Source organism: Reichenbachiella sp. MALMAid0571 (genome assembly GCF_040151475.1).
Taxonomy (GTDB): domain Bacteria; phylum Bacteroidota; class Bacteroidia; order Cytophagales; family Cyclobacteriaceae; genus CAXBNB01.
Map to the genome: position 1 here is coordinate 115,344 of NZ_JBDKWG010000132.1, position 57,671 is coordinate 173,014.

Annotated in this window: 54 protein-coding genes and 1 other RNA gene (2 of these 55 cut by a window edge); 24 read left to right on the forward strand and 31 right to left on the reverse strand. The window is 38.8% G+C overall.

Annotation, left to right across the window (positions count from 1 at the left end):
- The 5 genes from AAOP42_RS12600 to AAOP42_RS12620 all read left to right on the forward strand — a co-directional run.
- On the forward strand, positions 1–400 hold the 3' end of the coding sequence (locus AAOP42_RS12600; protein WP_349528881.1) for a SusC/RagA family TonB-linked outer membrane protein. It extends 1,307 nt beyond the left edge of the window; the window shows 400 of its 1,707 coding nt (coding positions 1,308–1,707); the start codon falls outside the window, past its left edge; its stop codon occupies positions 398–400.
- A 38-nt stretch (positions 401–438) separates the two neighbouring features.
- Positions 439–2,118, forward strand: coding sequence for a SusC/RagA family TonB-linked outer membrane protein (locus tag AAOP42_RS12605; RefSeq protein ID WP_349528939.1), 1,680 nt, complete (start codon positions 439–441; stop codon positions 2,116–2,118).
- A 27-nt stretch (positions 2,119–2,145) separates the two neighbouring features.
- Positions 2,146–3,600: a RagB/SusD family nutrient uptake outer membrane protein gene (locus AAOP42_RS12610; protein ID WP_349528882.1), complete on the forward strand. Its 1,455-nt coding sequence runs from the start codon at positions 2,146–2,148 to the stop codon at positions 3,598–3,600.
- A 294-nt stretch (positions 3,601–3,894) separates the two neighbouring features.
- Positions 3,895–5,349, forward strand: a complete 1,455-nt coding sequence (locus AAOP42_RS12615) for a sulfatase family protein (RefSeq protein WP_349528883.1) — start codon at positions 3,895–3,897, stop codon at positions 5,347–5,349.
- Between the two features lie 227 nt (positions 5,350–5,576).
- On the forward strand, positions 5,577–6,206 hold the full coding sequence (locus tag AAOP42_RS12620; RefSeq protein ID WP_349528884.1) for an RNA polymerase sigma-70 factor: 630 nt from the start codon (positions 5,577–5,579) through the stop codon (positions 6,204–6,206).
- A 63-nt stretch (positions 6,207–6,269) separates the two neighbouring features.
- Here the strand turns inward: AAOP42_RS12620 and AAOP42_RS12625 are convergent, their stop codons facing one another.
- Positions 6,270–6,419, reverse strand: coding sequence for a hypothetical protein (locus AAOP42_RS12625; RefSeq protein WP_349528885.1), 150 nt, complete (start codon positions 6,417–6,419; stop codon positions 6,270–6,272).
- A gap of 53 nt (positions 6,420–6,472) precedes the next feature.
- On the opposite strand from AAOP42_RS12625, the gene AAOP42_RS12630 reads away from it, so the two are divergent.
- The 7 genes from AAOP42_RS12630 to AAOP42_RS12660 all read left to right on the forward strand — a co-directional run bounded on the left by AAOP42_RS12630 (position 6,473) and on the right by AAOP42_RS12660 (position 19,346).
- Positions 6,473–7,465: a FecR family protein gene (locus AAOP42_RS12630; RefSeq protein ID WP_349528886.1), complete on the forward strand. Its 993-nt coding sequence runs from the start codon at positions 6,473–6,475 to the stop codon at positions 7,463–7,465.
- Positions 7,466–7,588: 123 nt separating this feature from the next.
- Positions 7,589–11,059 carry a SusC/RagA family TonB-linked outer membrane protein gene (locus AAOP42_RS12635; protein ID WP_349528887.1) on the forward strand — a complete coding sequence of 1,157 codons (3,471 nt, stop codon included), beginning with the start codon at positions 7,589–7,591 and terminating at the stop codon, positions 11,057–11,059.
- Between the two features lie 10 nt (positions 11,060–11,069).
- Positions 11,070–12,767: a RagB/SusD family nutrient uptake outer membrane protein gene (locus AAOP42_RS12640; protein WP_349528888.1), complete on the forward strand. Its 1,698-nt coding sequence runs from the start codon at positions 11,070–11,072 to the stop codon at positions 12,765–12,767.
- Between the two features lie 218 nt (positions 12,768–12,985).
- Complete coding sequence (locus AAOP42_RS12645; protein WP_349528889.1) at positions 12,986–14,395, forward strand: sulfatase family protein; 1,410 nt, start codon at positions 12,986–12,988, stop codon at positions 14,393–14,395.
- Positions 14,396–14,616: 221 nt separating this feature from the next.
- Positions 14,617–16,140 carry a sulfatase family protein gene (locus AAOP42_RS12650; RefSeq protein ID WP_349528890.1) on the forward strand — a complete coding sequence of 508 codons (1,524 nt, stop codon included), beginning with the start codon at positions 14,617–14,619 and terminating at the stop codon, positions 16,138–16,140.
- 62 nt (positions 16,141–16,202) lie between these two features.
- The gene (locus tag AAOP42_RS12655; protein ID WP_349528891.1) at positions 16,203–17,660 is read left to right on the forward strand and encodes a sulfatase family protein; all 1,458 of its coding nucleotides are present in this window, start codon (positions 16,203–16,205) and stop codon (positions 17,658–17,660) included.
- Between the two features lie 162 nt (positions 17,661–17,822).
- A complete protein-coding gene (locus AAOP42_RS12660) occupies positions 17,823–19,346 on the forward strand; it encodes a carbon-nitrogen hydrolase family protein (protein WP_349528892.1) in 1,524 nt (507 codons plus the stop codon).
- A gap of 13 nt (positions 19,347–19,359) precedes the next feature.
- On the opposite strand, the gene AAOP42_RS12665 is transcribed toward AAOP42_RS12660, so the two are convergent.
- The 19 genes from AAOP42_RS12665 to AAOP42_RS12755 all read right to left on the reverse strand — a co-directional run bounded on the left by AAOP42_RS12665 (position 19,360) and on the right by AAOP42_RS12755 (position 36,630).
- Positions 19,360–20,100, reverse strand: a complete 741-nt coding sequence (locus tag AAOP42_RS12665) for an NYN domain-containing protein (protein ID WP_349528893.1) — start codon at positions 20,098–20,100, stop codon at positions 19,360–19,362.
- A 57-nt stretch (positions 20,101–20,157) separates the two neighbouring features.
- Complete coding sequence (locus AAOP42_RS12670; RefSeq protein WP_349528894.1) at positions 20,158–21,408, reverse strand: glutamate-5-semialdehyde dehydrogenase; 1,251 nt, start codon at positions 21,406–21,408, stop codon at positions 20,158–20,160.
- Positions 21,409–21,551: 143 nt separating this feature from the next.
- The gene (locus AAOP42_RS12675) at positions 21,552–21,848 is read right to left on the reverse strand and encodes a GIY-YIG nuclease family protein (protein ID WP_349528895.1); all 297 of its coding nucleotides are present in this window, start codon (positions 21,846–21,848) and stop codon (positions 21,552–21,554) included.
- A gap of 157 nt (positions 21,849–22,005) precedes the next feature.
- On the reverse strand, positions 22,006–23,082 hold the full coding sequence (gene proB / locus AAOP42_RS12680) for a glutamate 5-kinase (RefSeq protein ID WP_349528896.1): 1,077 nt from the start codon (positions 23,080–23,082) through the stop codon (positions 22,006–22,008).
- A gap of 1 nt (position 23,083) precedes the next feature.
- Positions 23,084–23,950 (reverse strand): formyltetrahydrofolate deformylase, encoded by an 867-nt coding sequence (purU, locus tag AAOP42_RS12685; protein WP_349528897.1) that lies wholly within the window; start codon positions 23,948–23,950, stop codon positions 23,084–23,086.
- 169 nt (positions 23,951–24,119) lie between these two features.
- Positions 24,120–24,335 (reverse strand): four helix bundle protein, encoded by a 216-nt coding sequence (locus AAOP42_RS12690; RefSeq protein ID WP_349528898.1) that lies wholly within the window; start codon positions 24,333–24,335, stop codon positions 24,120–24,122.
- Positions 24,336–24,390: 55 nt separating this feature from the next.
- Complete coding sequence (locus AAOP42_RS12695) at positions 24,391–25,659, reverse strand: O-acetylhomoserine aminocarboxypropyltransferase/cysteine synthase family protein (RefSeq protein WP_349528899.1); 1,269 nt, start codon at positions 25,657–25,659, stop codon at positions 24,391–24,393.
- A gap of 61 nt (positions 25,660–25,720) precedes the next feature.
- Entirely contained in the window at positions 25,721–27,007 is a 1,287-nt protein-coding gene (gene argH / locus AAOP42_RS12700) for an argininosuccinate lyase (RefSeq protein WP_349528900.1), read from the reverse strand.
- A gap of 120 nt (positions 27,008–27,127) precedes the next feature.
- Positions 27,128–27,460 (reverse strand): DUF5615 family PIN-like protein, encoded by a 333-nt coding sequence (locus AAOP42_RS12705; protein ID WP_349528901.1) that lies wholly within the window; start codon positions 27,458–27,460, stop codon positions 27,128–27,130.
- Positions 27,457–27,693 (reverse strand): DUF433 domain-containing protein, encoded by a 237-nt coding sequence (locus AAOP42_RS12710; protein ID WP_349528902.1) that lies wholly within the window; start codon positions 27,691–27,693, stop codon positions 27,457–27,459. Before AAOP42_RS12710 ends, AAOP42_RS12705 begins: the two co-directional genes overlap by 4 nt.
- A 74-nt stretch (positions 27,694–27,767) precedes the next feature.
- Positions 27,768–28,826: a M20 family metallo-hydrolase gene (locus AAOP42_RS12715; protein ID WP_349528903.1), complete on the reverse strand. Its 1,059-nt coding sequence runs from the start codon at positions 28,824–28,826 to the stop codon at positions 27,768–27,770.
- Positions 28,827–28,828: 2 nt separating this feature from the next.
- Positions 28,829–29,605: an acetylglutamate kinase gene (gene argB, locus AAOP42_RS12720; protein ID WP_349528904.1), complete on the reverse strand. Its 777-nt coding sequence runs from the start codon at positions 29,603–29,605 to the stop codon at positions 28,829–28,831.
- Positions 29,606–29,650: 45 nt separating this feature from the next.
- On the reverse strand, positions 29,651–30,598 hold the full coding sequence (locus AAOP42_RS12725) for a Rossmann-fold NAD(P)-binding domain-containing protein (RefSeq protein WP_349528905.1): 948 nt from the start codon (positions 30,596–30,598) through the stop codon (positions 29,651–29,653).
- 95 nt (positions 30,599–30,693) lie between these two features.
- Positions 30,694–31,560 carry a PorP/SprF family type IX secretion system membrane protein gene (locus tag AAOP42_RS12730; protein WP_349528906.1) on the reverse strand — a complete coding sequence of 289 codons (867 nt, stop codon included), beginning with the start codon at positions 31,558–31,560 and terminating at the stop codon, positions 30,694–30,696.
- Positions 31,561–31,622: 62 nt separating this feature from the next.
- Positions 31,623–32,771 carry an aspartate aminotransferase family protein gene (locus tag AAOP42_RS12735; RefSeq protein WP_349528907.1) on the reverse strand — a complete coding sequence of 383 codons (1,149 nt, stop codon included), beginning with the start codon at positions 32,769–32,771 and terminating at the stop codon, positions 31,623–31,625.
- Between the two features lie 51 nt (positions 32,772–32,822).
- Complete coding sequence (proC, locus tag AAOP42_RS12740; RefSeq protein WP_349528908.1) at positions 32,823–33,614, reverse strand: pyrroline-5-carboxylate reductase; 792 nt, start codon at positions 33,612–33,614, stop codon at positions 32,823–32,825.
- A 212-nt stretch (positions 33,615–33,826) separates the two neighbouring features.
- Positions 33,827–34,822, reverse strand: a complete 996-nt coding sequence (argC, locus tag AAOP42_RS12745; RefSeq protein WP_349528909.1) for an N-acetyl-gamma-glutamyl-phosphate reductase — start codon at positions 34,820–34,822, stop codon at positions 33,827–33,829.
- Positions 34,803–35,993: an argininosuccinate synthase gene (argG, locus tag AAOP42_RS12750; RefSeq protein ID WP_349528910.1), complete on the reverse strand. Its 1,191-nt coding sequence runs from the start codon at positions 35,991–35,993 to the stop codon at positions 34,803–34,805. The genes argC and argG overlap by 20 nt, the downstream gene beginning before the upstream one ends.
- Positions 35,986–36,630 (reverse strand): GNAT family N-acetyltransferase, encoded by a 645-nt coding sequence (locus tag AAOP42_RS12755; RefSeq protein WP_349528911.1) that lies wholly within the window; start codon positions 36,628–36,630, stop codon positions 35,986–35,988. The genes argG and AAOP42_RS12755 overlap by 8 nt, the downstream gene beginning before the upstream one ends.
- Positions 36,631–37,477: 847 nt before the next feature.
- Between AAOP42_RS12755 and AAOP42_RS12760 the strand changes: the two genes are divergently transcribed.
- From AAOP42_RS12760 to AAOP42_RS12805, 10 genes are read left to right on the forward strand one after another with little or no spacing between them, the layout of a single operon-like run.
- The gene (locus tag AAOP42_RS12760) at positions 37,478–39,061 is read left to right on the forward strand and encodes a capsule assembly Wzi family protein (RefSeq protein WP_349528912.1); all 1,584 of its coding nucleotides are present in this window, start codon (positions 37,478–37,480) and stop codon (positions 39,059–39,061) included.
- Between the two features lie 37 nt (positions 39,062–39,098).
- Positions 39,099–39,557 carry a hypothetical protein gene (locus AAOP42_RS12765; RefSeq protein WP_349528913.1) on the forward strand — a complete coding sequence of 153 codons (459 nt, stop codon included), beginning with the start codon at positions 39,099–39,101 and terminating at the stop codon, positions 39,555–39,557.
- A gap of 45 nt (positions 39,558–39,602) precedes the next feature.
- On the forward strand, positions 39,603–40,730 hold the full coding sequence (locus tag AAOP42_RS12770; RefSeq protein ID WP_349528914.1) for a GNAT family N-acetyltransferase: 1,128 nt from the start codon (positions 39,603–39,605) through the stop codon (positions 40,728–40,730).
- The gene (locus tag AAOP42_RS12775; RefSeq protein WP_349528915.1) at positions 40,714–41,607 is read left to right on the forward strand and encodes an SDR family oxidoreductase; all 894 of its coding nucleotides are present in this window, start codon (positions 40,714–40,716) and stop codon (positions 41,605–41,607) included. Before AAOP42_RS12770 ends, AAOP42_RS12775 begins: the two co-directional genes overlap by 17 nt.
- Positions 41,608–41,610: 3 nt before the next feature.
- A complete protein-coding gene (locus tag AAOP42_RS12780; protein WP_349528916.1) occupies positions 41,611–42,072 on the forward strand; it encodes a 3-hydroxyacyl-ACP dehydratase FabZ family protein in 462 nt (153 codons plus the stop codon).
- Position 42,073: 1 nt separating this feature from the next.
- Entirely contained in the window at positions 42,074–43,363 is a 1,290-nt protein-coding gene (locus AAOP42_RS12785) for a beta-ketoacyl-[acyl-carrier-protein] synthase family protein (RefSeq protein WP_349528917.1), read from the forward strand.
- Complete coding sequence (locus tag AAOP42_RS12790; protein WP_349528918.1) at positions 43,353–43,613, forward strand: acyl carrier protein; 261 nt, start codon at positions 43,353–43,355, stop codon at positions 43,611–43,613. The genes AAOP42_RS12785 and AAOP42_RS12790 overlap by 11 nt, the downstream gene beginning before the upstream one ends.
- 27 nt (positions 43,614–43,640) lie before the next feature.
- A complete protein-coding gene (locus AAOP42_RS12795) occupies positions 43,641–44,285 on the forward strand; it encodes an O-methyltransferase (RefSeq protein ID WP_349528919.1) in 645 nt (214 codons plus the stop codon).
- On the forward strand, positions 44,282–46,312 hold the full coding sequence (locus tag AAOP42_RS12800; RefSeq protein WP_349528920.1) for a LysM peptidoglycan-binding domain-containing protein: 2,031 nt from the start codon (positions 44,282–44,284) through the stop codon (positions 46,310–46,312). The genes AAOP42_RS12795 and AAOP42_RS12800 overlap by 4 nt, the downstream gene beginning before the upstream one ends.
- Positions 46,313–46,327: 15 nt before the next feature.
- Positions 46,328–46,702, forward strand: a complete 375-nt coding sequence (locus tag AAOP42_RS12805) for a response regulator (RefSeq protein WP_349528921.1) — start codon at positions 46,328–46,330, stop codon at positions 46,700–46,702.
- Between the two features lie 164 nt (positions 46,703–46,866).
- Here AAOP42_RS12805 and AAOP42_RS12810 read toward each other — a convergent pair whose 3' ends face one another.
- Both AAOP42_RS12810 and dnaX read right to left on the reverse strand, forming a co-directional pair.
- On the reverse strand, positions 46,867–47,364 hold the full coding sequence (locus AAOP42_RS12810) for a DUF8493 domain-containing protein (RefSeq protein ID WP_502947660.1): 498 nt from the start codon (positions 47,362–47,364) through the stop codon (positions 46,867–46,869).
- Between the two features lie 47 nt (positions 47,365–47,411).
- A complete protein-coding gene (gene dnaX / locus AAOP42_RS12815; RefSeq protein WP_349528923.1) occupies positions 47,412–48,527 on the reverse strand; it encodes a DNA polymerase III subunit gamma/tau in 1,116 nt (371 codons plus the stop codon).
- Between the two features lie 356 nt (positions 48,528–48,883).
- Here dnaX and ssrA point away from each other — a divergent pair.
- Positions 48,884–49,248, forward strand: a transfer-messenger RNA (tmRNA) gene (gene ssrA / locus AAOP42_RS12820).
- A 95-nt stretch (positions 49,249–49,343) separates the two neighbouring features.
- On the opposite strand, the gene AAOP42_RS12825 is transcribed toward ssrA, so the two are convergent.
- From AAOP42_RS12825 to AAOP42_RS12840, 4 genes are all read right to left on the reverse strand, one after another.
- The gene (locus tag AAOP42_RS12825; protein ID WP_349528924.1) at positions 49,344–49,628 is read right to left on the reverse strand and encodes a type II toxin-antitoxin system RelE/ParE family toxin; all 285 of its coding nucleotides are present in this window, start codon (positions 49,626–49,628) and stop codon (positions 49,344–49,346) included.
- Positions 49,616–49,798 carry a hypothetical protein gene (locus tag AAOP42_RS12830; protein ID WP_349528925.1) on the reverse strand — a complete coding sequence of 61 codons (183 nt, stop codon included), beginning with the start codon at positions 49,796–49,798 and terminating at the stop codon, positions 49,616–49,618. The genes AAOP42_RS12825 and AAOP42_RS12830 overlap by 13 nt, the downstream gene beginning before the upstream one ends.
- A gap of 31 nt (positions 49,799–49,829) precedes the next feature.
- Complete coding sequence (locus AAOP42_RS12835; RefSeq protein ID WP_349528926.1) at positions 49,830–50,321, reverse strand: flotillin-like FloA family protein; 492 nt, start codon at positions 50,319–50,321, stop codon at positions 49,830–49,832.
- A gap of 80 nt (positions 50,322–50,401) precedes the next feature.
- On the reverse strand, positions 50,402–52,156 hold the full coding sequence (locus AAOP42_RS12840; RefSeq protein ID WP_349528927.1) for an ATP-binding protein: 1,755 nt from the start codon (positions 52,154–52,156) through the stop codon (positions 50,402–50,404).
- A gap of 314 nt (positions 52,157–52,470) precedes the next feature.
- Between AAOP42_RS12840 and AAOP42_RS12845 the strand changes: the two genes are divergently transcribed.
- Entirely contained in the window at positions 52,471–53,649 is a 1,179-nt protein-coding gene (locus tag AAOP42_RS12845) for a purple acid phosphatase family protein (RefSeq protein ID WP_349528928.1), read from the forward strand.
- Positions 53,650–53,662: 13 nt separating this feature from the next.
- Here AAOP42_RS12845 and AAOP42_RS12850 read toward each other — a convergent pair whose 3' ends face one another.
- From AAOP42_RS12850 to crtID, 5 genes are all read right to left on the reverse strand, one after another.
- Positions 53,663–54,355 carry a lycopene cyclase domain-containing protein gene (locus tag AAOP42_RS12850; protein WP_349528929.1) on the reverse strand — a complete coding sequence of 231 codons (693 nt, stop codon included), beginning with the start codon at positions 54,353–54,355 and terminating at the stop codon, positions 53,663–53,665.
- Positions 54,352–54,801 carry a sterol desaturase family protein gene (locus tag AAOP42_RS12855; RefSeq protein ID WP_349528930.1) on the reverse strand — a complete coding sequence of 150 codons (450 nt, stop codon included), beginning with the start codon at positions 54,799–54,801 and terminating at the stop codon, positions 54,352–54,354. Before AAOP42_RS12855 ends, AAOP42_RS12850 begins: the two co-directional genes overlap by 4 nt.
- Complete coding sequence (locus AAOP42_RS12860; protein ID WP_349528931.1) at positions 54,801–55,262, reverse strand: hypothetical protein; 462 nt, start codon at positions 55,260–55,262, stop codon at positions 54,801–54,803. Before AAOP42_RS12860 ends, AAOP42_RS12855 begins: the two co-directional genes overlap by 1 nt.
- 116 nt (positions 55,263–55,378) lie before the next feature.
- Positions 55,379–56,218, reverse strand: a complete 840-nt coding sequence (locus AAOP42_RS12865; protein ID WP_349528932.1) for a phytoene/squalene synthase family protein — start codon at positions 56,216–56,218, stop codon at positions 55,379–55,381.
- Positions 56,215–57,671, reverse strand: the 3' portion of a protein-coding gene (gene crtID / locus AAOP42_RS12870; protein WP_349528933.1) for a bifunctional phytoene desaturase/3,4-desaturase. It continues 13 nt past the right edge of the window; 1,457 of the gene's 1,470 nt are visible here — the last part of the coding sequence; its start codon lies beyond the right edge, outside the window; it ends in the stop codon at positions 56,215–56,217. The genes AAOP42_RS12865 and crtID overlap by 4 nt, the downstream gene beginning before the upstream one ends.

Consider the following 57,671-nt stretch of genomic DNA (forward strand, 5'->3'; position numbering starts at 1 on the left):
TCTTTCCATTTCCGGAGGAACAGAAAATACCAAATATCTTTTGTCAGGAAATTACATGGATCAAAACGGTATTATCATTGAATCAAACTTCAAACGAGTTGGTATTAAATTTAATTTGGATCAAAAAGTAAGCAACAGGATCAAGCTGGGTTTCAATATGAATGCCAACAGGTCAGTCAATGATGCCGTTCCTTCTGACGGGTCGGGTTATCAAAATGACACACCGTTGTGGAATGCCCTGGCAACAACGCCTGTTATTCCTGTAAGAGATGCCGATGGAAATTATGTTCATAACCATGATGAGACTACCAAGATATTGGAAAATCCGGTGGCCATAGCAGAGACGAGAACTGATATTACTTATACAAACCGGACATTAACAAATGTATTTAAATCATAGATGGCCTTACATTCAGATCAAATTTTGGCGCTGATATAATCAATTCAAAAAGGAACATATATGTACCTACTACTGCTGAAACACAGGCTTTGGCAAATGTTGGAATAGCATCTATTGGAATCATACAAAGTACGAATTGGCTGGCAGAATACACATTAAATTACAAAAAGTCATTCGGGACAGATCATCGGATTATTGCTCTTGCAGGCTATACCGTACAAACCCGTCAAACTGAGAGTGTTTTCAGTGAATCAGATGATTTTTTCACTGATAAACTGGAATACAACAACTTGGGAGTTGGCTCAAATCCCAGACCTTCAACGAGCAATACAGTTGAAACCGGATTGCTGTCCTATATTGGCAGGTTGAATTATATTCTTAAAGACAAATACATATTTACTGGTACCATTAGAAGAGATGGTTCTTCAAAATTTGGAGATGACAATAAGTGGGGAGTATTTCCATCAGCGGCTGTAGCCTGGAGGCTGGGAGATGAAAGTTTCATGCAGGGATTGAAAATATTCAGTGATTTGAAAGTGAGAAGTAGTTTTGGATTGACGGGTAATCAAAATATTGGTTCTTATTCATCTCTGGCACTTTATAATTCAGTTAGAACTATAATCGGAGATGGTCCTGTAATAGGACTAGTGCCAAATAAAATACCTAATCCGGACTTGAAATGGGAGAAAACGTCACAATTCAATACAGGTATAGACATGGAACTGCTGGAAGGAAAAATCAGCTTTTCAGTCGATTATTATATCAAGCGAACAAGTGATTTGCTGTTGAATGTATCCATACCCAATCAATCGGGATATGGAAGTAGTACCCAGAATATAGGGGAAGTTGAAAATAAAGGCTTTGAGTTTAGTTTGGGGCTAAACAATTCCTTTGGTGCGGTAAAATGGAATTCTAATTTTAATATTTCTTTCAATAGAAATAAACTGGTATCTCTTCCTGAGGGGACTGATGAGCTGATTTTTTCATTAGGTAGAGGTGAATCTGCTCATGGCCACTCCATTGCCTTGCCAGGTCAGCCCCTTGGCCTGTTTTATGGGTACCACTTTGAGGGCATATGGCAATCAGAAGAAGAGATTATTGCAGCGGGAAACATTGTTGGTGGGCTGAACAGACCGGGATTGGTGAAGTATGCGGATTTAAATGGAGATGGTTTCAAACAAAATGATGGAGACAGGGAGGTCGTTGGAAATCCTAATCCGGACTTTATTTACGGATTCTCCAATGATTTTACATATAAAAATTTCAACCTTTCTATCTTCATCAATGGTAGCTATGGAAATGAGATTGCAGATTTAAACCGAATAGGCTTACTGGCACAGCCTCAGAAACACAATGTCTATCAACAGGTTTTTGATGAAAGATGGACAGGGCCGGGTACTAGCAACACAATAGAAGCTCCGTTGACAAATGCCGGAGAATGGAAAAACTTCAGTGATCGAGATGTTTTAGACGGATCATATTTGCGTGTCAAAACCATCAATCTCTCATATAATCTGCCAGTTAGTTCATGGGCAGTAGATTGGTTTAGAAGTGCTATGGTATATGTGGCAGCAGATAACCTGATAACGATAACAAACTATACCGGATTTGATCCTGAAGTAGATCTATATTCTGGGAGCAATGCGCAGTTGGGAGTGGATAATGGGGCTTATCCTAAATCTAAAAGTATAAGAATCGGAGTAAAGTTGGGCTTCTAAATTTAACTTAACTTAAAGAAATATATCATGAAATACATATATAAAATTGGATCACTGGTTGTAATAGTTTTGTCAATATTTTCTTGTGAAGATGTATTGGTAGAAGACCCACCGAGCAATATAAGTTTGTCAAGTTTTTACCAATCTGAAACAGATGCTTTGGCAGGATTGTATGGTGCATATAGCAATATCTATGGCTTTTATGGAACAACTACCATGCAGTATGGTGAAATGAATGCTGATGATATGACCGTTTCACCATTAGTATCAGATAATTTTTCCTGGGATGAGTTTACCTATAACAGCGATGTGACTGGTGGAATTTGGTCGAATGGATTTTCAGGGATTAACAGAGCAAATGAAGTAATATTTTACACAGACCGAATTGATTTTGATCCGGAACGAAAAGCGGATCTGATCGCTGAGGCAAAAGCCTTAAGGGCTTTGTATTATTTTAATCTGGTAAGAGCGATGGGTGGTGTACCGTTATACGAGACTCCTACTATTGGCTTTGATGCTGTAATGGCACCAAGAGCCACTGAAGAACAAATTTATGAGTTGGTAATTAGAGATTTAACAGATGCCGCTACAGAACTCGAAGGTACAAATGCAGCAGGAAGGATTGGAGCCGATGCAGCAAATGCACTTCTGGCCAGAGTCTATTTGTATAGAGGAGATTATGCCAATGCATTGATCCACGCAAAGAATGTGATTAATACTCAGAGGTATGAACTTTTTGATGACTATGCCGATGCTTTTACACCAGAAAATGATAATGGTATTGAACACATTTTTCAGGTACAATACCTTACAGGGGAGCGAAACAGTGGCATACCAGGAAATTTTGGGCCAAGGGCTCCATCTGGTCCTTATGCAAAGTCTTTTTGGGCAGGTACTGTAGTAGGAGGATCCTACGCTCCATCACCAGAGTTTGTTGCTGAAAATCCAACTTCTTATCGCAGGTCAGTAACATTGGCAGACAGCTATGAGCACATAGATGGTGTCACAGGAACCATCACTATGGAAGAAGTTTATGGTGGGACTTTTCCCTACTATATCAGCAAATTTGATGACAGGGAAGCTGAATTTTTATCAGGTTTAAACTTTACAGTCATCAGGTATGCCGATATCTTGTTGATCGCTGCTGAAGCACTTAATGAAGAAAGTCCGGCTGACGATGACAAATATACATGGATAAACCTGGTGAGAGAAAGAGCCAGAAATGGAGTAGAAACAGATTTGCCTGATCTGTCAGGTTTAACACAAGATCAGTTTAGAACGGCAGTTTTGGAAGAGCGAAGATTTGAATTGGCATTTGAAGGTCAGAGGGCATGGGATTTGAAAAGGAGAAGTCAGTTTTTAACCAGGCTAAGAGCCCAGGGAAAAAATGTGGAAGACTACATGTTGTTGTTCCCAATTCCGGATACTCAGAGAAAGTTAAATACCAGCCTTACTCAAAATTTGGGATGGGAAGTAGAATAAAAACACGCTAAATAATTAGAAATAAAAATAAGGAGAAGTATTATTAGTGCTTCTCCTTATTTTTTCAAACGATATGAAAAGAAGTTTACAGATTGCTGTAGCATTACTCGTTATAGTATTTGTTGATAGAGTCCATCAAATCATGCTAATCAGTTAAATTGCCAGGGTCGAACAACAAAGTTGAATGGGAAGAGAAAGAAAATGGTGTACTCATCAAATCTTCTGACCTGATTGGTGAATATGCCTGGGTGTATAAGATTGAAATGAATTTGTAATAGAATAAATCCAATAATTATGAAGTTTATTTTTTCACTAAGTATTGTTTCTGCGCTTTTGATTGGTTGCTTATCTCCCGGTAAGGAATCTAAAGAACAAAAGCCACCCAATTTTTTATTTGTAATAGTTGATGACCAGTCACCTTTTGACCTCAAGACTTATGATCCATCATCTATCCTCGAAACACCAAACATTGACCGATTGGCATCAGAAGGAGTGGTTTTTGAAAGTGCCCGACATATGGGTTCTTTTTTGGGAGCAGTATGTACACCCTCAAGACATATGGTTATGAGTGGCAGGACACTTTGGCATCTGCCATCTATAAGAGGATATGATAACCCTAACCCACCTGAAAATTTAGAACAACAAACAATAGGAGCTGTCTTTAATCGAGCGGGTTATAAAACTATGCGAACCTGTAAAAAAGGAAATTCTTATGGTGCGGCTAATCAGCAGTTTTCTGTGGTGAAAGATGCAGGAAAACGGGGAGACACGCCGGAAACAGGAAGTGCATGGCATGCTGATCAGGTATTAAATTATTTAAACGAAAGAGATAGTACCAATACAGAAGACCCGTTCTTTATCTATTTTGGGTTTTCTCATCCTCATGATCCAAGGAATGGTACACCAGAGTTGCTTGAAAAATACGGAGCGGTCAATCATACAGATAAAAACAGCTTACCCCTATTTAATCCAAAACAACCGGAGCTTCCACCTAATTACCTTGGTGAGCATCCCTTTCATCATGGACATCCTAATCTTAGAGATGAAGTAGCTGTTAGTGGTGTTTGGAAGAATAGGGATACTACCACAGTTCGAAATGAGTTGGGTAGAGAGTTTGCCTGCTCTGAGAACATAGACATTCAATTAGGAAGGGTATTGGATAAACTGGAAAAAATGGGGGAGTTGGATAATACTTATATTGTCTATACATCAGATCATGGTATAGCAATAGGCCGTCATGGATTGATGGGTAAGCAGAATTTGTATGAACACACATGGAGGGTTCCCATGATTGTGAAGGGGCCTGATATCCCAAAGGGCAAACGAGTTAAGGGAAATGTTTACCTGCTTGATCTGCTTCCAACATTCTGTGATTTGGCTGGTATCAACTCTCCGCCAACAGTAGAGGGGAAGAGTTTCAAACCAGTGCTTGAGGGAAAAGAAGAAACTATTAGAGACGTTATGTATGCGGTTTACTCTGGCGGGACTAAACCGGGAATGCGTTGTGTGATGAAAGACAATTGGAAGCTGATAAAGTATGATGTGATGGATGGTGAAGTGAGAGAAACCCAGTTGTTTGACCTTAATGAAAATCCCCATGAGTTTCTTCCAGAACACGGCAGATCAAAACCTTTGCAAACCAATCTGGCTAATGATGAAGCTTTTCTGGATAAGAAAATGGAAATGGAGGCACTTTTGCTTTCAGAAATGAAAAAGCATGATGACCCATATAGATTGTGGGATCAGTAATGATTACTTAACACAGATGCCAATTCTAAATTTCAGGGAATTACTATGACCTCCTCACCATACTGGGATGGACTTTTTACAATAGCAATTATTCGTCAACTTGAATATCATTATTTCCTAAATTTTATATCAGATATTCAAGAATTTAAACTTTTATAAAAAGAAAATTCTAAATTGGTCTTTCTATTTGGTTTAAAATAGTTGAAAGAAGGAAAACTAATGTCAAAGTGACCAATCAGGAATTAATCGAGCGCATATTAAAGTATGACGATGAAGAAGCTTATAAAGTATTCTTTCATCGTATGTATGGGCGTTTGATTAATTTTTCTATTTACTATGTTAAAAAAGTTGAGATTGCCGAAGATGTTGTGTCGGATGTATTTGTCAATTTTCTCCGTGCTAAGAATAAATTTGATCAAATAGACAATGTGGAAGCATTTTTCTATACGGCAGTCAAGAATCAGTCGCATAAGTATATCAGAAAGAAAAAAACGTCTGATCTTCTTTTTACACAAGCCTCCAGTGAAGATTACCAGATAAAATCGAACATTAGGCCGGATCTGGAGCTGATAAACAAAGAATTACATGAGGTATTGCTAAATGCTATGGAGCAACTCCCGCCTCAAAGAAAGATGATTTTTCAGTTGGTGAAATTTGATGGCCTTAAGTATAGTGAGGTGGCTATGTCTCTTGACATATCTCAGAAGACGGTTGAAAAACACATGACTCTTTCCCTAAAAATAGTACGAGAAATTGTGACGGACTACTTACAAGATAAAGGTACAAAGACCAAGGCAATAAAAAGATCTTTATGGCTATTGTCTGTTTCAATTCTCGTATGGTTATGCACTTTCTAGTTTGCTGGCTATTTTGCTATTTATCTTTCTTTATTCCTGAGGTAAAAATCAGGGCAAACGCATTTAAAAAATCCTGCTATCCCCTGATTGGTTCAGGGGTCTCTTAGGGTAGTCTGTGGCTTTAAGAGATACCTCAACTGGTGCGGTAAGGAGGGATTGGTTTTTAAATACATTTGCCCTGGGGTAGAAATCCCTTTTTTTAGTTTTTTTCATTTTACCGTAGGGTATTTTCCTTTTTCTGGTTCATTCTTATAACAATTAGGATTATGAATCAAGAAATAGATAGGATCATAGCTTCCGAGATCAACGGAACCGCAACCGAATCGGAAAAGGAGGCTCTAAAAGAATGGATAAAAACCGATCCGTTAAATGAAGGCGTTTATGAAAACATTACTGGTTTTCTGGCCACAAAATATGCCAACTTAGAGATCATCAACGAAGAAGAGGTAAGGGATCAAATATGGAAAAAAGCCCATAATGGTTCGGTTGGTAAAACAAGAAGGTTTTTTTACCCTCGTATGGTTAAGATTGCTGCTGCAGTTTTGATTCTGATTGTTTCAGGAATAGCTGTTTTCAATTTTGTGAATAAGCAAATTACTAGTCAAACACAAAATGAAATCAGCCTGATAGAAAAAGTAACATTACCCGGTGTTAAGTCCACCATTCACCTGCCTGATGGAAGTAAAGTAATTTTAAACTCGTCCAGTAACATATCTTTCGCTGAAAAATTTAGTGACTCTGTGAGGTGGGTAAAGTTGGAAGGTGAGGCGTTCTTCGATGTAGCTAAGAATCCTGATAAACCATTTATAGTACAATCTGGCAATATTTTAACGAGAGCCATAGGAACCAGCTTTAATATTAAAAGTCATTCGTCAAGTGTGGATGTTTCTTTGGTTGAAGGGATTGTAGCCGTGAAGGGATTTGATTCACGAAGTGAAGTCGAGAGTACTATTCTTAATTCCGGGGAGTATATTTCCTACGAAGGAGATAAAATTAAGAGCACTGGCAACTTTAATGTCAGGGATGTGATTGGCTGGAAAGACGGGTTGTTGATATTCAAAAACGCTGATTTTGAAACTGCAATTGGAAAACTGGAAAATTGGTATGGAGTGCATATCACAACTGTAGGTTCAGTTCCCCACTGGAGTCTGAATGGTACTTACGATAATGATAATTTGGAGAATATACTAAAAGCTTTAAGCCATAGTCAAAACTTCAAGTATGAAATTTCCGGGAATAATATAAAAATAAATTTATGAAAGAGAATGAATATGGATAAAAATAACCGATAGCGGAAAGCTATCGGCTACTTTCTGAATTCCCATCCGTGGACCAACACTTGTGGGAATCATTAAATGATTGTTTAAAAAACACTTAAAATTATGCAAAATAAATTACTATTAGCAGTACTCATGCTGTCAAAATTTCTATTTTATGGGGTTGCCTGTCAGGTATTTGTAGTTACCATGATATTAGGACATAGCTCGGAGGCACAAAAATACCAGAGTGTAAAAGAAAAACGCATTAGCCTGGAATTGAAAAACGTAAGCTTGAAGAAGGCACTGAATGGATTGGAAAAAAAGACAGGTTATTCATTTACTTATGATGACAAGAGCTTGAACGACCAAATAAAGCTTGATTTGATTGGTGAAGACAAATTGGTTTATGATTATCTGTTGGAATTGTCAAAAAAAGGGGATTTATACTTTAAGCAGTATAATAATTCCATTTCAGTATTTCGCCAGGGGCAAAAAAAGGAAAGAAAAATAATACAGGTGATTGAGCAGATGGCTGATGTTGACATCTCCGGAAAAATCACCGATGAAACGGGTGAAGGTTTGCCGGGTGCCTCTGTGCTGATTAAAGGTACAACGACAGGTACTACTACCGACCTTGATGGCAATTACTACCTCACGGCACCTGAGCAGTCTATTATAGTGGTGTCTTTTGTGGGGTACAAAACCAGCGAAATTTTAATGACGGGGCAAAATGTGATCGATGTGCAAATGGAATTGGATGCCGAGCAGTTGGAAGAAGTGGTAGTAGTAGGCTTTGGTACACAGGAGTCTCGTAAAGTAGTGAGTTCAGTTTCCCAGGTAACCGGAGAAGAATTGGCCGTTGACAAAAGACCAGTTACCAGTATACAATCTGCCTTAATAGGTTCTATTCCGGGTTTAAGGGGCTTAAATGCTAATGGTAGGCCAGGAAGCACTCCTTCTTTTTCCATAAGGGGGCCCAGCACATTGAACAATGCCAATATTCTGATTATCATAGATGGGTTCGAAGGTAACCTTGCCGATCTGGATCCTCAAACTGTGGAGAGCGTGAGTATTCTAAAAGATGCTGCTGCAGTGGCAGTTTATGGTGCCAGGGGTGCCAATGGAGTAATGTTGGTGACTACCAAATCCACCAAAAGGAATGAAGGGCTTTCTGTATCCTACAGCTATAATGTTTCCAACCAATCCCCCAAAGATATTCCCGGTACATTGAACTCTCTGGAGCTTATGGAATTTGAGAATATTGCAGTGACTGGTGACCCCAGCGGTAGTGTGGCAGGTTCACCATACGGCACAGCGGAGTTGGATCTTGCACGCAGTGGGTTTTACCCGGAAACTGTATGGCCTGAAGAACTTTATGATAGCGGAGCTGGCCAACAATCCCACAATCTCGCTCTGCAAGGCGGATCAGAAAAAACAGGCTACCTGATCAATGCAAGTTACCTGAAACAGAATGGGTTTGTTATTGGAACTGATGATTTCAAAAGGATGAACCTCCGGTTGAAAATAGACACTGACGTTACGGATTGGTTGACTGTGGGTATCAATGCTTTAATTACCAATAGGATTACCAATAGTACCCCGGCCAATTCAGGAGATGGGCTTCTGGGGTCACCGTTTTTTCCGGTAAAGACAGTGGATGGTATATGGGTGGACAAAGGAAGCCCAGGAACTGCTAACCCTATAGCTGAAGCCGCTTCTGGAAGTTTCACCAAAACCAACAGGGATGCGGTCAACCTGCAGCTATATGCCAAATTGAAGCCGCTGAAAGGGCTGACCATTGAGCAGAGGGTTTCGTTTCTAAAAAACAATACGAACACCAGGGACTGGGACAATGTCTATGACCATGTAAAGCTGGATCTTGCCGATCCTGATTCGTACACCAACCCAGAATCAACGGGTAGAGAGTATGCTTTTGGAAGCAGTGATTCCCGTCGATTGACTTTGACCTCCTCAAGTGATTATTCCATTAAATCGCTGAGTACTATTAAATACCAATGGTACAGGGACAATCATCATGTAGATGTGTTGCTGGGTTTTCAATCGGAGCAAGGTGAAGCCGAATCTTTTCAGGCAGGACGAACAGGGTTTTTGTTGGATAACCTTATCGACATGTCTTTAGGACAAATGGCCAATCCAAACATCGGTGGTGGTATAGGAAACACATCGGGTAGAGGAGGAAATGCAACCACACTGTCTTATTTCGGAAGGGTCAATTACGACTTTCAGGGACGTTACCTGGCAGAATTCAGCTTTAGAAGGGATGGTAGTTCCAATTTTCTCGCCAGCAACAGGTGGGCCTTTTTCCCTGCCCTGGCAGTTGGGTGGAATATTGCGGAAGAATCTTTCCTGAATGCCACAGATTTTATTGACAAACTTAAACTGAGGGCATCCTATGGTAAAGCAGGGGATGATTCCGGTGTGGGCCGCAGGGTAACACAACTTGTGACCCTGGACGTGACCGGGTACCCAATTGGAGGCGAAATTCAGCCAAGGTTGTTTTTAGGGGCACCTGCAAGCCGTGATTTGCAATGGGAGACATCCACCACATTTAACACTGGCCTGGACTTCTCTTTGTGGAAGGGGAAACTTCAAGTGAACTCCGAGTATTACATTACCAATAGAGAAGACATTCTGGACGAAGTGCTCACTCCCAAAGAGTTTGGTTTTGGCAATGTGCCGGCCAACCTCTATGCGGTGAAGAGCTGGGGCTGGGAACTGGAATTGAGGCATGACAGCAACATTGGTGATGTTCGATATTGGGTTTCTTCAAACATCACAAACTATGACAATGAGATCACAGATTTGGCTGGAAGGGAACAACCCAACTTTGCTGTAGGGCAAAGTATAAACGATCGTTTCGGATTCCAAACAGATGGTTTTTTCGATAACCAGGAAGAGATAGACGCCTACGTGCAGGAAGACGGTGCTACAGCCATAGACCAATCAAATGTTGGCGGTAGCTTTATTGGTGGTTATAAATTTATAGATCAGGTAACCGTGGACACCAACAATGATGGGGTACCGGATGCCCGCGATGGGGTTATAGATGGAGATGACAGGGTTATCCTGGACGAGAACAGTGCCACCAACCTGAACCTGGGTATTGGCCTTGGACTTTCCTACAAAGGGTTCGCACTTTCTGCAAGGTTTTATGGAGCTTTGGATAGAGACCAGTGGTGGAATGGATCAAGCCAACACGAACCCTTTTTGAATGGTACCAATGCCTTTGATTATCAACTAAATTACTGGACAACTGATAATCCAAATGCATTTTTCCCGGTTCCTCAGGGGAATGGTATACAGGGTTACAACTCAGATGTATCACACCTCATGTTCAACAATGAGTTTATCAAGCTTCAAAACATCACCCTTTCATATGACTTTGGTTCGAAGATGCTGGACAAACTCAAGTTTGTCAGGGGGTTGAACCTGATTGTTTCGATAGAAAATATTGGGACGATGTGGACCAACAGTCCTGCCTACGAGTATGGTTGGGACCCGGAGCTTGGCGTGGGGTCGGTTGACTATCCACTGCCATTTACAACTTCGTTTGGTATAAATGTTAAATTTTGATTGAGAAGACATGAAAAAGATAAGAATAATAGTTTGTTATATTTTATTGATCACTTTCGGGTCTTGCAGCGACTTTCTGGAGGTGACGGATTTGGATGAATTGTCTTCAGGATCAGTTTTTAAGACTGAAACCGACATGGGTTTTGCCCTGAACCAATTGTACACTTTTTTGCCAGGTGGTGATATTACTGCGGAAATTGTGCCCTATTTCTGGACCGATGAAGCTATTCACAGAAACATCAATGGGGAAGGGCGTTTTGGGTCTGATTTCAACTGGATCACAGTATCCCAACCTGGAAATACTTATGTGTTGGATGATTTTTACAAGTACTCACAAATTGCTGATATCAACTTTTTTCTGGAAGCCCTCCCCGGTGCAGAGTACTCCAGTGAGGCGCTCAGAGACCGCCATGGAGCGGAAGCACGTTTTATTAGGGCGTTGATCTATGAAAGGATGGTGCTGGCCTATGGTGATGTTCCATTGGTTACCGAAATTATCCCGGCAGATGAATATCCATCCAGAACACCTCGACTGGAGGTTTTCAATTGGGTGATCAGCGAATTGGACGAAATTGATGACCAACTACCAAATGTAAACGAATATGCCAGTGCAAATGGTGGACGCATTACCAAAGGAGCCGTGTTGGCACTGAAGGCCCGGGCTTATCTCAATGCCATTGGATGGCATGCGGATGTTTCGGCTATGTACAAGGGTGCTGAAGATGCCTGTGCCGTCATAATAAATAGTAGCTTATATTCCATGGCGGAGGGTATTGAAGGGTTTGCCGCACAATTTACGAGTAACGGCGATGGAGGATCGGAAACGATTTTGTCAAACATCTATGTTCCAGAATTCCGTGTTCAGGCATTGGCCAGGAGGTTCGCCCAGAAAGGTTCATGGAGAGGTTCGGCGGCCACTTATGGCAATAACCAGAGCAGGGCAGGCTATACGTCTGATTTTATAGAAGAAGTGCAGACCATCAACGGCCTGTTTCCCAAAGATGACCCTGCTTATGATCCTGCTGACCCCTGGTCAAATCGTGATCCGAGGCTGGCGGTTTCAGCCGTGTTGCCAGGTGATGAGCTCCCTGCTAAGGGGGATCCTTCACAAATTTACGTGTATGAACCGCACCCTTCGATTGGCTCAAACACCGATGATATCACACGGCCTTCAAATCCTACCGGATATAGTTTTCGAAAATACATTGATTACGATTTGGTTGCCTTAGACAAAGGAGATGCGGATTATAAAATCATTAGATATGCCGAAGTATTGCTGATGTACGCTGAAGCTTTGGCTGGTAGGGGAGCAGACGGGCAAGCCCTGATTTACCTCGACATGGTGCGTGATCGTGTGGGGATGCCGTTATATGCAAATATTGGCTTGCCTACTGTCACAAGAGGAACAACGGGTAATCAAATGATTGATGCCATACTGCTGGAGCGACGATACGAATTTGCCGGAGAAGGTCCCCAAAGATGGTTCGACATCTGGCGGTACAAATTGGGAAGCCAGGTAATTGGTGAAGTTTATGGCATTCCGCAAAGCCAGACTCTACGGGGCGATTTGTCCGGACCCAAGTTTGCGCCAGATGGAGGAGCCTATCATCGTACATGGCAGGATAAATTTTACTTACTGCCCATGCATCAGGGTATATTAGACGCTAATCCTAGTTTAAAACAGACAGTCGGTTGGGTAGGTAATTAGTAAACAATTTGAATCAGAATATAGAGGCAGTCTCAAAAGGATTAAACAGTTGCCGGGCTCCTGACTGTTAGGCAGGTGTTCCGGCACCCTTTGAAATGTATAAATAGATGTTTCTAGAACAGACCTCAGAGTACCTGTCGAAGGTAGTCAGGAATCTGGGAATTATCTGCCTTTTGAGACAGCCTCTTTTTTAGTAATCATATAAAAAAATAGAATCAATGAAATATAACTTTTTACTCAGTTTTTTATCCTTTCTTATTATTGTTACTTTTTCCGCAAATAGTCAGAAAAAGACAGGATCATACCCAAATATTATTCTCATCATGGCTGATGATTTGGGCTGGGGAGATGTTGGATTTAATGGTAATAAGGTAATAAAAACGCCGCACCTCGATCAACTGGCAAAAGATGGAATTCAAATGAATCGTTTTTATGCCGCTGCACCTGTATGTTCACCTACGAGAGGCAGTTGTCTTACAGGAAGACATCCCTACAGGTATGGTGTTTACTTCGCAATGACCGGTCATGCCAAGCCCGAAGAAGTCCTCATTTCGGAAGTGCTGAAACAAAAAGGTTATGCTACTGGTCATTTTGGCAAATGGCACTTGGGAACTTTAACCAATCAGGAGCAGAATCGATGGGGTGAATGGGCCAAAGATCCTAAGGGTAATTTTTCACCTCCCTGGAAAAATGGCTATGATGCTTGTTTTGTTACCGAATCCAAAGTACCTACATGGAATCCTACGGTTGCCCCCAGGGGTTGGACAAAGCCATCTGAGGGAGAACCATTTGGTAATGACTACTGGGTTGGCTCTGAGCAAAAAGCAACTGAAAATCTCGAAGGAGATGATTCCCGAATTATAATGGATCGTGTGATACCTTTTGTAGAAAACGCAGCAAAGGATAAAAAACCATTTTTTAGTGTTGTATGGTTTCATACTCCACATAAGCCTGTTGTTGCCGGTCCGGAATACCGAAATATGTATAAGGAATATTCAGAGGGAGAGCAACATTATTATGGTTCTATTACTGCAATGGATCAACAGATTGGAAGATTAAGAACCAAATTAAAGGAGTTGGGTTTAGATCAGAATACTATGATTTGGTTTTGTTCTGATAACGGGCCAGAGGGAAGGAAATTGGAAGAAACTTCAAGAGGGTTAGCCAGTCCTTTTCGGGGAAGAAAAAGAGACCTGCTCGAAGGAGGAGTGAGGGTGCCGGGAGTTGTGGTGTGGCCAGAGAAAATAAAATCTCACACCAAAACAGATATGCCATGTGTTACTTCAGATTATTTTCCTACCATTATGGATGTCATTGGTGTACATAGCAGGGATTACGAAAATCCTGTTGATGGTATCAGTTTGCTTCCCATGATGGAGAGCAGGCAGAAAATCCGTAATATGCCTATAGGCTTTAGAAGTCAAAACAGGCTTGCCTGGAATACCGAAGAATACAAGCTTCATTCAAATGATGGAGGCAAAACTTTTGCATTGTATCATTTACCAACAGACCTGCATGAAGATAACGACCTGTCTAAACAGTATCCTGAGAAAGTTAAGGAAATGAAATCAGCACTTTTGGCCTGGGTAGCTTCTTGTGAGGCCAGTGATAAAGGAGGAGATTATTAAATAAGATTATTTTTTGTATAGTACATAAGCATCAACAAAAGTGATTATTTCCCATTTTGGAATAAGCAAAGTTCTTTTAAAAATCCAAGGAAAAATTCTCAATGCTTCTGCTAATCCCACTGTACATGTATTTAAATCAGAAAAGTAAGTTGTGTTGTTGTGCATTGTAAACTCCTTTTGTGTATAATTGAAGTACATATAACTAATTGAATAAATAGATTATGAAAAACCACTTGGTGATATTATTATACTTATTGGTAACTGCTTGTAGTAGGCCTGAGTCTAATGAAAAAGATTCAACATTGGTAAAACCCAACATCGTATTTATATATACAGATGATCAGACCTATGAGACAATAAGTGCTTTAGGCTACAATGAAATCCATACACCCAATATGGATCGTTTGGTTGACTCTGGTACTACTTTCACTCATGCCTACAACATGGGCGGCTGGAATGGAGCTATATGTGTAGCTTCCAGGGCAATGATTAATTCTGGTGCTTTTATTTGGAATGCACAACAAAAGTCAGGTATATGGAAGCAAAAAGACTCTGTTGCCACTAGTCAGTCCTGGGGAAGGCTGATGGCTAAGCAGGGATATAATACTTATATGACAGGAAAATGGCATGTTCCTGTGCCGGCAGGTGAACTTTTTGACCAGGCTGAGCATGTGCGTCCGGGAATGCCTCATGATAAGGGAGGCCAACTGAGAGGCTCAATCCAAAAATGGAAAGAAGAATCCGGAGATATGAAAGATTGGAACGAATACATGCCTGTAGGTTATGGCCGTCCTTTAAGTGAAGATGATGATTCATGGTTGCCAACAGATACCACTCAGGGTGGATTTTGGAAAGGAGGAAAGCACTGGAGTGAAGTAGTGAAAGATGATGCACTTGGTTTTATAGCAGATGCGACAAAAAAAGAAGACCCATTTTTCATGTATCTGGCTTTTAATGCACCTCATGATCCACGTCAATCTCCGCAGAAGTTTATAGATATGTATCCGCTGGATAATATAGCTGTTCCCGAGAGTTTTTTACCCGAATATCCATACAAGGATGATATGGGCAACAGTCCATCGTTGCGTGATGAGGCATTGGCACCCTATCCCAGGACGGAATATGCAGTAAAGAAACACCGACAGGAATACTATGCCATTATCACCCATTTGGATGAGCAGATAGGAAAAATACTGGATGCATTGGAAGCATCGGGTAAAATGGATAATACTTATATCTTTTTCACAGCTGACCATGGATTGTCAGTTGGCCAGCATGGACTGATAGGAAAACAAAGCTTGTTCGATCACAGCATCCGTGTTCCCCTAATGGTAGCAGGTCCGGATATTCCTAAAGGAAAACGGTTAGATCAGGACGTTTATTTACAAGATATTATGGCTACAAGCCTGGAGCTGGCTGGCATTGAAAAACCAAACTATGTTGAGTTCAATAGCTTTAAAGATATCATTGATGGCCAATATCAAAAAAGTCATTATGATGCCATTTATGGTGCCTATGTTAATTTTCAAAGGATGATCCGTAAGGATGGCTTTAAGTTAATTGTTTATCCAAAAATTAATAAGGTATTGCTATTTGACTTAAAAAATGATCCTGAAGAAATGAACGATCTTGCCGAAAACGAGGAATATGCCGATAAAGTCAAAAGTTTATTTAAAGATTTGATCGATTTACAAAAAACAATGGGTGATGAGTTGAACCTGAATGAAATTTACCAGCAGCTTTGATTTACACCAACTCTATAAAATTCTATAATATAATTTAAAGAACATAAATTTTTTACTGTAAAATGAAATATTGGATTTACCTGCTTTTAGCACTATTACAATGGAGTTGTTCAGAAGCCACGAAGAAGCAGGAGGTAGTAGAAAACACTAAACCCAACATTGTGTTTATATTGGTCGATGATTTGGGCAAAGAGTGGATCAGTAGCTATGGCGCAGAGGATATCAGTACACCTAATATAGATGCTTTGGCTAAGAGTGGGATAAAGTTCGATAATGTATATTCTATGCCACAGTGTACACCTACAAGAGTGACATTGCTCACAGGTCAGTATCCTTTCAGACATGGATGGGTAAACCATTGGGATGTTCCTCGTTGGGGAGGAGGAGCTCATTTTGATGAAACAATGAACCCCGCTCTTGTGAGGGAGATGAAAAAAGCAGGGTATAAAACCTGTATTGCCGGTAAATGGCAAATAGATGATTTTAGAGTAGAGCCTGATGCTTTGACCAAGGTTGGTTTTGACGAATACTGTATGTGGACTGGTTATGAATCGGGGATAGCAGCCAGTGCTAACCGATATCAGGATCCTTATGTTTTCACCTCTACTGGCAGCCAAACTTATGAAGGAAAGTTTGGCCCGGATATATTCAGGGATTTTATTACCCGGTTTATCAACAAACACAAAGCATCTCCAATGTTTATTTATTACCCGATGGTATTGACCCACCCACCATTGGTAAATACACCTGATGAAGTGGCAGAGACCAAACTTGGTAAACACAAAGCTATGGTGAATTATACAGATAAAATCACCGGGCAAATTGTTCAGACTTTGGAAGATGCCGGCATTCGTGACAACACCATTATAGTTTGGACTACCGATAATGGTACTTCAGGAGGAATTGTCGGCAGCTATAAGGGTAGAAAAATCAATGGTGCAAAATCCAAAACTACTGAACAAGGAATATGCGAACCATTTATAGTGAGCTGGCCGAAACTTGTTAAGCCCAATCAGGTATCAGATGCGTTGATTGATTTTACGGATATTTTACCTACATTCATTGATATAGCAGGTGGCTCATTGCCTAAAGCTAATGCTTTAGGCAATCCTGTAACAATTGACGGCAGGTCTTTTAAAAACATATTGCTAAACAATGAACAAACTTCCAACCGTCAATGGATATTGGGAATGGGAGGCGGAAATAATGCCCGACTCACAGAGAATGGGGTTGAAAACCAATATGCCTTTAGAGATAGAGTATTGAGAAACAAGCAGTATAAATTGTATATTGGAACAGACAGGAAACCGGAAAAGTTTTTTTATCTCAAAAATGATCCTTATGAAGAAGAAGATATTCTTCTGGAATTGAATACCCCGGAGAGGAAGGCCAATTTCGAACAATTGGCGGCTGTAGTTAATACTTTTCCAGATAAGGACTTTGATCCTAAATATGTGCCCAATCTATCACAACCTTGGGATGTGGAAATTACTGTTGAAAGTCAGGTGTGGAAAAAATGAGATAGATGATTTACAGATTGCTGACTGCCCTTTAGGTTTATGGAACCTGTTGGAGAATTCTATGGATGTATTTTTAAACGGTTCTGAGATAAAGTCTGGTAGCTGTTTGACCCTTTTGGAATAGTCAATTTAGAAAATTTCTAAACGATAATAGCCCTGAGTATGAAAGAAATAGAAAACATTGAATTGACTTTTTTAAGTCTTGATGATTATCAGGAGCTCAAAGAAGCTATGATAGAATCTTATGCCAATTTATCCAATGCCTATTGGTCGGAAAAGCATATAAAGTCTTTGATAGACCGATTTCCTGAGGGACAGGTTGTGATTAAAATCAACAATGAAATAGCAGGGTGTGCATTGTCTATTATTGTTAATTATAGCAAATTCGATGACCAGCATACCTATAAGGAAGTAACGGGAAACTACACTTTCAAAACCCATACCGGAGATGGAGATATTCTATATGGTATTGATGTGTTCATCAAACCGGAATTTCGAGGATTACGATTGGGAAGGAGGCTTTATGATTATCGGAAGGAACTGTGTGAGCGGTTGAACCTAAAAGGGATTGTATTTGGGGGAAGAATCCCCAATTATTACAAGTATTCAGATAAATTATCACCGAAAGAATACATTGATAAAGTCAAAAGGAAAGAAATCCATGATCCTGTTTTCAACTTTCAGATTTCAAATGATTTTCACCCAGCTAAGATTTTAAAAAACTATCTGGAAGGGGATAAGGATTCCAATGATTATGCTGTGTTGTTGGAGTGGGACAATCTTTACTACGAAAAACAAAATAAGAAACCGAGTATAACCAAGAAAGTAGTAAGGCTGGGTTTAATCCAATGGCAAATGCGCCCCTATAAACATTTGGATGAATTATTGCAGCAAGCTGAGTACTTTATTGACGCAGTATCAGGCTACAGGTCAGATTTTGCATTGTTTCCGGAGTTTTTCAATGCTCCTCTGATGGCTGAAAACAACCATCTGCATGAACCTCAGGCCATTAGAGAGTTGGCCAAACATACGGCTGTCATTGTTCAGAAATTTTCTGAATTGGCTATTTCATACAACATCAATATTATATCCGGGAGTATGCCGGAAATACTAAACGACAGGCTCTATAATGTAGGATATCTCTGCAAAAGGGATGGATCCGTGGAAAGGTATGAAAAACTACATGTAACCCCTGATGAAGCCAAAGTATGGGGAATGGAAGGCGGGAGTAAGATCAGGGTATTTGATACAGATTGTGGTAAAATAGGAATCCTGATCTGTTACGATGTAGAGTTTCCTGAGTTGAGTAGAATCCTGGCAGAAGAAGGAATGGATATTTTATTTGTTCCTTTTTTGACGGACACTCAAAACGGATATTCACGTGTGCGTAACTGCGCCCAGGCCAGAGCTATTGAAAATGAATGCTACGTCGCAATTGCCGGAAGTGTTGGTAACCTGCCAAAGGTGCACAATATGGATATTCAGTTTGCTCAGTCTATGGTTTTCACCCCATGTGATTTTGCTTTTCCGGTGAATGGTATAAAAGCCGAAGCAACTCCAAATACGGAAATGATATTGATTGCTGATGTTGATATTGATTTACTAAGAGAGTTAAATCAATTTGGAAGTGTGAGAAATCTCAAAGACAGGCGTACGGATTTATTTGAGTTGAAAAAACGGGAATAACGAGGAGGAAAAATTATGCTTTTTTCACTTTATTTCGGACATAAATCAACTTAACACGTCCGCTACTTTGGTCTCTTCGTTCGATTTCAAATTGTTCTATTGAAGCAAACAGCGGAGTTAGTTTTTCAAAGCCAAAATTTCTGGAATCAAAGTTTGGTTGTTTTTTAAGAATAAGCGAACCTACATCCCCCATAAAAGCCCAGCCATCTTCGTCTGCAGTATCTGCTACAGAATTTCTAAGTAATCGAATGACATTAGGAGTGATTTTATCAACATTCGATTCTTTCTTTTTTCCTTTCCCATCCTGATTGTCATCACTGGGTTTTAGGATTTCCAGATAAATAAACTTGTCACAGGCTACTATAAAAGGGTTGGGTGTTTTCTTTTCCCCAATACCAAAAACTTGCATTCCAGCTTCTCTCAATCGGGTCGCTAATTTGGTAAAGTCACTATCGGATGAAACCAGGCAAAAACCATCTACTTTACCCGAATAGAGTATGTCCATGGCATCAATAATCATGGCAGAATCTGTGGCGTTCTTGCCAGTAGTGTATGCGTATTGCTGTATCGGGTTTATAGCATTTTCGAGTAAAATATTTTTCCAATTGGCCAAATATGGCTTAGTCCAATCCCCATATATTCTTTTAATAGTAGGAGTGCCGTACTTCGTGACTTCCTCCATCATTTCTTTAATGTATTTTGCAGGAATGTTATCACCATCGATAAGTACTGCCAGTTTTGTGTCTTTTATCATAATTGCATTTAAAGGTACAGAAAATTACTGTCCCTTTTTTGAGCTGTTGTTTTTCTTTTAAGCCCGGGTATGCCCGTCACCTTTTACAATCCATTTGTAAGTCGTAATTTCTTCCAGTGCCATTGGCCCCCGTGCATGTAGTTTTTGTGTGCTGATTCCTATTTCTGCTCCCAAACCAAATTGAGCTCCATCTGTAAAAGCTGTTGAAGTGTTGGCATATACGGCTGCTGCATCAACACCATTCAAAAATTTTTCAATGTTGCCCGAATCTTCAGAAATAATAGCTTCACTGTGTTTGGAACTATGTGCTGAAATGTGATCCAAAGCTTCGTCTAAACTATTTACAGTTTTAATAGCCATTTTATTGGATAAAAATTCCGTTCCAAAATGTTCTTCGTCAGCATGAAACAAAAGAGGTGCAGGATAATGATCTTTTATTCGTTCGAAAGAAAGCGCATCTGCATAAATCGCAGTTTCTTTTTCTGCCAATGGTGCAGTAATACTTTCCAAATCAGCCAACCTGTTTTTATGAATCAACAGACAATCCAGCGCATTGCATACACTCACCCTTCGGGTTTTTGAGTTGCAGATTATGTCACTGCCTTTGGAGAGGTCACCACTTTCGTCGAAGTAAATGTGTACTATGCCTGCTCCGGTTTCAATTGTAGGCACTTTGGCATTTTCCCGAACGAAGTTGATCAGATTTTGACTTCCACGGGGAATGATTACATCTACATATTCTCTGGCATTTAACAGTTCAGTAGTTGCTGATCGGTCTGTAGGGAGAAGTGTCACCATATTTTTGTTAATGCCATGCTTTTCTAATACTTCTTGTATTAAAGCTACTATAGCCGTATTGGAATACTCAGCATCACTGCTACCTTTCAGAATACACGCATTTTTTGTTTTGAAACACAACGAAAAAACATCAAAAGATACATTTGGCCGGGCTTCATAAATAATGCCTATTACACCCATCGGTACCCTGACCTTAGACAAGTGGAGTCCGTTTTCGAGTGTTTTTTCAGAAATCACTTCACCAACAGGGCTTTTTAATTTAGAGACATTGATGATGTCGGCAGCAATGTCCTTGATTCTGGTTTCAGTTAACATTAAGCGATCATATTTCGGATCGTTCTTGTCCATTCTTTCCAGGTCTTTTTGATTGGCCGCAAGCAATAGGGGAATGTTGTCAATGGCTGTTTGTGCCACATCAACCAATACCATTTTGATGGTATCTTCCGACAGGCTCAATAGTTCTCTACTGGCTTGCTTAGCGTTTTGAAAAGTCGGTTGTAATGTGTTCATATTTTGTTTCTTTATTTTCTTAGGTCAACCCGACGAAGTAGAAGCTTTCCTGGCGTCTTGCAATAACCCTGGAAGATCTCTACCTGTCGGTAGACATGGCTTCCAAAGTCGGGATGACATGCTACTGTTAGTAATGATTTCGTTTATAATTCTCGATAATCATAAAATTTCCAATTTTTATTAGTCGTTGCTATCAATTCTTCTTTCTTTTTACGACTCCATTTTTTTAATTCTTTCTCTCTGTCAATAGCATCATTTATGTATTGAAACCTTTCCCAATAAATTAGATTATAGCAATAATATCTTCCTGCAAACGTATTGGACTTTCCTCGGTTTTCATAGTGTTGTTGCATTCTGGTAAAAAGATCATTTGTTACTCCAATATATAGAACGCTTTTGCCAGGGTTTGTGGTGATATATACAAAGTAATTGTGATTCATTAATCCTATTAGAGATTCAACATCTTTAGTTTGTCAATTAAATAAGCTCTTATGTCACCTCGACGTAGGAGAGGTCTTCCTAGCATCTTGTGATAGGCTTGGAGGATACCTCCAAAGTCGGGGTGATAAATGATATTTGCGTAATCAAATTGCCAATTCAACTCAAAAACAGATAATTGTAATGTACCAATACGGGACTCCCCTTTATTCCGATGCATTCTTTTGCTTTTTCTGAATCATATTTTACCATGCCTAGTGCTATGGGTGTTCCTTTTTCATCCTGTATGCTGATGACGTCTCCTTTTTTGAAGTATCCGGAAATGCTTACTATTCCAACAGGTAGTAAACTACTTGCTTTATCGGAAGTAAGTGCAGCTTTTGCTCCTTCGTTGATTGTGATATACCCTTTAGAAAAACTACCTGATTGAGCGACCCATTTTTTTAAGTCTGATGTATCCTTGTTATCTGAAGGGAAATGTGTTCCGGTTTTTTTTGCTAGCAAATTTTCAACCACATCATTTTTTGATCCATTTCCGATGTACACATCAATACCCAGTTTGGATATTTTAACAGCGGTGTTTGCTTTGGCTGTCATGCCACCTCGTCCAAAGTTTGATTTTGTATTAACAATATACTCCTCCAGATTGGTTTCTTTTGCGTTGTATTCGCTGATCAATTTTGAATCTTCATTTTCGGGATGTCCTGTGAAAATACCATCTACATTGGTAAGGATGACCAGCGCATCTACGTCCATCATTGCAGCTACTAATCCTGATAATTCGTCATTATCAGTAAACATCAATTCGGTAATGGAAATGACATCATTTTCATTGATTATGGGAGTGACATTGCTCCTCAATAATGCATCCAGACAGTTTTTCATATTGAGGTAATGTTGTCTGGTACGAAAGTCCTCTTTTGTCACCAGTACCTGTGAGCATAACAATTTTTTGAGTGAAAAATGATTGCTGTATATTTTCATCAACTCAATCTGTCCGATGGAAGCGAGGACTTGTCTTCTGGAAATGGTATCGAGAGAGTCTGTTTTACCGATTTTGCTTCTGCCTGCTGCTACTGCACCTGAGGAAACAAGGATGACCTGAATGTCTTTTGCTCTTAATCTCGCTACCTGATCCACCAGATTTTCGATGCGCTTTACATCAGGAAGCCCACTCGCAAGTGTCAACACATTTGACCCTATTTTTATCAGAACCCGCTTAACCTCTTTACCCATTTTATTGAAATATAATAGTTTTTTTACCCTGCATCAAAATTCTGTTTTCAGCGTAATAATGGATTGCTTTGGCCAACACCATGCGCTCCAAATCCCTGCCTTTACGAATGAGGTCTCTGGTAGTATCTCTGTGAGAAATTCTGGTAATGTCTTGTTCTATAATAGGCCCTTCGTCAATGTCTTTGGTAACGAAATGACTCGTAGCACCAATGATTTTTACACCTCTTTCATACGCCTGCTTGTATGGATTGCCACCAATAAAAGCAGGCAAAAATGAGTGGTGGATATTTATGATATTGTTGGGGTAGTGACTGACAAAATCTTCTGACAATACCTGCATGTATCTTGCCAGTACCAGCGTGTCAATATTGTGCTCTCTGAGCAATGACAATTCCTTCTCTTCCTGTTCTTTTTTGTTTTCTTTGGTAATGGGAAAGATGAAATATGGAATGCCATATTGATCTGCCAGAGGTTTTAAATCCGCATGATTAGAAATGACAAGTGGTATATCTATTGGATATTCTCCGTTTTTATGTCGCCACAGGATTTCCAAAAGGCAATGATCGTATTTGGAAACAAATATGGCAACACGGCTATGGTTTCCTGAAAACCTGATCTGCCATTGAGCATTCATTGACTCGGCGATTGGCGCAAAGAACTCTTCTACATCCTGAGCAGGAATTTTAAATTTTCGCATTTCCCATGATACACGTACCGAAAATATTTTTTCAATAGGATCAACATGCTCATGTAGATTGATAATGTTGCCGCCGTTTTCAAAAACAAAATTGGAGATACGGGACACGAGTCCTACCTGATCAGGACCTGAAAGTAATAATGTGGCTTGTGTGTTTTTGTCCGTATTCATTTTTTGTTTTATTTAAAGAGGCTATCTCAAAATGCAGATATTTCCCAGATTCCTGACTGCCGTTAGGCAGGTATTCCGGGATCTGTCTTAGAAACAACTGTTTATGCTATTTCAAAGGGATGCCGGAACAAGTCCGGCAATTGTTTAACCCTTTTGAGGTAGCCTCTTTTTACTTACCATATTTAATGTACAAAAGCTGTTTAAACTCCTTGTTGGTTTGTCTTTCAAACCCTTCAGCGATATTATTCATAACGGATACAGAGGCTCGTTCAATTTGATTTCGAAAGCTAAAATCTTTCTCCTCTTTGAACAAAGTATATACTCCAATAGCAAACTTTTTCGATTTTTGCCATGATAATATATCCTCAAACCCCTCTATCCGCATATTAATCTACTTTTTAACTTTCAACTTGATAACTTTAAAACTTTCCACTTATTTTCTAAGCATTCAATGCCTGCTCCAAATCAGCTTTGATGTCTTCAATGTCTTCAATACCTACACAAAGTCTGATCATTTCATTTGTAACACCAGCTGTCTTTAACTCCTCTTCAGTCAGTTGTCTGTGGGTAGTAGAAGCAGGATGACATGCCAAAGATTTAGCATCACCGATGTTTACTAACCTCTTAAACATGCCGAGTGCATCATAAAACTTCACAGCTGCATCATATCCGCCTTTAATACCAAATGTTAATAGAGAAGCGGGTTTCCCGTCACAATACTTCTGAGCCAATTTATGATAGGGGCTGCTTTTTAACCCGGCAAAGCTTACCCATTCTACCTTCGGATGTGCTTCCAGGTATTCAGCTACTGCTTGTGCATTTTCACAATGACGCTCCATTCTGAGTCCCAATGTTTCCAATCCCTGAAGAATTTGGAAAGCACTCGTGGCAGGAAGACACGATCCTGTATTTCTCAATGCTACAGTTCTGCATCTTCCAATGTACGCTGCAGCTTCAAATGCTTCTGTATATACCACACCATGGTAGGATGGTTCAGGAGTATTGAGCATGTGAAATTTTTCTTTATGTTCTGTCCATGGGAATTTGCCCGAATCAACAATCACACCACCCAAAGTAGTACCATGTCCTCCGATGTATTTAGTCAACGCATGTACTACGATATCAGCACCATAAGCGATAGGGTTGATTATCATAGGTGTGGCTACTGTATTATCAACTATAAGAGGCACTCCGTGAGAATGAGCCATTTTTGCGATGGCTTCAATGTCAACAATATTACCGGCTGGGTTGCCTATAGTTTCAGAAAATACCGCTTTGGTTTTATCGTCAATTAATTTAGCCAGATCTTCTGCCTTATCTGATGCAGCAAATCTTACTTCTATTCCTTGCTTAGGCAGCATGTGGGCAAACAAAGTGTAAGTACCGCCATACAATTGTGGTGTAGCTACGATGTTATCACCCATTTCAGCTATATTCAAAATAGAATAGTTGATGGCTGCCATTCCTGAGCTTACTGCCAGAGAAGCAATTCCGCCTTCCAGTTCTGCAATTCTTTTTTCCAAAACATCAACCGTAGGGTTCATTATACGGCTGTAGATATTGCCGGGCACAGCAAGATTGAACAGATCTGCTCCGTGTTGGGCATCATCAAATTCATACGCTACAGTTTGATAAATAGGAACAGCAACAGATTTAGTTGTGCTTTCGGTTTCGTAACCAGAGTGGATTGCAATCGAATTTTTTTTCATAGTATAGATTGATAGTAGTGGGAAAAATAATTTCTATTCAATATTAAATTCAAAGATTGATTTATGATTGAAAAACCTTTTTAAATTTTTCTTTTATTTCACTGTTGCACAGGTTGCCTGTACTTCCTTCGTGTGTGTGGTCTAGTTCTCTTTTTGGTTTGTAAGTGCCATCAGCTACTGATTTGGCTACATTTTTATAGGCATCTCTAAAAGGTATCCCATTTTTCATATCTTCATTCAATACATCCACACTGAAAATGTAGTCATATTTTGGATCGTCAGTTATATTTGACTTTACCTCTGTTTTTTCCAAAGCAAAAATGGCGACCGTCAGACATGCTTTCAGGCTTTCAATGGCGGGAATAAATGATTCCTTTACCAATTGTAAATCCCTGTGGTAGCCACTTGGCAGGTTGTTGGTGATCAACAATAATTCGTTTGGCAGATTTTGTATTTTATTGCATTTGGCTCGTATTAATTCAAAAACATCAGGGTTTTTTTTATGTGGCATGATGCTGGATCCGGTTGTCAACTCATCCGGGAAGGTGAGAAATCCAAAATTCTGACTCATATACAAAGTAATGTCCATAGACAATTTTGATAGCGTTCCCGCTACTGATGACATGGCGTAAGCGGTGGACTTCTCTACTTTTCCTCGACTCATTTGAGCCGCCACTGAATTGTATTTTAGGGTTTCAAAGCCCATCAATTTGGTGGTCATTGTTCTGTTCAATGGAAATGAAGAACCATATCCTGCACCCGATCCAAGTGGGTTTTGGTCTGCTATTTTATAGGCTGCATTTAACATGTGTATGTCGTCAATCAATGACTCGGCATAGGCAGCAAACCACATCCCGAAAGAGGATGGCATAGCTGCTTGTAAATGGGTATAGCCGGGAATTAATTTATCTTTGTGTGTGTCGCTCAGTTTGATCAGCAGGTCAAACAATTCCTTAATTTGGTCTTTGATTGCCTTAATTTCTTCTTTGATGTACAGGTGGAGACAAACTAAAACCTGATCATTTCTGGAGCGTCCTGTATGGATTTTTTTTCCAGCATCACCCAACTCTTGAGTCAAATCGTACTCAATCTTAGAATGGACATCCTCAAAACTTTCAGCGATTTCGAAGGTCCCATTTTCAACGTCTGTTAGCATCTTGTCCAGGTTAGACAGCAATCCTTCCAATTCGGTTTTGTCTAAAATACCAATACTTTCCAGCATGGTAGCATGCGCTTTTGATGCGATGATGTCGTATTTCGCCAAATGCATGTCTAATTCACGGTCATTTCCGACTGTAAATTCTTCTATTAGGTTTTCTGTTTTATATCCTTTGTCCCAAAGTTTCATTTTAAATATGTTTAGTCAATAGTCAATAGTCAATAGTCTATGGTCGATTGCAACAAACTGTTGACTATCGACTGTGGTCTGACGAATATAGTTATGTTAAATATTTGCTGTTTTTTTTCTTCATATCAATTCTAAGCAGATACTTTTATTGTCTTTTTCAAATTTCTGAATTGTTACTTTATTCTTTAAAAGAAGGTACTCAATGTGGCTGGTTGCACTGTTGCCAGATTTTATCCATATCACTTTAGGTGGAATACCTCGAATAATGGCTATATCATAAAAATCGGAATCCTGAGTTACAATGGTAAAACCTTTATTTTTTGCAAACTCCCTTACTTCAAAATCGTCCGACTTGGATAATTCGTGATAACTCACATGACTGGAATTAGGGTAAAATTCTTCAAGTCTTTCGACTAATTTGTGTGAAAGGTTTTGATCAAACAAGAATTTCATTGAGCAACAACAGTAGCTTTGGATTCACGGTCTGAAGCAAACCGTAGAACTGCAGTTATATCGGAATCTGTAAGTTCAGGAAAATCGGCTAGAATTTCCGTTCGACTCATACCTGATGCCAGCCAATTGAGGATGTCATAGACAGTAATTCTCATATTTCGAATGCAGGGTTTACCTCCTCTTTTACCAGCCTCAATGGTTATTATGCTTTTATAATCTACTTCTTGATTCATGATCAAATATACTGATTTTCAAGATTTAATATTGTTTTGTTGGCAACTGTTGACTATCAACTGTGGCCTATGAACTATAAAATCACTTTTTCTAACAATTTAATATACAATTCAACTCCCTCTTTCAATTCATTGATATAGATAAATTCATCGGCTGTATGTGATCTGGCAGAATCACCCGGACCAATCTTCAAAGAAGGAACTGGTATCACTGCCTGATCAGAGGTAGTGGGGGAGCCATACGTTTTTCTTCCCAACTTCAAGCCAGCCTTCACCAGTGGATGATCCATCGGGATGGATGATGATTTCAATCGTACTGATCTGGGTGTAATCTCTGCCAATGTATTTTTATCTATAATTTCCATTACTTCTTCATGAGTATAGGCGTCCGTTACCCTGATGTCGATTGTATAGCTGCATTCGGCAGGTACTACATTGTGCTGGCTTCCCGCATTTACTATGGTGACAGACATTTTCATAGGTCCCAAAGTGTCTGAAACTCTATCAAATTTATAGTTCTTGATCCAATCAATGTCTTTTATGGCCTTGTAAATGGCATTGTCTCCTTCTTCTCTGGCTGCATGTCCGCTGATGCCTTTGGCTACAGCATCTACTACCAACAGTCCTTTTTCCGATACAGCCAAGTCCATTAATGTTGGTTCACCAATTATAGCAACATCAATTTTTGGAAGTTTGTCCAAAATACTTTCTACGCCATTCTGTCCTGAAATCTCTTCTTCCGCAGTAGCGGCCATTACGAGATTGTACTTTAGATTTTCTTCTTTATAAAAATGAACAAAAGCAGTAATCAGGCTTGTTAATGCTCCTCCTGCATCATTACTGCCCAGACCATAGAGTTTACCATCTTTTTCTATTGGTGAAAACGGATCATTAGTATAGCCTTTGTTTGGTTTTACCGTGTCGTGGTGTGAGTTGAGTAGAATTGTTGGTTTGCTGGCATCATAATATTTGTTGACAGCCCATACATTGTTCAGGTGTTGGTTTGTTTCAACACCATTGTCTGTAAATACCTTTTTGATTAATGCAGCAGTTGTGTCTTCTTCCCGGGAAAAAGACTGTATCGAAATCAGGTCTTTCAAAAATTGCAATGTATTGATTTGCTCCTTATGCATGTTTATTTTGTCAGTTTTGTCCCTTTTTCTTCCAAAATATAGTCAGCATGTTTGATGCTTACCATACTCACACCATTGTCAATGGCATTGAAAGAATTGTCTAATTTAGGGATCATTCCATCGTGAATTGCACCTGCTTGTATTAATTCTTTGTAATGTTTTTGGTCAATATGGTCAATCACAGAATTATCGTCATTGACATCTCTCAAAACACCCTTTTTGTCAAAACAATAGATCAGTTGAGTATCATAAAATGATGATAATGCAACAGCCAGGCCCGATGCAATGGTATCGGCATTGGTATTGAGCATGTTGCCTTTTTGGTCGTGCGTAAGGGCACAAAATATAGGAACAATACCCATTTCTATGATTTTGACCAGCAGTTCGGCTTTAATATCCTCAGTGTTAAAATCACCTACAAATCCGTAATCAATTTCTGTGTTAACTCTTTTATGAGCGGGAATAATGTTCATGTCAGCACCTGTCAAGCCCAACGCATTGCAATCTAAAGATTGAAGGTCAGCAACAATATTTTTATTGATTTGTCCGGCATACACTCCGGTAACTAGTTTGATGGTAGCCTCATCAGTTACCCGACGGCCATTGACCATGTTCACCGGAATGCCTAATTGCTTGCTCATTTCTGTAGCCAGTTTTCCGCCACCATGAACCAATATCTTTGATCCTTCTACTTTGGCAAAGTTTTGAAGGAACTTGTCCAATGCTTCAGGGTTGTCGATGATGTTTCCACCTATTTTTATTATTTGAATTTTGTTCATTGATTAGTCGATAGTCAATAGTCAACAGTCAACAGCCGCTATGGACTATAGACTGTTGTCTATCGACTGAATTATTTTCTTTAAAACTATTTGCGCCCCAATCTCCCTGTTTTTCGCTTGTTTATATACAATTGAATTGTCGATTACTGAATCAGTGGCCACTACATTTCTTCTGATCGGAAGGCAATGCATAAACTTCCCATTGTTGGTCAATGACATTAGTTTGTCGTCTATAGTCCAGTTGCCTTCTACATCTGGTTTTTCTCCATAGTGCGCATAGCTCGACCAGTTTTTGGCATATACAAAATCTGCTCCTTCGAATGCTTCCTGCTGGTTGTTGATGATTGGAATGCCATTGGTGAATTCTTCCTTCAGTTCATATCCCTTAGGGTGTGTAAGTACCACTTCAGCATCGGTGTGTTTCACCCATTGTAAAAAGGAGTTGGTAACTGCCTGTGGTAAAACCCTTGGATGAGGTGCCCAACTCACTGCTATTTTTGGTCTTTTAATTCCAGATTCTTTGATGGTAATCATATCGGTCAGAGACTGTAAAGGATGTAAAGTGGCAGATTCCAAGCTCACAACTGGCACATCAGAATATTTTACAAAATCACTCATGATGTTTTCATTGTAATCTTCTTCTCGGTTCTTCAATCCAGGAAAACTACGAACACCTAAAATATCGCAATACTGGCTCATCACTTTTACAGCATCTTTGATATGCTCTTGTGAGCCTCCGTCCATGACCGCTCCATCCTGAAACTCAATGTTCCATCCGTCGTTATTGAGGTTCATCACCATCACATCCATGCCGAGATTGAGGGCAGCCCTGTGGGTGCTCAACCTGGTTCTGAGGCTGGGATTAAGAAAAACCAAGCCAATGGTTTTCCCTCTACCTAATTCAGGAGTATAAACAGTTTTTTTAAGATTTATCGCTTCATCTACAAGTGCCTTTACATCACCCGCATCATCAACTGAGATGAATTTTTTCATTTTCTAATACTTTGGTTAAACAATTTGTCAGCAGCTACATCTTAATTTTAACAGATTAAATAAGAAGTGGAAAGATTAGGTGAGCATAAATCAGACTAGTTACTATGCGTTCTGAACCTTAATGATACTTCGACAGTATGGTCGTCTGTATCACTGGAATGGACTAGCCCCACAATCTGTATTTTTTCCTTCACATTAATTCCAGCATTAACACTAAAAATATCTGAATCATCTTGGATTCTATGTGTAAACCCTGCAATAAAAATGCCTTTAAACTCAGTGGTGAAGTTGATGTCGAAAATATCCCAAGATGAAGATTTGAGGTACAATATTGAAGGTTTAATTCTTAGCCAATTATTTACCTGAAGCTGAGATCCAAGAATAGTATAGATGGATTGATTTGCCTGACCCCATATTGCTTTCTCATCATTGGTTTTGCGTCTATTTAAAATATTGTTGAACGTAATGCCTCCGTAAAAAGAATTATGGTGGTATACCAAGCCTAAATCTATATTGGTATTTGAATACGAAAGACCACCTAGATTAGGATTCCCCATCATACTGCTACTATGATCGGATTCAATTTTGTCATTTCTTTGATCTAAATTCATTCCAATAGTCAAGTTTCCAGCTTTATTGAAATTTAGCTGATAGTTGTACGATAGTCTCCAGTCACGTTTATTCCAGTTTTGCATGGAATGATTTTGGAACATGACACCAATACCACTATTGATTCCTGGTATTTGGGTTTCGTATGAGAATAGAAGGGAAGTTGGTTGATAACTACTTTCTCCAACACCACTTTTTACAAAGGAAGAAAATTGATGTCCGTTTTTTATACCCACAAAGGCTGGATTGATGATTTTCAAATCATACTGATATAGTTTAAATGGTGTTAAGCCTTGGGCGAAAGAAGAACCACAGAAAAGAATGATCACTAAGAACAAAAACAACTTTTTCATTTTTCAGGAATTAAATTTAACAATTGGAAAAAACATCCTTCAATATAGGCATTTAGTCAGAGTTAGTTATTTGCGACAGCCTCTTTTTCTAGCACGGAAGTCAGACAATTAGCTAGGAGCTTCACTTCTTTCTCTGTAATAGTCAAAGGGGGTAAAAACCTCAATACATTGGGGTTGGATGAGCTGCCTGTGAACAACCCATGCTCGAATACCAGTTTTTTTCTTATGGGTGCAACAGGGAAATCAAATTCTATTGCTGTCATCAGACCTTTTCCTCTTACCTCTTTCACGCCGGGTATTTTTGAAAACAATTCTAGCTGAATGGCTTCAAGGGCTTTTGCATTTTCAATTAATTTCTCTTTTTCAATCACTTCCAACACTGCCAGTGCGGCAGCACAAGCCAGGTGATTGCCACCGAATGTTGTGCCTAGCATACCAAACCAAGCTTCTACTTTCGGGCTAATCAAAACACCTCCAATAGGGTAGCCATTGCCCATGCCTTTGGCAGTGGTGATGATGTCTGGTCGGATGCCGAAGAGTTGGTGCGCAAAGAATTCACCAGCCCGTCCATATCCGGATTGTACTTCATCAAGTATGAGCATGACACCATATTTTTTACACAGTTGAGCCAAAGCGGTCATGAATTCCTGAGTAGGCAAGTAAATACCTGCCAGTCCCTGAATGCCTTCAATGATAACAGCAGCAATGTCATTGCCCTGCAGTACCTTTTCAGTCGCTTCCAGGTCATTCAGGTCAACCAATACTTTTTCATGCATTTGGTTGAATGGTGCAATGATTTTTGGATTGTCAGTAATCGCCACTGCTCCTGAAGTCCTGCCATGGAAGCCTCCTTTGAAAGCCAGTATTTTGCTTCTTTTGGTTTCGAACGAAGCTACTTTTAGTGCATTTTCATTTGCCTCAGCACCAGAGTTGCACAGGAATAGGTTGTAATCCTCATAGCCTGACATTTCGCCAAGTTTTTTTGCCAGTTCCTTTTGTATTGGAATTTCTATAGAATTGGAATAAAAAGCCAGTTTATCCAATTGGTCTTTCATCCTTTTGATATAATGTGGATGTGAGTGACCAATAGAAATAACCGCATGCCCTCCGTAAAGGTCGGTGTATTCTTTTCCTTCTTTGTCCCAAAGTTTGAATCCTTTGGCTTTGTCAATCTCAATAGGATAGACAGGATAGACGTTGAATAAATCCATTTGTATTTTATTAAGCTATGCGCCTAGCGCAATGCGCTAAGCGTTTAGCGATTATTTAATATTTTCAATTCGTTTGTAAGAAGTTTTAATTCCCTGAATCACAGCAGAACTCAATCCGTGGTGCTCCATTTCATTTAACCCCGCAATGGTACATCCCATAGGGGTTGTTACTTTGTCGATGGCATTTTCCGGGTGATCGCCTGTTCCTTCCAAAAGGGCTGCAGCACCTTTGGCTACCTGTACAGCTATTTGTTGCGCTTCTTCTGGATGAAAACCGACTTCCACACCACCTTGTGTTGCTGCCCTTATATACCTGAGGAAAAATGCAATGCCAGATGCACCAATTACCGTGGCTGCCTGCATCAGTTGTTCGCCTATCACAAGAGTACTTCCCAATGCATCGAATATGTTTTTAACATCATCTAAGCCTTTAGTATTTTCTGTAGTTGCAATACATGTCATGGATTGCATTTTGGCAATGGCAGTATTTGGCATTACCCGGATGATTGGAATTTCATTACCTAGCTGAGATTGAATTTCACTGATACTTACGCCTGTCACCACCGATGCTACCACATGTTTGCTGGTGATTAAGTCGTCCTTGATTTCCTTCAGAAGGCTCTCTAGCTGCCTTGGCTGAACAGCCAGAATTATGATTTCTGATTCTGAGACGGCTTGATGGTTGTCTTCTGACAAAGTGATACCAGTGCCTTCCAGTTCTTCCATCCAACTGATTTTCTTGTTGGTGAGTGTGATTTTTCCTTTGTCTAGAAATCCAGCCTGAGCCAGACCTCTTGAAATGGCTTTTCCCAAATTTCCCCCACCTAGTATTGCTATATTCATGACTTAAATATTTTAGTTTAACAGACTATTTCTGTTGTATTATTTCGTTTCTATTTCCTCCAATGCCACTATTGTCATTCCGACGAAGGAGGAATCCTCTTGACTAGTAGAGCAAGCGTATAAGATTCCTGCCTGTCGGCAGACATGGTCTCCTACGTCGAAATGACAGAAGGAAGTTGTTGTCTTTGTTGCACTATAGTTTTTAGTGCTCTTCAAAAGGCCACCGTTTTTAATTTCAATCCCATAGTTTCTTCCAAGCCAAAGATTAAATTCATATTTTGAACGGCTTGACCGGAAGCTCCCTTCACCAAATTGTCTATAATGCTAGTGATTAACAGTTTGTTCCTATGTTTTTCTAAATGAAGAATGCATTTGTTGCTGTTCACTACCTGCTTCAAATGGATTCCTTTTTCGGAAATACTTACAAATGGGTGTTCAGCATAGAAATTGTTATATAATTCTGTCGCTTCTTCCACACTCAAATCACATTCAGTATAGATTGATCCAAATATTCCTTTGGTGAAATTTCCTCTTACCGGAATGAAATTAATGTCATAATTCATAGAGCTTTGTAAGCTTACAAGGCTTTCAGTGATCTCTCCCAAATGCTGATGGGTGAATGCTTTGTAAACCGACACATTGTTGTTTCTCCAACTGAAATGACTGGTAGCTGATGGATTTTGTCCGGCACCTGTCGAACCAGTAATAGCGTTCACATGAATCTCATTTTTGATGATGCCAGCTTTCGCCAGTGGCAACAAAGCCAGTTGAATACATGTTGCGAAACAACCAGGATTGGCTATGTAATTTGATTTTTTGATTTTGTCTCGTTGCAATTCCGGTAATCCATATACGAATGATTTTCCATCAAAATCAGCATCTGCATGAAGTCTGAAATCATTGCCCAAATCAATAATTTTGGTAGAATCACTGAATTCATTTTCTTCCAAAACCTTTTTTGCTTTTCCATGTCCCTGACAAAGAAAGACCACATTTACATCGAGAATAGGTTTGGAAGAGAAGGTCAGGTTGCATTCACCAAATAGGTCGTCATGTACTTCACTCACTTGTTTTCCAGCATTGCTCGAACTATTGATAAAAGAGATTTTGACCATAGGATGATTAATCAAAATACGAATCAGTTCACCCGCTGTGTAACCAGCCCCACCAATGATTCCAACGGATATTTTATTTGTTGTTGACTGCATGATAGATTTTGGTTTGATTAGCCAATATTTTGGTAAATCCTTTCACATCTTCTCCTGTCCAGGCATTGTTCATTTCGCCATAGTCTCCAAATTTAGAATTCATGAGGTCATGGTCAGATTTAATGCCTACAATATTGAAATTGTAGGGTTGAAGTTCTACAATTACAGTTCCTGTTACATTTTCCTGAGTATCTATGAGGAATTTTTCTATGTTTCGCATTACCGGATCCATATATTGACCTTCATGAAGGAGCATACCATACCAGTTGGCCAGTTGCTCTTTCCAGTACATTTGCCATTTGGTCAATGTATGTTTTTCTAAAGTCTCATGACCTTTGATGATTATCATTGGGGCGGCAGCTTCGAAACCTACCCGGCCTTTTATGCCAATGATGGTATCGCCAACATGCATTCCCCGGCCTACTGCGTATTGAGTCGCAATGCTCTCTAATTTCAGAATGGCATCAACCGGATTGAGTTTTTTTTCATTGATTCCTTTTAGTTCCCCTTTGTCAAAAAACAATTCTACGGTTTCCGTTCCTTCTTTGGTTACTTGTGATGGATATGCTTCATTTGGTAATGTCTGATGAGAAGTCAAAGTTTCCTGTCCACCAACGCTTGTTCCCCAGAGGCCTTTGTTGATAGAATATTTTGATTTTTCCCAGGAAGCCTCCACTCCATTTGCCTTGAGGTAGTCTATTTCTTCCTGACGGGAAAGTTGCATGTCTCTGATCGGTGTGATTACCTCTATATCCGGAGCTAAGATGCCAAAGGTAAGGTCGAAACGTACCTGGTCATTTCCTGCTCCTGTGCTGCCATGTGCAATGTAATCTGCATTCAGGTTTTTTGCATATTTAGCAATAGCCATAGCCTGAAAAACCCTTTCAGCACTTACAGATAGGGGATAAGTGTTGTTTTTAAGGATATTGCCGAATACTAAATATTTTACCGCATCATTGTAAAATTCCTCTATGCAATCCAGGTTGCTATGAGAAACAGAGCCTAAATTGTACGCATGTTTTTCCACTTTGTCCAACTCTTCTTTTGAAAAACCACCTGTATTGACCAATACGGTATGCACTTCCAAATCTTTCTCAATAGATAAATATTTGACGCAATATGTTGTGTCCAATCCTCCACTAAACGCTAATACAACTTTCTTTTTACTCATGACTCATAACTTTTTTACTAAATAATTTTTTGGCTTCTTCTTTTCTTTTTGAGAGGAAAAATCTCATGAACTTGATCCAACGGGTAGTTGCAGTTTCTTTTTTACTGCTTTTGACTTTCTCGGGATCAAACAGCATACCTGTACAGAGGCAATGTGAGCGGTTGGTTCTGGTGAGAATGTCAAAATTCTTACACGTTTGACATCCCTTCCAAAACTGTTCGTCATCTGTCAATTCAGAAAATGTGACAGGTTGATATCCCAGTTCGGCATTGATTTTCATAACTGCCAGGCTGGTAGTAATCCCAAATATTTTTGCATGGGGAAATTTCTTTCGCGACAGCTCGAAAATTTTGCTTTTGATTTTTTTTGCCAGTCCCAGTTTTCGGTATTCCGAATGGACAATAAGACCGGAGTTGGCAACAAACTTATCGTGTCCCCAGCTTTCTATATAACAGAATCCGGCCACAGTATCTCCATCAAGTGAGATCACAGCCTTTCCTTCAGACATTTTCTTTTGAAGGTATTCCACAGAACGTTTTGCAATACCGGTACCTCTTTCTTTGGCCGCTTGTTCCATCATATTGGCAATGGTTTCGGCGTATTTAAGGTGTTCTTCGGTTGCGTAAATGACTTCCATTAATTTATTTAATCAACAAAGATTGAAAATTGATTTTAAACGTGATATTTTCCATTCTCTCATGGTAAAATCCAGTATTTTGAAAATATATATAATATGGGTAGGGAATGATGTAGAGTACGTAGCTCCACCGAGTATATATAGACCCTTAGGGCCTAATCCTCCTAATCCTGAAATTGAATACAGCATAATCAACTGAAACTGATGTGGTTTCTTCGATATTGGGAATATGGATGCTGCCTGTTTTCATTATTTGTATGCAAAGTAATACCAGCAGGTTCACTTTTGCAAGGATTGAACAGGAATTGATTAATTAGCTTAGGCAAAAGTTAGGTGTCACACGAGTTAGGTAGTTTGATAACCAATTAATTAGTTATTGAAGAATAATAGTAAAGTCAAATTGGTATTTTAACTCATGAAGCTCTACAGAGTTCTTATACATATTCAGACTAATCCTAAGGAAAGTAGAAAAGAATGGATGCTTTGGATGTTTGAAAGGGCAGTCCAAAGGAATCCGAATAATAAGGATTTCCAGTTTTGGTAGCAAAACAACCATCCTATAGAATTGCCGGATAACAAAATCATGCAACAGAAATTAGACTATAATTTATCAAAATCCTGTTGAAGCAAGGTTGGTGATCAGGACAATCACATTTAAAAATTCTTACTATTCCCTGACTTCTTGACTGCCCTTTAGCCAAGTTGTTCCCCTGAATTGAAAAAGCTTATTGATTTGTATTTACCTGAATTTTTTTATAACTATTATTAGTTGTAAATATATTTCAGTTGAGAATAATGGGTTAGAATATTGTTTTAATTTTGAAGGTAAAATTTAACGTTAGATTAAATGCGAATTATTGTTTTATTAATATTTATTGTTGTTTTTTCTCATTCTTCTTTTGGACAGGTTTTGTATCCCAATCATTATTATAAGGATTACCTGAAGCTGTTAGATCTTGAAAATGAGGAATTTAAATCGGGTATTATACTTCATCCATCAATTATAACCGACTATGCACCTGATAGTATATTGAAAAATGATATTTGGGAAGGAAGGTTTGAGTTTATCAATTTAGGTGACAAGGCAATACAAGTATTAGATCCATCTTGGAATGTGAGTTATAATTCTAAATACCCGAGGGGTTATAATGATGGAGCGCAATGGCAAGGTAAAGGCTTCAATTCTGTTTTGAATTTTGGTGTAACTGGTAAGATTGGAATGCTACATTATACATTTGCGCCGGTAGTTTATATGGCACAAAATAGCTCTTATGAAATAGTAACAAATTCTACCGCAAGAAATGAATTTGCTTATCCATTTTCAAATAACATCGATTGGGTGCAGCGATATGGCAATAATGCTTTATATGCTTTTCATCCGGGCCAGTCTGAAGTAAGGTTGGTGTATAAAAATGCAACAATAGGGATAAGTACTCAAAACATGGTTTGGGGATCATCACAGTTCAACCCAATATTGATGAGCACTAATGCCGGTGGTTTCCCACATGTAGATTTGGGTACGAATGTTCCTGTTAATACTTCTATCGGAGATATAGAGTTTAAAAGCTATTGGGGAATATTAAAAGAGTCAGCGTATTTTGATAGCAACGATACAAATAACAGTAGATATATTACTGGTTTTGTGTTTGGTTATTCTCCTAAGTTTATAAAAGGATTAAGTATTGGCATTAATAAAGTGTTGTATCAGAAAGGTCAGGATTTTGATTGGAAAGGTATTTTTAAAAGTTATGGAAGTATTTTTAGCCATAAAAGTGAAAATCTTAGCGGAGGAGGTACTAGCAACGATAATATTGATCACTTAGCATCTGTTGTAGTTCGTTGGATATTTGAAGAAGTTGGGTTTGAGTCTTATATAGAATTTGCCAGAAATGACTTTAGTGGTCAGTTTGTAGGAGGCTTTTTTGATCAGCCGGATCATTCAAGAGCATATACCATTGGTTTTATAAAGACTGGCAAAATAAACGGTAATCCTATAAAATTCACCTATGAGCATACTACACTTGGGAAATCAAGAACAGAATTAATCAGAGCTACACCGACTTATTATGTTCATGGAATTGTACCGCAAGGCTATACCAATAATGGTCAGGTTCTGGGTGCCGGGATAGGTCCTGGATCAAACGCTGATATTATTGAAGTGAAATACTATTCACCGAGTGGATCAATCGGATTTGACTTTCAGAGAATAAGATACAATGATGATTACTATTACAGCAAGTTTACAGCCGACACGGACATACATATGGATCAAGAATATAATTTGGGGTTGAATTATTTGAGATTTGTTGATAATTTGAGCTTTCAGATAGGCTTCTTATATAGCCTTCGTGATAATTGGCAGTATGTGAAGGGCAGCCGTCCTGGGAATATAAATATGTATTTCACACTCACTAGAAAGATAAATCGTTAGTTGGTTTGAGTAATGTTTTCTATTGTTTAAGGATATTATGAAGATTCTTAAATATATTTTTTGGGTTATAATATTGGGAGTTGTAGTTGGAACATATTACTATATTTTAACTTCCCCCATTAGTAAGAACAAATCCCACTTATTCAATAAGATACATTCAGGAACTTATATTGTGTTTTATAATATCGATAATGCAGTAAACTTATATGTAAATGATTCTTTGGCTTTTGAAAGTGGGGTAATATATGGTAATCCAAACCTTGATTTAGAATTCGGGTTATTGAGGTTTTTAAAAAAAGGAAAAAATTTAATTAAAATAGAGTTATTAAACGGAGATTGTGATAATTGTGAGCCCACACCCTGGGAAATAAGGTATGAACTTATCCAAAATGAAGAAGTATTGGAATTTGTTTATGAAAGTTCACAAGGGCAGGGAGAAGAAGGAGGTTTGAAATTTGAAAAAAATCATGAGGTTTTTTACACTCCTCAAGAATAAATAAGCGAATTATTCAATGATAAAATATTTACGAAACAAAAATAAATGAGTCAACCCACCCAAATAAAAAAGGTTATTTCTAAGTCAGATCTGAAGGAATTCGTGAAATTCCCTTTCCGGCTCTATAAGAATGACCCAAATTGGGTTCCTCCTCTTGTGAGAGATGAATTGGCTGCATTAGATCCCAGAAAAAATCCTTCCTTTAAGCATTGTGATACTTCGTTCTGGTTGGCTTACATGGGAGAAGAAGTGGTAGGTCGTATTGCCGGGATCATTCATACGCAGGAAGCAAAAGAAAAGCAGATGGCTCGCTTTGGCTGGATAGATTTCATAGATGATCATGAAGTATCTAAGTTGCTGTTGGATACCGTTGAAAGTTGGGCATTAGAAAGAAACATGAAAGGTGTCCATGGACCTATGGGGTTTACTGATATGGATTTTGAAGGCATGCTGATAGAGGGTTTTGACGAAGTTTCTACCATTGCTACCATTTACAATTACCCATACTACAACGACCATCTTTTAGCTCATCGATTCGAAAAATCTACTGACTGGGTAGAGATTGAGTCTGAAATTCCTGAACAAGGTCTTCAGAAATTAGAACGAACTGCAAAATTGGTGTCAAGCAGGTTTAAACTGAGAACGGTAGAGTTTAAAAACACCCGGGAGATGAGACCCTATGGGCGTAAAATGTTTGATGCATTGAACGAATCGTATGCTGATCTTTACGGCTTTCATCCTCTTTCGAAAGAAGAGATAGACAATTACCTAAAACAATATTTCAGTTTTTTAATTCCGGGATTTGTGGCTATTGTTGTGGATGAAGAGGACAATGTAGTTGCTTTTGGTATAACTATGCCATCCTTATCTGAAGCCTTTCAAAAAGCAAAAGGAAAATTATTTCCTTTTGGTTTTATTCATATATTGAAGGCACTTAAAAAAAATACCATTGCCGATTTGTATCTGGTTGGCGTACTTCCAAAATACCATAACATGGGTGTAACTGCTATGATTATCAATCATGTATATAAGGGGTTTAGAAAGTGGGGAATAAAAAAAATCTATACAAATCCGATACTGGAAAGTAATAAAGGATTGCTCAATCACATCGGGATGTTTGCTGCAAAAAATAGAATTAGAAAAAAAAGAAGATGTTATGCTAAAAAAATCTGAGGATATAAAACCTACGGCTGTTATACTAGGTGGTTCCAGCGGTATTGGGCTGGCAGTTGTTGATAAACTGGCCAAAGAAGGGTTTAACATCATCAGTCTCTATCGGGAAAGAAGGAGCAGACTCAAAGAGCTTGATATTCATTTTAATAATTTAAGAAATCAGGGATGCAATGTTGTTTGTTACAATATAGATGCCCTGAAGAAAGAAACAGTTGATCAGGTATCTAATGACCTGTTAACGAGTTTTGGAAAAAAATCCATAAAAGTACTTGTCCATTCTATTGCAAATGGGAATCTAAAACCACTGAGAATTACTGAAGATACTTCTAATACCCAGAATCAAAATGACATTGATGAAGATACTTTTCAGTTATTTTCTGAACTTAAAAAGAAAACAGCAACAGGTCATAATTTTACTAAACGATTAGAAACAGAGGATTTTGGTTATACTATAAATGCTATGGGCACAAGTTTGCTAAACTGGGCCAATGGGTTTATAGATGCCGGGTTGTTTGCAGATAGCGCAAGAATTATTGGGCTTACCAGTGAAGGAAATAAGAAGGTGTGGAAAGGATATGCTGCCGTAAGTAGTGCAAAAGTGGTGTTAGAATCTTTGGTTCAACACATGGCTGTTGAATACGCACCCTTGGGCATTACAGCCAACTTGATTCAGGCAGGAATTACAGATACTCCGTCCTTAAGAATGATTCCGGGAAGTGATATGTTAAAAGCCAGTAGCCTGATGCGTAATCCTATGGAGAGACTGACTAAACCTGAGGATATTGCTAATGTCATTTATTTGCTTTCCAGAGAAGAAGCCCGGTGGATCAACGGAACAACTATAATAGCCGACGGAGGGGAGCATCTTTGTCCATAATTTATGTATTTAAGCAAAACTCAAATATTAGAACTCATTCCTCATCGGGAACCTTTCAGGTTTATTGACGAGATTTTGGAAATCGATAATGAACATGTGGTTGGAGTTTATACTTTCAAGGAAGATGAGTATTTTTATAAGGGGCATTTTCCAACAAAACCTGTAACTCCGGGAGTAATAGTAACTGAGGCTATGGCTCAGATCGGATTGGTCACCTTAGGGATTTATTTACTCGCTGATAGTAAAGAGGAGCTGGATCCTAATGATATAATACCTGTTTTCACCTCATCAAACGTTGATTTTCTGAGTCCCATTTACCCGGGTGAAAAGTTAGTTGTTAAGGCAACTAAAGTGTATTTTCGCTTTGGTAAACTAAAGGCCAAAATAATTGCTACAAACGAATCAAAGGTTCAAATTTGTAAAGGAGAATTTTCTGGTATGTTTGTGAGTCAAAAGAATATATAATTTGGAAAAAAGAGTTGTAATTACTGGTTTGGGTGTAGTGGCTCCAAATGCCGTTGAAGTATCACAATTTGAAAGTGCACTCAGGGATGGTCTATCTGGTATAGAGAAATCTGCCATGTTGGAAGAACTCAATTTCGGTTGCCAAATCGTTGGAATTCCAAAGTACAATCCTGATGATTTAAAGAAAATAGTTCCAAAATCCTTGTTGATTAAGCTTGAAAATGAAGCCATCAAATACAGTTGTTTGGCTGGTACAGAAGCATGGAAAGATGCAGGGCTGAAGTTTACATCCAGAGATAGCGAACCCGATTGGGATTCAGGGATTGTTTTTGGAGTAGGTACGCTGGCAATGGATGGGTTTATCTCTGGCAAGTTGAAATATGTTGATTCGGGAAATACCCGAAAAGGTGGCCCCAGAGTGGTAGAGCAAAGTATGAACAGCGGAGCAGCTACCTATATCAATGAAATCCTTGGGCTTGGTAATGTAGTCACGTCTAATTCTTCAGCGTGTGCTACGGGTACTGAAGCCATTATTCAGGGTTATGAAAGAATAAAATCCGGAAAGGCTTCCAAAATGCTATGCGGAAGCTGCGAAAGCCAGGGGAAGTATATCTGGGGAGCTTTTGACGGAATGCGTATTTTATGTAACGATTCAAATGACAACCCCACAAACGGATCGAGACCAATGTCGGCGAATGCCAGAGGCTTTGTGCCCGGGGCTGGGGCAGGAGCTTTGGTACTTGAAGAATTGGAGTCTGCTCTAAGTAGAAATGCCAAGATCTACGGAGAAATTGTAGGTGGAGATGTCAATAGCGGAGGGCAGAGAAACGGAGGTTCAATTACTGCCGGTAGTTCTATTGCTACAATACGCTGTATCAAAGCGACGTTAGAACAATCCGGGATTGATGCCTCTGAAATTGATTTGATTAGCGGACACCTTACAGCCACAATAGCTGATGCAAAAGAGATAGAAAATTGGGCAATAGCATTGGATAGAAAAGGGGATGATTTTCCATATATCAACGCTCCCAAGTCTATGATAGGTCATTGCATAGGTGCTTCAGGATCGATAGAAATGGTAGGCGTAGTACTCCAATTGTACAAAGGATTCATTCATCCAACGATCAACATAGAAGAGTTACATCCTGATATTCTGAAAGTAATAAACGAAAATAAAGTTCCAAGAAAAGTAATTGAGCATAAACTAAATTATGTTATTAAGGCTAGTTTTGGATTTGGAGATGTAAACAGTTGTATAATTCTTAAAAAATGGAATGAAAATGGACGATAAAGAGATATATGCAAAATTAAAAGTGATCATTGAACCTTATCTGGATGATGAAGTGGATATGGAATCACTTACCCTTGATTCACACCTGATTAATGAATTGAACATAAATTCTGCCCATGTAATTGATATCGTTTTAGACATTGAAAACGAATTTGATATTGAAATTGATGATGATTCCATTATGAAAATGGAGACCATTCAAAACGTATTGAACATCATAAAGGAGAAATCTACAGAACAATTATCATAAAACAGAATTGCGGAACTTTGCAAGAGCATGGAATTTCTTGATAAAAAAATTCAGGATTACTCGGAACTGCATACCAGTCAGGAGACAGGACTACTCAGTAAAATAAACAGAGACACCTACACTGACGTGTTGGCTCCCAGGATGCTCTCCGGTCAAATGCAAGGTCGTATATTGTCCATGTTTTCCAAGGTGATCAATCCTCAAAATATTTTGGAAATAGGGACATTTACCGGCTATTCAGCAATATGCTTGTCAGAGGGATTAAAATCAGGTGGCAGACTTGTTACCATAGATATCAATGAAGAGCTTGAAAGCAGGGTGGCAGGGTATTTTTCCGAAGCAGGTTTGGCTGATATTATTGACTACAGAATTGGTAATGCCCTGGATATACTCCCTCAATTGAAGGATCAATTTCAGTTGGTGTTTATTGATGCGGACAAAGAAAATTATCAAAACTACTACAACCTTATTCTGGATAAAGTTCCTTCCGGAGGTATTATCATTGCTGACAATGTACTTTGGAGTGGAAAAGTATTGGGTGAACATTCAAAAAAGATGGATAAGGACACACAAGCCTTAATAGATTTTAACGATTTTGTGCAAAAGGACGAGAGGGTTGAAAATGTTCTGTTTCCTGTAAGAGATGGGTTAATGGTAATCAGAAAAATATGATTCGGATCATTGCCTTATTCTTGTTTTTGATATTTTCCGGCTTCACGTTGGTAGAAGAGGATGCTAAAATCCCAAAAGTACCTTCCGACATGGAGTTTGCTGGAATGAAACTCAAGATCACAGAAGCAGCTAAAAAAGATATTCAAAAAGATGTGGATATGCTTCGAAAGAGTCCGAAGTATTTCAATATCAAGTTAGACAGAGTCAAACTGTATTTCCCTATTATAGAAGCGGTATTAAAAGAAGAAGGGGTACCTGAAGACTTTAAGTATTTATCCGTGCAGGAAAGTGCCTTGATTTCTGATGCCGTATCTACTTCCGACGCAGTGGGCTTTTGGCAGTTCAAAGATTTTACCGGTAGGGAGGTAGGTCTTAGAATCGATCGCAATATCGATGAAAGGATGAATGTGGTGGCTTCCACTCATGGTGCTGCCAAGTATTTCAAACGGCACAATTTCTTTTTCAAAAACTGGGTATATACTGTGCTTGCCCACATGACTGGTCAGGGAGGAGCAAAGAAGTATGTTGATCCAAAGAAATTCGGAGATGATAAAATGACTATTGATGCCAATACCCACTGGTATGTCAAAAGATTTCTGGCTCATAAAATAGCCTTTGAGAAAGAGTTGAAAGGTAGTCATTCTGAAGGCTTGAAACTGGTGGAGTATAAAAAAGGACAGGGTAAAACAATCTCTCAAATTGCTGATAATCTGGATGTGGATGAAGAAGAACTGACAAGGTATAATAAATGGCTAAAAAGGGGCAAAGTACCGGAAGAGAAGGAGTACTCAGTGATTGTACCCATAAAGGATAAAATGCCTAAAGTGTTGGCTACATCCAATAAGCACCACACGATTCAATCACCCAAATCCACTACTGAGATTCAGCTCGGAAAAGACCTCAACAGAAACAAAACAATTTTTATAAAAATAAATGGCATACCAAGTATTTTGGCTAAGAACAATGAAACAGTAGAATCTCTGTCTGCTGAAGGCAGTGTAAGTGTAAGTAAATTCTTAAAGTACAATGATATCAAACAAACCGATGCTATTGTCGAGGGGGAGATTTATTACCTGAAGTCAAAGAAAAATAAGGCAAAGGTTTATTACCATACTACAGAGCCGGGTGAGACTTTGTGGGATATTTCTCAGAAATTTGGTATCAAACTAAAGAGACTGGCAAAAATGAATCGTATGTCCATTATTGACAATCCCGAAACGGGAAGGTTGATGTGGCTTATGAAAACCAGGCCAAAAGATGTACCTGTCGAAATCAAAGAATTGCCTACCACGGAGCAAGTAAAAGAAGTATTAGGTGAGTCTTTGAATGAAGCCAAGAGTACTAAAAAAGTAGTTTTACCCAAAAAGGAAATTTCCAAAGTGTCTGAAGTTGTTGATGATAGTCAGGAAAATAAGGAAGAACATATAGATGAAGAACTTAAAGAAGAAATACCAAAATCATCCAGAAAACATGTGGTAGTAAAAGGGGAGACACTCTACAGCATATCTAAGTTATACAATGTAGGCGTAACTGTTTTGATGGATATGAACAACACGAATGGTGCGATCAGCATGGGGCAGGAATTGCTGATACCTGAAGATGCACAAGAAGTGCCAAAGGAAACTGACAGTGCTCAGAAAAACCAGGAAGAAAAATCAGATGAAACTAAATCAGAACCTGAGAAATCACCAAGAAAACATATAGTGGCAAAAGGGGAGACGCTCTATAGCATATCCAGATTGTACAATGTAGAACTGTCTGGTTTGATGGATGTGAATGGTGTCAATGGTGCGATAAGTATTGGTCAGGAATTGTTGATTCCAGAAGGCGGGGAACAGAAGAAATTAGTAATGGAAGAAACACCAACAGAGACTGAATCCGAAATCACCCTACATGTAGTGGAGCCGGGTGATACCATGTATAAAGTCGCAAAAAAATATAAAATATCTGTTGACAAATTGCTTGAATTAAATCAAAAGGATAATTTTGATTTATCTGTAGGCGAAAAGCTTATAATCAAAGAATAAAACCAGCTAAACCTTATGTTCAATCTGGCACTGCTAATTGACAATCATGATGAAGACAATGGCCTCAATAAGAAGGTAATTCTTGATTCTAAGCTGGCCAAAAAGGTGATTGTCAGGAACAACGGAAAAGATGCCATCAACTACCTCACTACCAATCCTGATATTCCGGATATTATATTTCTGGATATCAACATGCCAATAGTTGACGGATGTGTGTTTATTCATGAATTTGAAAGCCTTCCCGAAATCATTAAAGATTTGTCCAGAATTTATATTTTATCAGGTGCTCAAAATGATATGCACTTACAGAACCTGGTAGAGGGCAATGAGATTGAAGGTGTAGTGTCCAAGCCACTGACATCAGAAGTCTGTGAGAAAATAAAGCAATAAAGGGTCAGGGTAAAGCATTTAAAAACGAAACCACCTTACCGCACTCGTTGCGGTATCTTTTAGAGTCACAGCTAACCCTGGCAGACCCCAGAACAACTTGCCTGACGGCAGTCAGGAGTCTGGGGACAGTAGAGTTTTTAAATTCGTTTGTCTTGAATAAAGGATTAGAAATCAGCATCCAGCCCCAGTTCATTCTTCAATCTTAATAATTCCGGATTTTTCTCCACCATTTCATCAAAAATTTCAGCATTGGTGTAGGCAGTTCTTGCAGCTATTTCCTTATTGAAAGCAGAAGAAATCATAATGAAGTCATTTTTTAAATTGTTCCTTAAAAAGTGAACCAGTTCCACTTCTATTTCTCCAAGAAACTTCTTTTCAACAGAATTCTTAAGTTGGAGTTCCACGGTAGTTTCTGAAACCAACTTCACTTCATTTTTTAGCAATGAAAGATAGGTATTGGATAAGTTTTTCTCAGAAATATATTTCTTCAATGCATCCTGAACTTTCTCCAGAGTAACGGGTTCATTTCTCTTTTCAACTTCTTCTACCTGAGCAGTCTGTTTTTCTGTTTTTTCTTCTGTTTTATGAATATCAGTAAGTCTGGGCGTTTCTTTTTTGATATTCCCGACGGATAATGGCTTTTTGACAACAGCAGGAGCAATGGTTTTTGTTTCTACTGCTGGTTTTTCTACAGGTTTAGGTGCTGTTTCTAATTCAGAACTTTTTTTTTTAACTCTGTCGGTGCGATCTGATTCAGATTGAAAGCCTGATTGAGGTACGACATCTTCATCAAAGCCAACTCTACATGCAGACGTTGATTTTTGCTGGACTTGTAGTTGAGGTCGCAGATGTTCAATATGTTCAGTGACGAAAGTATGAATGACATAGACACGGCACTGGCTTGCTCCAGGTATTTTTTTTGTACGTTTTCCGAAACTTCCAGCAGTTTTACAGTCTGGGGATCTTTGCACACCATCACGTTTCTCAGGTGTTCGGCAAGTCCCACAATAAAATTGTGGCCGTCAAATCCTTCTTTTAGAATCTCATTGAAAACCAGCAGGGTTTCGGGTAGCTTTTCAGCGTATAATAGATCTGTAATCTGAAAAAAGTAGTCGTAATCAAGGATGTGAAGATTTTTTATAGCATCCTGATATGTGATTTTATTGCCGGACGAAAAGGTAACGATAAGATCAAAAATCGAAAGGGCATCTCTCAGAGCACCATCTGCTTTCTGTGAAATCAGGTGCAACGCTTCTTCTTCGGCTTCTATTTTTTCACTCTCTGCTATCTTTTTTAGCTGCCAGGTGATGTCTGATATTTCTATTCTGTTGAAATCAAAAATCTGACACCTGGAAAGTATCGTAGGGATCACTTTGTGCTTCTCTGTGGTAGCCAAAATGAAAATGGCATAAGATGGCGGTTCTTCCAAAGTCTTCAAAAAGGCATTAAAGGCCTGATTGGAAAGCATGTGAACCTCATCTATGATATATACTTTGAATTTTCCCTGCTGAGGAGGATATCTTACCTGATCTATCAGGTTTCTGATGTCATCCACCGAGTTGTTGGATGCAGCATCCAGTTCGTAGATGTTCAGGTTGTTGGAAGAATCTCCATTTTTGGTTTCCTCAAATCCATTGACCATGCGTGCCAATATCCTGGCACAGGTGGTTTTTCCTACTCCTCTGGGACCACAAAACAGCAGTGCTTGCGCCATGTGGTTGTTGTCAATCGCATTTTTGAGGGTAGTAGTAATGTGGCTTTGTCCAACTACCTCATCAAAGCCCATTGGCCTGTATTTCCTCGCCGATACCACAAAATTTTCCATGTGTGCAAGTTAAATATCAATGGACAATTATCAACAAACATTTTAGAAATTATCGAAGAACAATTGTTGGTTATGGTTCAAATGTGCCTTAATGGATCGATCCCTCTGTTACCTCGACGTAGGAGAGGTCTTCCCTGCTAATTGCGAATTTGAAGCGAGATTCCTCCTCCGTCGGAATGACAAGGGTATATTATGATTGATTCTATTATAGGATTTTGGCTATCGACCGTTGACTGTTGACCATTGACTTTTTACTTTCTACTCTGTACTCTCTACTTTGTACTTTAAAAAAAAAATTAAACCTCCAATATTTGATCTACGTTGGTATAATCTGATAACTTTGCCACCTGATATATGGGGCCGACTGGACTTGACAGTAAGTGCGATCGTATGTAAGCATGTCGGGAGTTGTGGGTATTTCCCGTTGACAAACCTTCACACTTTTTAAATGGCGAAAATAACTACGCCCTTGCTGCTTAATCGATAGATTAACGGTAATGTGTCTCGCTGACCCTTCGTTCTGCCGGGTTGGCATCAGAGGCATCACACGCAGAACTAGCGACTACAGGTACGTGATGTATAGCGAAACTAATTGCGTATAAGGTTGCTTTCAGGCTTGTTGCTGGCCTTGAGCTTCCCGACAATCAATAGCAAATAAACATGTAGAAAGCCTATTGGTTTCCTTAGCTGGACCAGGGTTCGACTCCCTGCGGCTCCACATCACTGCCCGCTGTTCTTCGATAGGATAGCGGGCTTTTTTTGTTGAGAGGAATGCATAATTGCTGTTTTTAGAACAAAGTTATATGGTATAATTTTTTAGTTCAACAGCTTTGAGCCATGAACTATGCGAAGAATTACGATTTTGGTAGGTTGAAAAATTCTATAAACGATTCTATAGTTGCCAAGGATTAGTTCTCTGAGTAATTCATTGTTGAACTCAGGAACCTTTCTCCCGGAATTTGGAAAACCTTTTAACTGTTCTATTTTTGACAAAATACGATTCGATAATTCTTTAGCATATCTGGGGGAATCTTGAGCTATATAATCAGTGATGGAATCCAAGTCATTCCATGCTGATTCAGCAAGAATTATTTCGACCATTTATTGTCTATGCGTGACTTGGCTTCTTCGAGTGTAATTATTCTTCCTTCTTCTACATCTTTTTGACCTTGTTCTACTTTATCGATGAATAAGAGTCGGTCAATAAGTTCTTCAGTTGTGAATTCACTAGGGAGAAAATCCAATGTTTCTATAACTTTTGCTTTGTTCATGGTATCAAATTTAATGATTATTGTTCATATTTTAGAGGAATGAAGCTTTCAAATACTTTTCTACATCTCTTACTTGGTCTTCATTGAGTTGATTCATGATTTTATCACAAAGCTTTCTTTTAATGTCACCAATCCCAGATAGGCTGTCATTTTTACGAATTTCAATGTACTTCATTAGATCGTTTCCTGCGAGGTTCTGAGCCATGAGTTCTGTGCTGTCTATCTTCAAATTTTCACTTTTCACTTTTAAAAGGGCTTTAGTGAGTGTAACAATATTTCCAGAGGCAAGGGAATGGGTTTCTAATTCTTCTAATGTGATATTGATTCCTGCTTTTTGGCAAGTAATCAGAGATAAGATAATGTCTTTTACGGGAGACTTTCTTATCCTCATAAAAACCAATTGCATGAGGTCAATCTGTACACCAGAGAATAGAGCAGTGATCCATAGATTTAGTGGTACGAAATAGTTAAACATAAGAATGAGAACTAAGCCCAGTGCAAGAAAGAAAAATAGTTGTGTCATGTTTTATGAATTAAAGTTTATGATCTTGAGAGAGTTAAAGGGTAAGATTCCCTTTAACTACTCGAATAGGTGCTTTTTACTCATGATTTCCCTAATTCACTTATCAGCCATTCAAGCTTTTGTCTTGCTACACTAATAATGTCAACATATGTTCTGTAGAGCACATCGCCTCTTTCGTTATGTGAGCTTATCACATCTTTAACTTTTCCACCAAGCAAAAGAATTTCAATTTTCTGATTATGAAAATAGGTGTTTAATTCATCGCGGTATTTCAAAGCTTGTGCCTCCGTGTCTCTGTTTAAAGTAAAACTTGGACGCTTAAATTCTATTAAGACAAGTGATCTGGTTATGTTTCGGCCAAATAATATATCAGGTCTGTCATCAGGACTGTCGCCTTTGTAAGTCTTGTTAATTATTTTTTCAATTGATGTTTTGAGACCTTGATCGGAGAATATGACCGAATAGTCATCACCCAACAGCCAAGTATTGTTCTCAAATGCTTTGTGGACGGTTGATTCTAATGTTTTGGGGTTATCTATTAGCAAGTTTAATTCATCTAGAAATCGTAATCTGTTAATTGCTTGACTAGAAATAATACTCATCTCCAGTAAGCCAAACTCTGAGAGCGCACCAGCAAATAATTCAATGTCGCTATTTCTAGTTTCTTGGATGTTCTGAATTATATCCCAATAATGATCTTTCTCCATTGCGGATACCATTACAGAAATTACTGTGTTAATCCTGTCTTCTGCTTCTCCATAGAACTTTTCAAGAGTTTTGTAAAGTGCCTTCTTCGCAAACGGTTGTTTGTACTCTGGAAGCTTTTCGAGCTCCTTGTTAATCTTACGCTGATAGCGTGCTCTTGCCATTTTCATGTCTGTTTTGAAAACTTCGTCAACAGATAATTTTAAATGGGATGATGTCTTTTCACTTATGACTTCAAAGAGTTTACTATTCTCAACTATTGCGCCATGATCAGCAGTTGTATCTTCATCTAAATCATCACAAATGATTTCTCCATAGACACGATTTTGCAGTTTCTTTGGAATTATTTCATCGTCAGAAAGGAAGTTATGAGGGCGTCCAATTAACTTGTTTTTCACGCGTACTGATATACCTGCTTGTTTAATTGGTTTTTCAGTTACGGTATATTGCAATGTTGCTTTCTTGCCATTTTGTAAAGTAATTTCTTCAGAATATGATTTACCCTGTAGATCTAAAACTCCTATATCTAAGCCATTAATTGTGATTGAAAAGTCTAATTCTCTACCGTAATCTCGCATTAAGATTTCTTTGAGTCGTTCAGGGTTTGGGTAGTTCAAATTTTGATTGAGACCAGAAAGTGTAATTACAGTTCCATGTTTGTTTTTGTCACAATCATTAACGGATATAGGTAAGGGTATTTTTTCTAAATCATAATTGGCTTTTGCAAGATCATCCTTATTGATAACTACTGTCGTGGTTTTCCCTGATGCGGAAGTCGAGATCTTCATTTCAGAAGCTACCATTAGTCCAGCAAACTTACCTATCCCTTTTCGACCCTTAACTTTTCTTTTTTTAAGAATTGATTTATCCCCTTTTCTGGAAGTTCGGCTATTTGCGATGTTCAAGTACTCAGACCTTATTTCTACTTCTTTCATTCCTGCTCCATCATCTTCAATGATGATTTTGGGTTCAGGGTCAAGGTCATCAGGTAAAATAATAGTTACATTTTCTGAATCTGCATCATAAGAATTATCTATTAGTTCTTTAGTAGCTTCCTCAATTGATCGATACGTTTCACCAAGCAATTGAGCTAACTTGGGGTCTACTTTGAAATGGGCGGTTTTGCTCATATAACTTCCTTATTGGTTAAAAACGTTAGTTACTTTCGCCTATGGGCGTAAATAAATTTTTAATCTTATTCAATCAATCCTATTAAGACTACATCAGTATTCACCATCTCATAAAAATAACAACTATTTTCGGAGTTATTATTGGAGTAATAGGTTTTTGTACTGTATGGCTTGGGTAAGGAAGGTAGGATAATAGTAATATGCTGATATATGATTTGTAGTATTTGTTAAGTTATTAGCGAAGTAATTTCATATAAGTACAATTCGTAATAAATTGCTTTTCGTTATTTTTCTACGCTAAAAATTAATGAAGAATGAATTTTGTAAAAAGAAGCATTGCTTTTGTTGCGGTATTGTGTATTGCCATATTTTTTGAATCAAAGGGACAGTCGCTGGAAATTGACCATGGCCCATACCTTCAGTACCCTACTACCAATGAAGTGACCATCGTGTGGACTACCACCAAAAAATCTATAGCGTGGGTAGAATTTTATGAAGAAGACGGAACTAATTTTTATCAGTCTGAGCGTTCGAAGGTATTTGCCTCAGAAGACGGCCTCAAGACCATTGGAAAAATTCATAAGGTAACCCTCGAAGGACTGAAACCTGCTACCAAATATGCCTACAGGGTGTATGCTCAGGAGGTAATAGCGCATAAGCAACGCAATTCTTTATTTGGTGAGGTGGTGGCTACCCGGGTGTATAAAAAAGAGCCGCTTTATTTTACCACTCTTGATCCCAATCAGAAAAGTACTTCATTTGTTTTGTTGACGGACATCCACGAGCAGCCCGGTAAGGTGGGACGTTTGCTGGAAGATACTGATTTTGAGTCCACTGATTTTGTAATTATGGACGGTGATTTTATGAGTGATTTCAATGAAGAGAAAAATCTGTTTGCAGGTAGCATAGATACACTCACACAAATTTTTGCCAAAGAAAAGCCATTGTATATTGTGAGGGGTAACCATGAAACCCGTGGAGTGCTGGCACATACGATGAAGAATTATTTTCATTTCCCTAATGGAAAATATTACTACACTTTCACTTATGGAGATAGTTTTTTCATAGTGCTGGATAGCGGGGAAGACAAGGCTGATTCGGATATCGAGTACAGCGGGCTTGTTGATTTTGACAACTACAGGACGAAGGAAATGGCCTGGCTGGAAGAGGTGGTCAGTTCTCCAGAGTATAAAAATGCCAGGCACAAAATAGTGTTTTCGCATATTCCTCCTTACGGTGGAGGCAATTGGCATGGAGATGTAGAGATGCAAAATAAGTTTGTACCCATATTGAATCAAGCCAATATCGACCTTATGATTTGTGGGCATACACATCGGTATTCGTATGTTCCTGCCAATACTTACACCAATGAATTTCCGATTTTGATTTGCAGCAATTCAGCTAAATCAAATGTGCAAATCGATGCTGATAAAATTACCGTGACTACTGTGGATGTTAATAAAAAGGTGCTATCTCAATTGGAGTTTGAATAAGAAAAACGAATAGTTAGTTCGACATTATTTTTTTGCCTTTGAAGTAAGTATATAGGTGGATGTTGAGCAAGATAAGGAGCAAGCCATAGATACTGTCTTCAATCGGGATGCTTCCAATTCTGATTTGGAGGTTTTCCATGTCGTTGTACCAGACTATTGGTTCGCTGACCCATGATCCGGTAAGGATGCCATTGCTCATAAAGAAAAATGGCAGAATGATCAGATAGGCGAGATAGGCAAAGGACAGGTCTTTTTTTAGCGCAAAACACAACAAAAGATAGCCCGTAGTAGATAAAAAAGTAATACTGGTGTAGGCGTAGGAGGTATTTAATATGCCTACTATAAATAAATGGACGATCAGTATGACACTTATGTAGTAGTGGTAGAGGCTTAGGGGATTGTTTTTGATCAGGTATTTGAGGGAGAAATAGGTGAAAACGCAGGCATAAGGAATGCAAATGAAAAAGAGTACCTCTTCTAAAGGCAGATTGGCAAAGTAAATGCCCGTGAGGTAGTCAGGGTTGAAACCCCAGACACCTGCCTTCGTGAAATAATAATCCCAGATCAGAAAAATGGCTGCTACTATGATGTTTGCCGGAAAAAAATACTTCCATTCTTTGTAAAAAGGCTGTTTGGGGTAGAAACTCGCTATAAAAGGAATGAGGATGCATCCCAAATCAATCAGTAAATAGGTGAGTGATTTCATTTTTTGTGGTACTTCGCCGGGACATATAACATACCGAAGCATTCTCCATCTTCTTTTCCTAAGTGTTTGTGGTGCACTTTATGGGCTTTCCTTAAAGCAACCAGGTAGGGGATTTTGGTGTTTTTGAACCACTTGAAACGCTGATGAATCAACACGTCGTGTACCAGAAAATAGGATATACCATAAAAAAGAATCCCCAAACCAAAAAAGAACAAGATATTAATGGAAGGAATGGTTCCAAAATAAAAAAGGAATATGCTTGGTGTCGCAAATATGACAAAGAACCAGTCATTTTTTTCAAACGCAGACTGGTACTTTGGCTGGTGATGGTCTTTGTGCAGGTACCACAACAGGCCGTGCATGATAAACTTATGGGTACACCAGGTCACCGCTTCCATCACAAGGAAAGTAACTATTGTAGTGGCGATATAAAGCAAATAAAGCATCAGTTGATATTGTTTGTAGCTTTGGTTACATTTTTCAGGATCAGTTTCTGGTAGCTTTTCGGTAGTCCGGAGTTTTCGATGTGTTCTTTTATGTACCTGGAGTCCGAAACCATGTCATGATTATATCCAAGTATGCCGGGAACTTCGCTTTGTACCAGCAGCCTCACATATCTACCTTCTATTGAGCCGGGATTTTGTTGGATAAATGTTTCCAAATATTTTTTTCCCGTTTGAAAGTATTTCAGCTTACTGGTAGGTAATATACAGTATTGGGCTTTTTGCATGATGACGGAAGCCATATACGGCCATGCCTTATCGCAATTTATTTCTTCCAGCAAATCAATAAAGTGATCCAATTGCTCTTCAGTTTTTATATTATGATATTCTGTTCTTATAGATTCCATACCCGTACACTCGGGTGTGTTGAGTATAGCAGTAAGAAACAGAAGTAAGGTTTGCATAACGAAACGGTCTGATACTGGTGAATATCAAAATTACCGATTTCATTTGATTCATCAATATTTCCATGTTTCAAATTGCTTTTGTCTGTATATTCTGCTCTTTTTTATTGCTGTTATTAGAGTAGATTTAGTTTATAGTTCACAAATGATCTTACCAAAAGCATCATTTTAGTAGGGTTGTTTATTCTTATTCTACTTGTTTTTATTTGTTCTATATTGGCCTTTGATATTTTATAAAGCAATTTTTTGTAATAAATGTATGCAGTATAAACTCCGAATTTTGCTACTATAGGCAATTGAACAATGCCTGAATAAGCTTCTTCAAAATCACGGACTATCTCAGTGATGATTTCTGTTTTCGTGTTTTCTTTTAGAGCCTTACCTTGTAAGTGGGGGAAGTATGACCTGTTGAGCAATTCTGAATCGTCTTTTAAATCTCTCAGAAAATTTACTTTTTGGAAAGCACTGCCAAGCTTCATCGCTGGTTTTTTCAATTTGATGTATTCCTCCTGATTGCCCTGTACAAATACCTTAAGGCACATAAGCCCCACCACATCTGCCGAGCCATAGATATAAGTTTCATATTCTAATTTGGTGTTGTAGCTTTCCTTGTGCAGGTCAGCTCTCATACTGGAAAGAAACGCCTGTATCAGTTCATTGTCTATGTTGTATTTATGCACTACTTCCTGAAAGGCATTGAGGATGGGGTTTAGGCTTATTTTTCTGTTTAATGCATTTCTCAGGTCTGCTTCAAATTCATCCAGCAATAGCTCTTTGTCATAGTCATAAAAAGAATCTACTATTTCGTCTGTGAGGCGGACAAAGCCATATATCGAGTGAATATCTCCTTGTATTTTGGGAGAAAGCATTTTCACTGCAAGTGAGAATGAAGTGCTGTAAACCGAAGTTACCTTTTTACTACACTGCACGGACATTTGATCGAATAGAGCTTTCATAATGTATTTTCTTTAATGACAAGATCTGATACTAATTTTCCTGAAATGAGGGCAGGAGGAACTCCCGGACCCGGCACGGTGAGCTGGCCTGTGAAATATAGATTTTTAACTTTTTTGCTTTTGATCCCCGGCCTTAAGAAGGCAGTTTGCATCAAAGTGTTCGCCAGACCATAAGCATTTCCCTTGAAGGAATTGTAATCATCTTTGAAATCCTGAACGCAATATGATTTCTTAAATAAAATATCGTCCCTCAATTGTTGACCAGTTAGCTGCTCCAATCTGGTCAAAATGATGTTGAAGTATTTATCTCGAATGGCTTCTGTATCCTCAAGGTCAGGTGCTATTGGGATCAGAAAAGTTGCTGCTTCATGGTGCTCCGGGGCAATGTCCGGATCTGTTATGCTGGGAAAACTTGCGTAGAAAAGAGGAGCTTTTGGCCAACTTGGGTTGTCATAAATCTCTATGGCATGGTCGTCAAACGATGAGTCAAAAAACAACGTGTGGTGTAATACATTTTTCAGCTTTTTTGAAAAACCAACATAAAACAGCAAAGATGATGGAGCCATTGTTTTTTTGTTCCAGTAGCTGTCCGAATAAGATTGATAGCCGGAAGACAGTAAACTTTCCGAATGTTTGTAGTCAGCTCCGGAAATAAGAATGTCAACTGGTTTGATTTCGTCATTTATCACAATACTTTCCACGTGTCCTTTTTTACTAACATGGATGGCTGAAATAGGGCTGTTGTGGTGAAAGACTACTCCCAGCTCCTTAGCGAGTCGGACAATGCCGTCCACCACAGATTTCATTCCTCCTTTTGGATACCATGTACCCAATCCGAAATCGGCATGGTTCATAAAGCTATAAAATGACGGAGTGTTCGATGGTTTAGCTCCTAAAAATAGTACTGGGAATTCCAGAATTTGACGGAGTTTTTCGTTTTTAAAATTTTTACTTACAACATCTCGAATAGTAAATACAAATTGCCTCAGTTCCAAAATGGTTTCTTTGGTGACCAGTTCCAGAGGACTGAGGCCTGGTTTATAGACCAAATCGTTTATGGCTATATCATAGTTTTTTTCCGCTTTTTTTAGAAATTGTAAGAGTTTTTGAGATGATCCGGATTCAATAGATTCAAAAGTCTTTAGTATTTTATCAAGGGAACCATCAATATCTATAAAATCGTTTTCACCAAAATAGACCCGATACCCCGGATTCAATAATTCTAATTGATAGTAGTCTGTAGTTTTTCTGCCAAGATCATTAAAAAAACGATCGAAAACATCTGGCATCCAATACCAGGTAGGCCCCATGTCAAACTTGAATTCTCCATTGACATATTGCTGGGCTCTGCCACCCAATTGCTTGTTTTTTTCGAATACTTCCACCTCGTATCCGCTATGTGCCAAATGGCAAGCTGCTGATAGTGAAGAAAAACCGGAACCTATAATGCTTA

Excerpts from the sequence above, each read along its gene's own strand:
- AAOP42_RS12615 (WP_349528883.1), top strand. The coding sequence starts at position 3,895 with ATGAAGTTTATTTTTTCACTAAGTATTGTTTCTGCGCTTTTGATTGGT.
- AAOP42_RS12690 (WP_349528898.1), bottom strand. The coding sequence starts at position 24,335 with ATGCGGATAGAGGGGTTTGAGGATATATTATCATGGCAAAAATCGAAA.
- AAOP42_RS12830 (WP_349528925.1), bottom strand. The coding sequence starts at position 49,798 with ATGAACAAAGCAAAAGTTATAGAAACATTGGATTTTCTCCCTAGTGAA.
- AAOP42_RS12645 (WP_349528889.1), top strand. The coding sequence starts at position 12,986 with ATGAAATATAACTTTTTACTCAGTTTTTTATCCTTTCTTATTATTGTT.
- AAOP42_RS12670 (WP_349528894.1), bottom strand. The coding sequence starts at position 21,408 with ATGAACACATTACAACCGACTTTTCAAAACGCTAAGCAAGCCAGTAGA.
- AAOP42_RS12765 (WP_349528913.1), top strand. The coding sequence starts at position 39,099 with ATGAAGATTCTTAAATATATTTTTTGGGTTATAATATTGGGAGTTGTA.
- AAOP42_RS12775 (WP_349528915.1), top strand. The coding sequence starts at position 40,714 with ATGCTAAAAAAATCTGAGGATATAAAACCTACGGCTGTTATACTAGGT.
- AAOP42_RS12760 (WP_349528912.1), top strand. The coding sequence starts at position 37,478 with ATGCGAATTATTGTTTTATTAATATTTATTGTTGTTTTTTCTCATTCT.
- proB (WP_349528896.1), bottom strand. The coding sequence starts at position 23,082 with ATGGGTAAAGAGGTTAAGCGGGTTCTGATAAAAATAGGGTCAAATGTG.
- argB (WP_349528904.1), bottom strand. The coding sequence starts at position 29,605 with ATGAACAAAATTCAAATAATAAAAATAGGTGGAAACATCATCGACAAC.
- AAOP42_RS12825 (WP_349528924.1), bottom strand. The coding sequence starts at position 49,628 with ATGGTCGAAATAATTCTTGCTGAATCAGCATGGAATGACTTGGATTCC.
- AAOP42_RS12790 (WP_349528918.1), top strand. The coding sequence starts at position 43,353 with ATGGACGATAAAGAGATATATGCAAAATTAAAAGTGATCATTGAACCT.
- AAOP42_RS12795 (WP_349528919.1), top strand. The coding sequence starts at position 43,641 with ATGGAATTTCTTGATAAAAAAATTCAGGATTACTCGGAACTGCATACC.
- purU (WP_349528897.1), bottom strand. The coding sequence starts at position 23,950 with ATGAATACGGACAAAAACACACAAGCCACATTATTACTTTCAGGTCCT.
- AAOP42_RS12805 (WP_349528921.1), top strand. The coding sequence starts at position 46,328 with ATGTTCAATCTGGCACTGCTAATTGACAATCATGATGAAGACAATGGC.
- argC (WP_349528909.1), bottom strand. The coding sequence starts at position 34,822 with ATGCAGTCAACAACAAATAAAATATCCGTTGGAATCATTGGTGGGGCT.
- AAOP42_RS12665 (WP_349528893.1), bottom strand. The coding sequence starts at position 20,100 with ATGATAAAAGACACAAAACTGGCAGTACTTATCGATGGTGATAACATT.
- AAOP42_RS12840 (WP_349528927.1), bottom strand. The coding sequence starts at position 52,156 with ATGAGCAAAACCGCCCATTTCAAAGTAGACCCCAAGTTAGCTCAATTG.
- AAOP42_RS12780 (WP_349528916.1), top strand. The coding sequence starts at position 41,611 with ATGTATTTAAGCAAAACTCAAATATTAGAACTCATTCCTCATCGGGAA.
- AAOP42_RS12800 (WP_349528920.1), top strand. The coding sequence starts at position 44,282 with ATGATTCGGATCATTGCCTTATTCTTGTTTTTGATATTTTCCGGCTTC.
- AAOP42_RS12755 (WP_349528911.1), bottom strand. The coding sequence starts at position 36,630 with ATGGAAGTCATTTACGCAACCGAAGAACACCTTAAATACGCCGAAACC.
- AAOP42_RS12725 (WP_349528905.1), bottom strand. The coding sequence starts at position 30,598 with ATGAAAAAATTCATCTCAGTTGATGATGCGGGTGATGTAAAGGCACTT.
- AAOP42_RS12710 (WP_349528902.1), bottom strand. The coding sequence starts at position 27,693 with ATGAATCAAGAAGTAGATTATAAAAGCATAATAACCATTGAGGCTGGT.
- AAOP42_RS12630 (WP_349528886.1), top strand. The coding sequence starts at position 6,473 with ATGAATCAAGAAATAGATAGGATCATAGCTTCCGAGATCAACGGAACC.
- AAOP42_RS12735 (WP_349528907.1), bottom strand. The coding sequence starts at position 32,771 with ATGGATTTATTCAACGTCTATCCTGTCTATCCTATTGAGATTGACAAA.
- AAOP42_RS12650 (WP_349528890.1), top strand. The coding sequence starts at position 14,617 with ATGAAAAACCACTTGGTGATATTATTATACTTATTGGTAACTGCTTGT.
- AAOP42_RS12655 (WP_349528891.1), top strand. The coding sequence starts at position 16,203 with ATGAAATATTGGATTTACCTGCTTTTAGCACTATTACAATGGAGTTGT.
- argG (WP_349528910.1), bottom strand. The coding sequence starts at position 35,993 with ATGAGTAAAAAGAAAGTTGTATTAGCGTTTAGTGGAGGATTGGACACA.
- AAOP42_RS12730 (WP_349528906.1), bottom strand. The coding sequence starts at position 31,560 with ATGAAAAAGTTGTTTTTGTTCTTAGTGATCATTCTTTTCTGTGGTTCT.
- AAOP42_RS12865 (WP_349528932.1), bottom strand. The coding sequence starts at position 56,218 with ATGAAAGCTCTATTCGATCAAATGTCCGTGCAGTGTAGTAAAAAGGTA.
- AAOP42_RS12850 (WP_349528929.1), bottom strand. The coding sequence starts at position 54,355 with ATGAAATCACTCACCTATTTACTGATTGATTTGGGATGCATCCTCATT.
- AAOP42_RS12635 (WP_349528887.1), top strand. The coding sequence starts at position 7,589 with ATGCAAAATAAATTACTATTAGCAGTACTCATGCTGTCAAAATTTCTA.
- AAOP42_RS12770 (WP_349528914.1), top strand. The coding sequence starts at position 39,603 with ATGAGTCAACCCACCCAAATAAAAAAGGTTATTTCTAAGTCAGATCTG.
- AAOP42_RS12845 (WP_349528928.1), top strand. The coding sequence starts at position 52,471 with ATGAATTTTGTAAAAAGAAGCATTGCTTTTGTTGCGGTATTGTGTATT.
- AAOP42_RS12610 (WP_349528882.1), top strand. The coding sequence starts at position 2,146 with ATGAAATACATATATAAAATTGGATCACTGGTTGTAATAGTTTTGTCA.
- AAOP42_RS12860 (WP_349528931.1), bottom strand. The coding sequence starts at position 55,262 with ATGCAAACCTTACTTCTGTTTCTTACTGCTATACTCAACACACCCGAG.
- AAOP42_RS12855 (WP_349528930.1), bottom strand. The coding sequence starts at position 54,801 with ATGCTTTATTTGCTTTATATCGCCACTACAATAGTTACTTTCCTTGTG.
- proC (WP_349528908.1), bottom strand. The coding sequence starts at position 33,614 with ATGAATATAGCAATACTAGGTGGGGGAAATTTGGGAAAAGCCATTTCA.
- dnaX (WP_349528923.1), bottom strand. The coding sequence starts at position 48,527 with ATGGAAAATTTTGTGGTATCGGCGAGGAAATACAGGCCAATGGGCTTT.
- argH (WP_349528900.1), bottom strand. The coding sequence starts at position 27,007 with ATGAAACTTTGGGACAAAGGATATAAAACAGAAAACCTAATAGAAGAA.
- AAOP42_RS12675 (WP_349528895.1), bottom strand. The coding sequence starts at position 21,848 with ATGAATCACAATTACTTTGTATATATCACCACAAACCCTGGCAAAAGC.
- AAOP42_RS12660 (WP_349528892.1), top strand. The coding sequence starts at position 17,823 with ATGAAAGAAATAGAAAACATTGAATTGACTTTTTTAAGTCTTGATGAT.
- AAOP42_RS12640 (WP_349528888.1), top strand. The coding sequence starts at position 11,070 with ATGAAAAAGATAAGAATAATAGTTTGTTATATTTTATTGATCACTTTC.
- AAOP42_RS12695 (WP_349528899.1), bottom strand. The coding sequence starts at position 25,659 with ATGAAAAAAAATTCGATTGCAATCCACTCTGGTTACGAAACCGAAAGC.
- AAOP42_RS12835 (WP_349528926.1), bottom strand. The coding sequence starts at position 50,321 with ATGACACAACTATTTTTCTTTCTTGCACTGGGCTTAGTTCTCATTCTT.
- AAOP42_RS12625 (WP_349528885.1), bottom strand. The coding sequence starts at position 6,419 with ATGAAAAAAACTAAAAAAAGGGATTTCTACCCCAGGGCAAATGTATTT.
- AAOP42_RS12705 (WP_349528901.1), bottom strand. The coding sequence starts at position 27,460 with ATGAAATTCTTGTTTGATCAAAACCTTTCACACAAATTAGTCGAAAGA.
- AAOP42_RS12715 (WP_349528903.1), bottom strand. The coding sequence starts at position 28,826 with ATGCATAAGGAGCAAATCAATACATTGCAATTTTTGAAAGACCTGATT.